This window comes from Pseudomonas sp. 5P_5.1_Bac1, from assembly GCF_025466015.1.
Classification (GTDB): domain Bacteria; phylum Pseudomonadota; class Gammaproteobacteria; order Pseudomonadales; family Pseudomonadaceae; genus Aquipseudomonas.
This window is the reverse complement of the sequence record NZ_JANLNX010000050.1, coordinates 57030-113664: the sequence shown is the minus strand read 5'-3', so window position 1 is coordinate 113664 and position 56635 is coordinate 57030. Positions and strand designations below refer to the sequence as shown.

Annotated in this window: 53 protein-coding genes (2 of these 53 only partly in view); 29 read left to right on the top strand and 24 right to left on the bottom strand. The window is 63.1% G+C overall.

From position 1 onward, the window contains the following. From NTD82_RS10260 to NTD82_RS10240, 5 genes are all read left to right on the top strand, one after another. Positions 1-1337: the 3' portion of an RNA polymerase factor sigma-54 gene (locus tag NTD82_RS10260; protein ID WP_095159608.1), read on the top strand. 157 nt of this gene lie to the left of the window's left edge; 1337 of the gene's 1494 nt are visible here — the last part of the coding sequence; its start codon lies off the left edge, out of view; it ends in the stop codon at positions 1335-1337. An 81-nt stretch (positions 1338-1418) separates the two neighbouring features. Next, positions 1419-1727, top strand: coding sequence for a ribosome hibernation-promoting factor, HPF/YfiA family (hpf, locus tag NTD82_RS10255; protein ID WP_095159607.1), 309 nt, complete (start codon positions 1419-1421; stop codon positions 1725-1727). 12 nt (positions 1728-1739) lie between these two features. Further along, positions 1740-2204, top strand: a complete 465-nt coding sequence (gene ptsN / locus NTD82_RS10250) for a PTS IIA-like nitrogen regulatory protein PtsN (protein WP_095159606.1) — start codon at positions 1740-1742, stop codon at positions 2202-2204. A gap of 2 nt (positions 2205-2206) precedes the next feature. After that, on the top strand, positions 2207-3061 hold the full coding sequence (gene rapZ, locus NTD82_RS10245) for an RNase adapter RapZ (RefSeq protein ID WP_262128676.1): 855 nt from the start codon (positions 2207-2209) through the stop codon (positions 3059-3061). 20 nt (positions 3062-3081) lie between these two features. Beyond that, on the top strand, positions 3082-3354 hold the full coding sequence (locus NTD82_RS10240) for an HPr family phosphocarrier protein (protein ID WP_095159604.1): 273 nt from the start codon (positions 3082-3084) through the stop codon (positions 3352-3354). 9 nt (positions 3355-3363) lie between these two features. Here NTD82_RS10240 and NTD82_RS10235 read toward each other — a convergent pair whose 3' ends face one another. From NTD82_RS10235 to pmbA, 6 genes are all read right to left on the bottom strand, one after another. Next, entirely contained in the window at positions 3364-4257 is an 894-nt protein-coding gene (locus NTD82_RS10235; RefSeq protein WP_095159603.1) for a ZIP family metal transporter, read from the bottom strand. 11 nt (positions 4258-4268) lie between these two features. After that, positions 4269-4880, bottom strand: a complete 612-nt coding sequence (locus tag NTD82_RS10230; protein WP_095159602.1) for a superoxide dismutase — start codon at positions 4878-4880, stop codon at positions 4269-4271. Then, complete coding sequence (locus NTD82_RS10225) at positions 4881-5342, bottom strand: tetratricopeptide repeat protein (protein ID WP_095159601.1); 462 nt, start codon at positions 5340-5342, stop codon at positions 4881-4883. It lies immediately after the preceding gene. A 27-nt stretch (positions 5343-5369) separates the two neighbouring features. After that, the gene (locus NTD82_RS10220) at positions 5370-6746 is read right to left on the bottom strand and encodes a class II fumarate hydratase (RefSeq protein ID WP_262128675.1); all 1377 of its coding nucleotides are present in this window, start codon (positions 6744-6746) and stop codon (positions 5370-5372) included. Then, on the bottom strand, positions 6739-7140 hold the full coding sequence (locus tag NTD82_RS10215; RefSeq protein WP_095159625.1) for a FagA protein: 402 nt from the start codon (positions 7138-7140) through the stop codon (positions 6739-6741). Before NTD82_RS10215 ends, NTD82_RS10220 begins: the two co-directional genes overlap by 8 nt. 132 nt (positions 7141-7272) lie before the next feature. After that, positions 7273-8619: a metalloprotease PmbA gene (gene pmbA / locus NTD82_RS10210; protein ID WP_262128674.1), complete on the bottom strand. Its 1347-nt coding sequence runs from the start codon at positions 8617-8619 to the stop codon at positions 7273-7275. Positions 8620-8728: 109 nt separating this feature from the next. Between pmbA and yjgA the strand changes: the two genes are divergently transcribed. Further along, entirely contained in the window at positions 8729-9250 is a 522-nt protein-coding gene (gene yjgA, locus NTD82_RS10205; protein WP_095159598.1) for a ribosome biogenesis factor YjgA, read from the top strand. Between the two features lie 42 nt (positions 9251-9292). On the opposite strand, the gene tldD is transcribed toward yjgA, so the two are convergent. From tldD to mreB, 8 genes are all read right to left on the bottom strand, one after another. Next, the gene (gene tldD / locus NTD82_RS10200; RefSeq protein WP_262128673.1) at positions 9293-10732 is read right to left on the bottom strand and encodes a metalloprotease TldD; all 1440 of its coding nucleotides are present in this window, start codon (positions 10730-10732) and stop codon (positions 9293-9295) included. Between the two features lie 2 nt (positions 10733-10734). Further along, complete coding sequence (locus NTD82_RS10195) at positions 10735-11586, bottom strand: carbon-nitrogen hydrolase family protein (RefSeq protein WP_262128672.1); 852 nt, start codon at positions 11584-11586, stop codon at positions 10735-10737. 9 nt (positions 11587-11595) lie between these two features. Further along, positions 11596-15408 carry a YhdP family protein gene (locus NTD82_RS10190; protein WP_262128671.1) on the bottom strand — a complete coding sequence of 1271 codons (3813 nt, stop codon included), beginning with the start codon at positions 15406-15408 and terminating at the stop codon, positions 11596-11598. 88 nt (positions 15409-15496) lie between these two features. Continuing rightward, the gene (gene rng / locus NTD82_RS10185; RefSeq protein ID WP_095159594.1) at positions 15497-16954 is read right to left on the bottom strand and encodes a ribonuclease G; all 1458 of its coding nucleotides are present in this window, start codon (positions 16952-16954) and stop codon (positions 15497-15499) included. A gap of 83 nt (positions 16955-17037) precedes the next feature. Then, entirely contained in the window at positions 17038-17646 is a 609-nt protein-coding gene (locus tag NTD82_RS10180) for a Maf family protein (protein ID WP_095159593.1), read from the bottom strand. Positions 17647-17684: 38 nt separating this feature from the next. Further along, the gene (mreD, locus tag NTD82_RS10175) at positions 17685-18173 is read right to left on the bottom strand and encodes a rod shape-determining protein MreD (protein ID WP_262128670.1); all 489 of its coding nucleotides are present in this window, start codon (positions 18171-18173) and stop codon (positions 17685-17687) included. Further along, positions 18173-19240 carry a rod shape-determining protein MreC gene (gene mreC, locus NTD82_RS10170; protein ID WP_095159591.1) on the bottom strand — a complete coding sequence of 356 codons (1068 nt, stop codon included), beginning with the start codon at positions 19238-19240 and terminating at the stop codon, positions 18173-18175. The genes mreD and mreC overlap by 1 nt, the downstream gene beginning before the upstream one ends. Positions 19241-19405: 165 nt before the next feature. Beyond that, positions 19406-20443 carry a rod shape-determining protein MreB gene (gene mreB, locus NTD82_RS10165; protein ID WP_008371426.1) on the bottom strand — a complete coding sequence of 346 codons (1038 nt, stop codon included), beginning with the start codon at positions 20441-20443 and terminating at the stop codon, positions 19406-19408. A 199-nt stretch (positions 20444-20642) separates the two neighbouring features. Here mreB and gatC point away from each other — a divergent pair, with 199 nt between their 5' ends. The 6 genes from gatC (at position 20643) to NTD82_RS10135 (ending at position 25877) form a co-directional block, all read left to right on the top strand. After that, positions 20643-20930: an Asp-tRNA(Asn)/Glu-tRNA(Gln) amidotransferase subunit GatC gene (gatC, locus tag NTD82_RS10160; protein WP_095159590.1), complete on the top strand. Its 288-nt coding sequence runs from the start codon at positions 20643-20645 to the stop codon at positions 20928-20930. Between the two features lie 16 nt (positions 20931-20946). After that, positions 20947-22398, top strand: coding sequence for an Asp-tRNA(Asn)/Glu-tRNA(Gln) amidotransferase subunit GatA (gatA, locus tag NTD82_RS10155; protein WP_262128669.1), 1452 nt, complete (start codon positions 20947-20949; stop codon positions 22396-22398). An 11-nt stretch (positions 22399-22409) separates the two neighbouring features. Continuing rightward, on the top strand, positions 22410-23855 hold the full coding sequence (gene gatB, locus NTD82_RS10150; protein WP_262128668.1) for an Asp-tRNA(Asn)/Glu-tRNA(Gln) amidotransferase subunit GatB: 1446 nt from the start codon (positions 22410-22412) through the stop codon (positions 23853-23855). A 152-nt stretch (positions 23856-24007) separates the two neighbouring features. Continuing rightward, positions 24008-24379, top strand: coding sequence for a septal ring lytic transglycosylase RlpA family protein (locus NTD82_RS10145; RefSeq protein WP_095159587.1), 372 nt, complete (start codon positions 24008-24010; stop codon positions 24377-24379). Between the two features lie 81 nt (positions 24380-24460). Further along, complete coding sequence (locus NTD82_RS10140) at positions 24461-25486, top strand: calcium/sodium antiporter (protein ID WP_410017040.1); 1026 nt, start codon at positions 24461-24463, stop codon at positions 25484-25486. A gap of 10 nt (positions 25487-25496) precedes the next feature. Then, positions 25497-25877 (top strand): carboxymuconolactone decarboxylase family protein, encoded by a 381-nt coding sequence (locus NTD82_RS10135; RefSeq protein WP_175651070.1) that lies wholly within the window; start codon positions 25497-25499, stop codon positions 25875-25877. Positions 25878-25898: 21 nt separating this feature from the next. On the opposite strand, the gene NTD82_RS10130 is transcribed toward NTD82_RS10135, so the two are convergent. The 4 genes from NTD82_RS10130 to NTD82_RS10115 all read right to left on the bottom strand — a co-directional run bounded on the left by NTD82_RS10130 (position 25899) and on the right by NTD82_RS10115 (position 30204). Further along, complete coding sequence (locus NTD82_RS10130) at positions 25899-27263, bottom strand: amino acid permease (protein WP_095159584.1); 1365 nt, start codon at positions 27261-27263, stop codon at positions 25899-25901. A 52-nt stretch (positions 27264-27315) separates the two neighbouring features. Then, the gene (locus NTD82_RS10125; protein WP_095159583.1) at positions 27316-28257 is read right to left on the bottom strand and encodes an AEC family transporter; all 942 of its coding nucleotides are present in this window, start codon (positions 28255-28257) and stop codon (positions 27316-27318) included. 130 nt (positions 28258-28387) lie between these two features. Beyond that, positions 28388-28948: a response regulator transcription factor gene (locus NTD82_RS10120; protein ID WP_095159582.1), complete on the bottom strand. Its 561-nt coding sequence runs from the start codon at positions 28946-28948 to the stop codon at positions 28388-28390. Continuing rightward, a complete protein-coding gene (locus tag NTD82_RS10115) occupies positions 28948-30204 on the bottom strand; it encodes an ATP-binding protein (protein ID WP_095159581.1) in 1257 nt (418 codons plus the stop codon). The genes NTD82_RS10120 and NTD82_RS10115 overlap by 1 nt, the downstream gene beginning before the upstream one ends. A gap of 196 nt (positions 30205-30400) precedes the next feature. On the opposite strand from NTD82_RS10115, the gene NTD82_RS10110 reads away from it, so the two are divergent. The 9 genes from NTD82_RS10110 to NTD82_RS10070 all read left to right on the top strand — a co-directional run bounded on the left by NTD82_RS10110 (position 30401) and on the right by NTD82_RS10070 (position 42215). Continuing rightward, positions 30401-31111, top strand: coding sequence for an SIMPL domain-containing protein (locus NTD82_RS10110; protein ID WP_262128667.1), 711 nt, complete (start codon positions 30401-30403; stop codon positions 31109-31111). Between the two features lie 488 nt (positions 31112-31599). Then, entirely contained in the window at positions 31600-33225 is a 1626-nt protein-coding gene (locus NTD82_RS10105; protein ID WP_262128666.1) for an ABC transporter substrate-binding protein, read from the top strand. 267 nt (positions 33226-33492) lie between these two features. Continuing rightward, entirely contained in the window at positions 33493-35097 is a 1605-nt protein-coding gene (locus NTD82_RS10100) for an ABC transporter substrate-binding protein (protein WP_262128665.1), read from the top strand. Between the two features lie 106 nt (positions 35098-35203). Continuing rightward, on the top strand, positions 35204-36583 hold the full coding sequence (locus NTD82_RS10095; RefSeq protein WP_262128664.1) for an OprD family porin: 1380 nt from the start codon (positions 35204-35206) through the stop codon (positions 36581-36583). Between the two features lie 65 nt (positions 36584-36648). Next, on the top strand, positions 36649-38244 hold the full coding sequence (locus NTD82_RS10090; protein WP_262128663.1) for an ABC transporter substrate-binding protein: 1596 nt from the start codon (positions 36649-36651) through the stop codon (positions 38242-38244). A gap of 73 nt (positions 38245-38317) precedes the next feature. Further along, the gene (locus tag NTD82_RS10085) at positions 38318-39328 is read left to right on the top strand and encodes an ABC transporter permease subunit (protein ID WP_095159575.1); all 1011 of its coding nucleotides are present in this window, start codon (positions 38318-38320) and stop codon (positions 39326-39328) included. 10 nt (positions 39329-39338) lie between these two features. After that, positions 39339-40265 (top strand): ABC transporter permease subunit, encoded by a 927-nt coding sequence (locus NTD82_RS10080; RefSeq protein WP_110968075.1) that lies wholly within the window; start codon positions 39339-39341, stop codon positions 40263-40265. Between the two features lie 10 nt (positions 40266-40275). Next, on the top strand, positions 40276-41244 hold the full coding sequence (locus NTD82_RS10075; RefSeq protein ID WP_095159573.1) for an ABC transporter ATP-binding protein: 969 nt from the start codon (positions 40276-40278) through the stop codon (positions 41242-41244). Beyond that, positions 41244-42215 (top strand): peptide ABC transporter ATP-binding protein, encoded by a 972-nt coding sequence (locus NTD82_RS10070; protein ID WP_262128662.1) that lies wholly within the window; start codon positions 41244-41246, stop codon positions 42213-42215. Before NTD82_RS10075 ends, NTD82_RS10070 begins: the two co-directional genes overlap by 1 nt. A gap of 206 nt (positions 42216-42421) precedes the next feature. Here NTD82_RS10070 and NTD82_RS10065 read toward each other — a convergent pair whose 3' ends face one another. Continuing rightward, positions 42422-43318, bottom strand: coding sequence for a hypothetical protein (locus NTD82_RS10065; RefSeq protein ID WP_095159571.1), 897 nt, complete (start codon positions 43316-43318; stop codon positions 42422-42424). A 251-nt stretch (positions 43319-43569) separates the two neighbouring features. Between NTD82_RS10065 and NTD82_RS10060 the strand changes: the two genes are divergently transcribed. The 4 genes from NTD82_RS10060 (at position 43570) to NTD82_RS10045 (ending at position 47369) form a co-directional block, all read left to right on the top strand. After that, positions 43570-44376, top strand: coding sequence for an AraC family transcriptional regulator (locus NTD82_RS10060; protein ID WP_262128661.1), 807 nt, complete (start codon positions 43570-43572; stop codon positions 44374-44376). A 63-nt stretch (positions 44377-44439) separates the two neighbouring features. Next, a complete protein-coding gene (locus tag NTD82_RS10055; protein WP_262128660.1) occupies positions 44440-45846 on the top strand; it encodes an NAD(P)/FAD-dependent oxidoreductase in 1407 nt (468 codons plus the stop codon). 26 nt (positions 45847-45872) lie between these two features. After that, positions 45873-46214 (top strand): cupin domain-containing protein, encoded by a 342-nt coding sequence (locus NTD82_RS10050; protein WP_262128659.1) that lies wholly within the window; start codon positions 45873-45875, stop codon positions 46212-46214. Positions 46215-46274: 60 nt separating this feature from the next. Further along, a complete protein-coding gene (locus NTD82_RS10045; protein WP_262128658.1) occupies positions 46275-47369 on the top strand; it encodes a polyamine ABC transporter substrate-binding protein in 1095 nt (364 codons plus the stop codon). A gap of 103 nt (positions 47370-47472) precedes the next feature. Here the strand turns inward: NTD82_RS10045 and NTD82_RS10040 are convergent, their stop codons facing one another. The 3 genes from NTD82_RS10040 to NTD82_RS10030 form a co-directional block, all read right to left on the bottom strand. Further along, the gene (locus NTD82_RS10040; RefSeq protein ID WP_095159566.1) at positions 47473-49056 is read right to left on the bottom strand and encodes a peptide chain release factor 3; all 1584 of its coding nucleotides are present in this window, start codon (positions 49054-49056) and stop codon (positions 47473-47475) included. 94 nt (positions 49057-49150) lie between these two features. Further along, positions 49151-49480 (bottom strand): helix-turn-helix domain-containing protein, encoded by a 330-nt coding sequence (locus tag NTD82_RS10035; protein WP_262128657.1) that lies wholly within the window; start codon positions 49478-49480, stop codon positions 49151-49153. Then, positions 49477-49788, bottom strand: coding sequence for a type II toxin-antitoxin system RelE/ParE family toxin (locus tag NTD82_RS10030; protein WP_262128656.1), 312 nt, complete (start codon positions 49786-49788; stop codon positions 49477-49479). Before NTD82_RS10030 ends, NTD82_RS10035 begins: the two co-directional genes overlap by 4 nt. 431 nt (positions 49789-50219) lie before the next feature. Here NTD82_RS10030 and NTD82_RS10025 point away from each other — a divergent pair, with 431 nt between their 5' ends. The 4 genes from NTD82_RS10025 to NTD82_RS10010 are packed head-to-tail and all read left to right on the top strand — an operon-like array spanning position 50220 to position 53656. Beyond that, positions 50220-50933 carry an ABC transporter permease gene (locus NTD82_RS10025; RefSeq protein WP_262128655.1) on the top strand — a complete coding sequence of 238 codons (714 nt, stop codon included), beginning with the start codon at positions 50220-50222 and terminating at the stop codon, positions 50931-50933. A gap of 13 nt (positions 50934-50946) precedes the next feature. Further along, on the top strand, positions 50947-51855 hold the full coding sequence (locus tag NTD82_RS10020) for a glycine betaine ABC transporter substrate-binding protein (RefSeq protein WP_262128654.1): 909 nt from the start codon (positions 50947-50949) through the stop codon (positions 51853-51855). After that, a complete protein-coding gene (locus NTD82_RS10015) occupies positions 51852-52505 on the top strand; it encodes an ABC transporter permease (protein ID WP_262128653.1) in 654 nt (217 codons plus the stop codon). Before NTD82_RS10020 ends, NTD82_RS10015 begins: the two co-directional genes overlap by 4 nt. Continuing rightward, on the top strand, positions 52502-53656 hold the full coding sequence (locus NTD82_RS10010; RefSeq protein WP_095159561.1) for a betaine/proline/choline family ABC transporter ATP-binding protein: 1155 nt from the start codon (positions 52502-52504) through the stop codon (positions 53654-53656). Before NTD82_RS10015 ends, NTD82_RS10010 begins: the two co-directional genes overlap by 4 nt. Positions 53657-53744: 88 nt before the next feature. On the opposite strand, the gene NTD82_RS10005 is transcribed toward NTD82_RS10010, so the two are convergent. Together NTD82_RS10005 and NTD82_RS10000 are read right to left on the bottom strand one after the other, a co-directional pair. Further along, positions 53745-56192: a TonB-dependent siderophore receptor gene (locus NTD82_RS10005; protein WP_262128652.1), complete on the bottom strand. Its 2448-nt coding sequence runs from the start codon at positions 56190-56192 to the stop codon at positions 53745-53747. Positions 56193-56301: 109 nt separating this feature from the next. Beyond that, on the bottom strand, positions 56302-56635 hold the 3' end of the coding sequence (locus NTD82_RS10000) for a FecR family protein (RefSeq protein WP_410017039.1). Its footprint extends 653 nt past the window's final position; only the last 334 of its 987 coding nucleotides appear in the window; its start codon lies off the right edge, out of view; its stop codon occupies positions 56302-56304.

Sequence of the window (56635 nt, the reverse complement as noted above, 5' to 3'; positions counted from 1 at the left end):
GCGAAGACTTCGACAACAGCGACCCGATGGCCGACAACGCCGAGTCCAAGCCTGTTGCCGAGTCCCAGGAGAGCAGCTTCGAGCAATCCGCGCCGACTGTGGAAAACCTCGAAGAAGGCGAATGGAACGAGCGCATCCCCAACGAACTTCCGGTCGATACCGCCTGGGAAGACATCTACCAGACCAGCGCCAGCAGCCTGCCCAGCAACGACGATGACGAGTGGGACTTCACCACCCGCACATCGGCCGGCGAGAGCCTGCAAAGCCACCTGCTCTGGCAGTTGAACCTGGCACCGATGTCGGACACCGACCGACTGATCGCTGTAACCCTGATCGACTGCATCAACAACCAGGGCTACCTCGACGAGACGCTGGAAGAAGTCTGCGAATCCTTCGACCCTGAACTGGATATCGAACTGGACGAGATCGAAGCCGTCCTGCACCGCATCCAGCAGTTCGAACCCGCCGGTATCGGCGCACGCAACCTGGGCGAATGCCTGTTGCTGCAATTGCGCCAACTGCCCGCCAACACACCGTGGATGGCCGAGGCCAAGCGGCTGGTCAGCGATTACATCGACCTGCTCGGCAGCCGCGACTACAGCCAGTTGATGCGCCGCATGAAGCTCAAGGAAGACGAGCTGCGCCAGGTGATCGAACTGGTCCAGAGCCTGAATCCACGCCCTGGCTCGCAGATCGAGTCGAGCGAACCCGAATACGTGGTTCCCGACGTGATCGTGCGCAAGGACAGCGATCGCTGGCTGGTGGAGCTGAACCAGGAAGCGGTACCGCGCCTGAGGGTCAACCCGCAATATGCCGGCTTCGTACGCCGCGCCGACACCAGCGCCGACAACACCTTCATGCGCAACCAGCTGCAAGAAGCCCGCTGGTTCATCAAAAGCCTGCAAAGCCGCAACGAGACGCTGATGAAGGTGGCGACCCAGATCGTCGAACACCAGCGCGGCTTCCTCGACCATGGCGACGAGGCGATGAAACCGCTGGTACTGCACGACATCGCTGAAGCAGTGGGCATGCACGAATCGACGATTTCCCGGGTCACCACGCAGAAATACATGCACACGCCCCGCGGAATCTATGAGCTGAAGTACTTTTTCTCCAGCCACGTCAGCACCTCCGAAGGCGGTGAATGCTCGTCCACAGCGATCCGCGCAATCATCAAAAAACTGGTTGCCGCGGAAAATCAGAAAAAGCCATTGAGTGACAGCAAGATCGCTGGTTTACTGGAGGCACAAGGCATCCAGGTAGCACGTCGCACCGTCGCCAAGTACCGCGAATCCCTCGGCATCGCACCGTCGAGTGAGCGCAAGCGATTGATGTGACCTTCCCTGAGGTGTGCCATCGCAATTCAGTGGCAGGCGCAACACCTGCCTCTTTATGCACGGCAACAAAGGAGAAGCAGTATGCAAGTCAACATCAGTGGACATCATGTAGAAGTCACTCCGCCGCTGCGCGACTATGTCGAGCAGAAGCTCAAGCGTGTAGCAAGTCATTTCGACAAGATCACCAATGTGCAGGTGATCATGAAGGTCGAGAAACTCCAGCAGAAAGTGGAGGCCACCCTGCAGATTCCCGGTGGTGAAGTGGTAGCAAACGCCGAAGATGCAGACATGTATGCCGCGATCGACTCCTTGGCCGACAAGCTCGACCGTCAACTGAAAAAACACAAGGAAAAACAGCAAAGCCTGCTGCAAGGTACGGCTGCACGCTGATCCCCCTCATCCATGATCCGACTTGAATCCATCCTGACCCCCGGCCGTTCCCTCGTGAACGTGCCGGGTGGCAGTAAAAAGCGCGCACTTGAACAGATCGGCAACCTGATCGGGAAAGAAGTTCCTGATCTGGACGGCCAGACCGTTTATGAAGCCCTGATTGCCCGAGAAAAACTCGGGTCGACAGGATTTGGCAATGGCATCGCCATTCCCCATTGCCGCCTCAAGGGCTGTGCAAGCCCTGTCAGCGCATTGCTTCACCTGGATGCCCCCATAGATTTCGACGCCATCGATGGCGCCCCGGTAGACCTGCTGTTCGTTCTGCTGGTGCCCGAGGCTGCCACCGACGCCCACCTTGAACTGTTGCGCCAGATTGCCAGCATGCTCGATCGCAAGGATGTCCGCGACCGGCTTCGTGCGGCCAACAGCAGTACCGCCCTGTACCAGGTCGTCCTGGACGTGCAGAACGAGCCCTGAGCATGCGCCTCGTCATCGTCAGCGGCCGATCCGGCTCGGGCAAGAGCACCGCCCTCGACGTTCTTGAGGACAACGGCTTCTACTGCATCGACAACCTCCCCGCCGGCCTGCTTCCGCAGTTGGCGGAAAGCGCCCTGATCAATACCGAATTGCTGCAGCCGCGAGTCGCGGTGTCCATCGACGCGCGCAACCTGCCGAGCCACCTGACACGCTTTCCGGAACTGCTGGACGACGCGCGTGCGCGCCATATCCAGTGCGATGTGCTGTATCTCGACGCCGATGAAGAAACCCTGCTCAAGCGTTTTTCGGAGACCCGTCGACGCCACCCGCTGACCAACCAGGACCGCTCGCTGGCCGAGGCAATCCGGGTCGAAAGCGAGTTGCTGAGCCCGATTGCCGATCTCGCCGACCTGAAGATCGACACCACCAGCCTCAACCTCTATCAACTGCGTGACTCGATCAAGCTTCGCCTGCTCAACCAACCTGAGCCGGGCACCGCGTTCCTGGTCGAGTCCTTTGGCTTCAAGCGCGGCATGCCGGTCGATGCCGACGTGGTGTTCGACGTTCGCTGCCTGCCGAACCCTTATTGGAAACCCGAACTGCGCGAGCACTCCGGGCAGGATCAGCCAGTCATCGACTATCTGGCTGCGCAGCCGGATGTGGAGGAAATGTTTCAGGACATCTCCTCCTACCTGCTCAAATGGCTGCCCCGCTTCGCCGCCAGCAATCGCGCCTATGTCACCATTGCCATTGGCTGCACTGGCGGCCACCATCGCTCGGTCTACCTGACCGAACGACTGGGGCAGTTGCTGCAACCCATATTGAAGAACGTTCAGGTCCGCCACCGCGACCTCTAGTCCACAGGATCCCTCCCGCGATGCCCGCAACCGAAATCGAGATCATCAACAAGCTGGGGCTGCATGCCCGTGCAGCAGCCAAGTTCGTTGGCGTGGCGGGCAAGTATTCCTCAACCGTGAAGATTGGGCGCGCCCCCGACAAGCTGGTCGATGGCAAGAGCATCATGGCGGTCATGATGCTGGCGGCGGGCAAAGGCACCAAGGTGCATTTGCTCACCGAAGGGGAAGATGGCGAAACGGCGCTGGGCGCGCTGATCGAGTTGATCAACAACCGGTTCGACGAAGGCGAGTAAACCGCGCTGTCAGGACAGCGCGGTATCCATCACCATCATCAGGCAGAAGCCGATACACAGCCCCAGACTGGCCAGGCGATGATGCCCGTTGGCCCGTGACTCGGGAATGATCTCCTGGGTCACTACCAACAACATGGCCCCGGCCGCAAAGGCCAGGCCCAGCGGTAGCAGCAGTTCAGCCACTTTCACCAGCCAGGCGCACAACAGTGCCGCCGCCGGCTCCACCAGCCCGGATGCCGCACCGATCAGGAACGCCTTGAATCGCGCCATCCCGGCTCCCGCCAGCACCAACGCAATCACCAGGCCTTCCGGCACGTCCTGCAGGGCAATGCCCATCGCCAGGCTGTCCGCATCCGGCATGCCGCCGCCAGCAGAAACGCCGATGGCCATGCCTTCCGGAATGTTGTGGGCAATGATCGCGATCACGAACACCCAGATCCGCGCAGGCACCACCGGCTGAGTACTCGACGCAACCAGCGCATCAGGCGAGACCCCGGAAACCTTGAGATCAACGAGGTACAGGCACAACGCGCCGAACAGCAGCCCGAAACTGATCAGACCACCCGCGCCCCACTTGCCGAAGCCTACCGCCTGAGCAGCGTCGAGCCCCGGAATGATCAGCGAGAACGCTGTGGCAGCCAGCATGACGCCAGCACCGAACCCCAGAAGGGTATCGGCCAGCGCCACGGGCATATTGCGAATCACCAGCACCGGTACCGCGCCAAGCGCCGTGCCCAATGCACACAGCGCTCCGCCTTCCAGCGCCCGCAACATGCGCGGCTCCAGATCGAGCCAGGCAATGCCTTTGACGACCAGCAACGCCGTGCCGACCAACAGCAGCAAGGTACCCAGTGCCAGACGGAACAAGCGCACACTGCCTATGGACAAGACATCCGAACGCATCCGTCTGTCACTCACGCCAGGGCAGCAACGTAACGCCGTTCAACTTCGGCCCAGTCGACCACGTTGTAAAAGGCGTTGATGTATTCCGGACGACGGTTCTGGTACAGCAGGTAGTAGGCGTGCTCCCAGACGTCCAGGCCGAGGATCGGCGTATTGCCGTTCATCAGCGGGCTGTCCTGGTTGCCGCTGCTTTCCACGACCAGTTTCTTCTCGGGGGTCACGCTCAACCACGCCCAGCCGCTGCCGAAGCGGGTCAGCGCCGCCTTGGTGAACGCATCCTTGAAGGCATCAAAACCACCTAGCTGCTCATCGATGGCCTTGGCCACGCTGTCTTGTGGCACGCCGCCACCGGTCGGCGACATCACCGTCCAGAACAGCGAATGGTTGGCATGCCCGCCACCCTGGTTGATGACCGCCGCCTGCAGGTTTTGCGGCAGTTGCTTGACCGCAGCCACCAGTTTTTCCACCGGCCACTCAGCCCACTCCGTGCCATCAACCGCGGCGTTGAGGTTGTTGATGTAGGTCTGATGGTGCTTGGTGTGGTGGATCTGCATGGTCTGGGTGTCGATGTGCGGTTCCAGCGCATCGTAGGCGTAAGGCAATGCAGGCAAGGTGTAAGGCATTTAGTGAATTCCTTGTTGGAAGGCTCGTGGGGTCACGGGGTCCTGACCAGCCAGCACGCCGGGCTGCGGTTCCTGCCGATAAAGCAGGCGCTCGGTGCGCGGATACTGGCCGTATTCGCTGATGAAACTCAGCAGTTCGGTGTAGGTCTTTCCGCTCTGGCGCAGGGCAGCTTCGCGCAGGCTCTGCGACAGGCGCATGTCCTGGCTGGCGCCCAGCAGCCGCTGATGGATCGCACAGAGATACTCGGCGCTTTCCTGCGGCTGCTTCAGACGCAGATGAAGGTCTGCCAGGTTGTGATGCGAGATCACACAGGCGGCCACTGCTTCGTCGGCGTCATGCCAGCGTTCGAAGAGCACCTGGGCCAGGGCCAGGGCCTGCAAGTACAGCTCGCGGGCATCGACCAGATCGCCCTGATTGAACAGGCGGTTGGCGATTTCCGTGGTGCGTTTCCAATGCTGCATGGCAAACCTCCAAAGCAGTGAACGGCGTCAGATGCCGCCGGCGGTGAGCTTTTCCGGATCCAGCAGGACTTCCAACTGGGTACGCGACAGCTCGGTATGTTCCAGCGCGACGTCAATGACCGGACGCCCTTGTTTGTAAGCGGTCTTGGCGATTTCAGCGGCCTTCTGGTAACCGATGATCGGGTTCAGCGCGGTGACCAGGATCGGGTTGCGCGACAGCGCTTCCTTGAGCTTGGGCTCGTTGACCTTGAAGGTGGCGATCGCCTTGTCAGCCAGCAGGCGGCTGGCATTGGCCATCAGCTCGATGCTGCTGAGCAGGTTCAGGGCAATGACCGGCAGCATCACGTTCAGCTCGAAGTTGCCGGACTGACCGGCAACAGCGATGGTGGCGTCGTTGCCGATGACCTGGGCGGCGACCATCGCCGTGGCTTCCGGAATCACCGGATTGACCTTGCCCGGCATGATCGAAGAGCCCGGCTGCAGACCTTCCAGCTCGATCTCGCCGAGGCCGGCCAGCGGACCGGAGTTCATCCAGCGCAGGTCGTTGGCGATCTTCATCAGCGCCACCGCAGTGACCTTGAGCTGACCGGACGCCGCCACCGCGGTGTCCTGGGAGCCGATCAGGGCGAACAGGTTTTCACCTGACACGAACTCGACCTGGGTCAAGCCGCTCAGTTGCTTGGCGAACAGGCCGGAGAACTCGGGGTGCGCGTTGATCCCGGTGCCGACAGCCGTACCGCCTTGCGCCAGGGCCTGCAGGCTCGGCAAAACATCCTGCAGATGGCCGATGCTGGCCTTGATCTGCTGCGCCCAGCCGCCGAGCACCTGGCTCATGCGCACCGGCATGGCGTCCATCAGGTGAGTACGGCCGGTCTTGACGAACGGATGAACCTGCTCGGCCTTGGCCTCGATTACCTTGACCAGATGGTTCAGCGCCGGCAGCAGTTGCTCGTGCAACGCCAGCGCGGCACTGACGTGGATGGTGGTCGGGATGATGTCGTTGCTGCTCTGGCCGCAGTTGACGTGATCGTTCGGGTTGACCGTGTCGCCCAGCACGCGGCTGGCGATGGTCGCGATCACTTCGTTGGCGTTCATGTTGGAGCTGGTGCCGGAACCGGTCTGGAACACATCCACCGGGAAGTGCTGCATGAAGTCGTCGGCGAGCAATTGCTCGACCGCCGCGACGATCGCCTCGCCCTGCTCCCGGCTCACTTGCTCGAGCTGGATGTTGGCCTTGGCTGCCGCGGCCTTGGCCAGCAGTAGTGCGCGAATGAACTGCGCCGGCATGCGTTGCTGGCTGATCGGGAAGTTGTTGACCGCGCGCTGGGTCTGGGCGCCGTACAGGGCCTCGGCCGGCACCTGCAGTTCACCCATGCTGTCACGCTCGATACGGGTATTACTCATCATCAAGTCCTTGCATCAGTTCAGCGGAAGAAATCGAAGGCAACAGCGTGCAATTCGCCAGTTGCAGGGCCAGCGGCTGCCAACGCTGGCCGTGCTCGCCGCCATCGAGCTTGCGCAGTTGCAGCAGCGGTCGCCACGCCTGGTCGAGACACAGGCAGCGCCAATGCCACGGCAACATGCGGTCGCAGGCGGTATCGAGCAGAAGACGGAAAGAAGTGAGGGCCACGGTCCAAGCCGAGGTATCGGTACAACAGACCAGATAGCGACCTTCAGCCAGATAGTGTTCGATCACGCGCGGCTCGTCGGGCTCGAGCGCACAGCGGATACGCCGGCTCAGCCAGCGCCAGTTTTCGAGGTAGGGCAATTCGTGGAGGACGGATTTCATGAATATCATCACCATCGTAATGATATTCATTATTAATTGATAAATAGAATCAGTTCAAGCGCGTTTCTGCAGAAACAAAAAACCCGGCGCAGAGGCCGGGCTTTCAGAATCACCGTTGGTGAACAGACCGTGTGAGTAAAATCAGCTTCCCGCGACAGTCATGCGCTCGATCAGAATCGAGCCGGTGTGGATGTTGCTACGGGTTTCAAGATCATTGCCGATGGCGACAATCTGCTGGAACATGTCTTTCATATTGCCGGCGATCGTCACCTCTTGAACGGCGAACTGAATCTCGCCGTTTTCCACCCAGTAACCCGCTGCACCACGGGAATAATCACCGGTCACCATGTTCAGGCCATGCCCCATCAACTCGGTTACCAGCAACCCGCGACCCATGCGGCGGATCAGGGCGGCCTGGTCCTCGACGCCGTGGGTGACGAACAGGTTGTGCACGCCGCCCGCGTTGGCGGTGCTGGGCAGGCCCAGTTTGCGACCTGAATAGGTGCCGAGCACGTAGGAAACCAACTGGCCATTTTCGACGAACGGTTTGGCGTAGGTCGCCAGGCCGTCACCGTCGAACGCGGCGCTGCCCAGTGCGCGAGGCAGGTGCGGACGCTCGTCGAGGGTCAACCAGCTCGGGAACAACTGCTGGCCGAGGGTACCTTCGAGGAACGACGACTTGCGGTAAAGGTTGCCGCCAGAAATCGCCGAGAGGAAGCTGCCGAACAGACCACCGGCCAGTTCTGCGGAGAACAGCACCGGCACTTCGCAAGTCGGTACCGGTCGCGCACCCAGGCGGCTGGCCGCGCGCTGGGCCGCACGCTGACCGATGCTGCGTGGATCGGCGAGCAATTCGCCCTGGCGATTGACGTCGTACCAGTAGTCACGCTGCATCTGCCCGTCGCCTTCGGCGATCATCACGCAACTCAGGCTGTGGCGGGTCGAGGCGTAACCGCCGATGAAACCGTGGCTGTTGCCGTAGACCCGGCAACCCTGATGGGTATTGAGGGTGGTGCCATCAGCGTTCTTGATTCGCGCATCGGCGTCGAAGGCGGCGGCCTCGCAGGCCAGCGCCTTTTCGATGGCCTGCTCGGGGGTGATATCCCAGGCGTGATAGAGGTCGAAGTCCTGGAGATCGCGGGCCATCAGCGCCGGATCGGCCAGCCCCGAGCAATCATCTTCAGAAGTGTGTTTGGCGATGGCCAAGGCTGCGGCGACCGTCTCGCGAATCGCCTCGCTGCCGCTGGCCGAGGTGCTGGCCGAGCCTTTGCGCTGGCCGACGTAGAGGGTGATGCCGAAACCCTGGTCACGGTTGAATTCCACCGTTTCCACTTCACGCTGACGTACCGAGGTCGATAGCCCCTGCTCCAGCGATACCGCCACTTCACAGGCACTGGCGCCCTGGCGCTTCGCTTCGGCGATGATCTGCTCGACCTGCTCCTGCAAGGCCGGCAGGGCTTGCGGACCTACGCTCTGGACTGCACTCATGGTTTTCTCCACTCAAATACGGCGTTCGGCGAGGGTCATCGAGCGACCGGGCCGGACAAGCGGCCCCCGACTGGTTATCATGGCGGCGTTTCTCAGCGGACTGCCCCCCATGGTTGATTCTTACGATGCCTTCGACGAAGGCGAAAAAAGCAAAACCCAGATCAAGCGCGAGATGCAGGCGCTGGTCGATATGGGCGAGCGCCTCACCACGCTCAAGCCCGACACCCTGGCCAAACTGCCTTTGACCGATGAATTGCGCAGGGCTCTCGAAGAGCACAAGAAGCACACGGCAAACGAGGCCAAGAGGCGCCACCGGTCGTTCATCGGCAAGCTGATGCGTGACCAGGACATCGATGCCATCAACGCACTGCTTGAGCAGCTCGACGCCTCCACCCGCCAGTACAACGAGCGCTTCCACAACCTCGAGCGCTGGCGTGACCGGCTGATCGAGGGCACCGACGAGGTCCTGGAAAAATTCGTCCAGGAGTTCCCGGAAGCCGATCGCCAGCAACTGCGTTCGTTCATCCGCCAGGCCCAGCACGAGCAGAAGACGAACAAGGCGCCATCCGCCTCGCGCAAGATCTTCAAGTACATTCGCGAACTCGACGAAGTTCAGCGCGGCCTGCGCTGAGTTCCGCCACCGGGCAGGCGCCCTGCCCGCCCGGTTTCATCTTTATGCCCCCGTGCCACCCACGGTGATCGCATCGATCTTCAGGGTCGGCTGGCCCACGCCAACCGGCACCGACTGACCATCTTTCCCACACGTTCCTACGCCACTGTCCAACGACAGGTCGGTGCCGACCATCGACACCCGGCTCATCGCTTCCGGCCCGTTGCCGATCAGCGTCGCCCCCTTGACCGGCGTGGTGATCTTGCCGTCTTCGATCAGGTAGGCCTCGCTGGTGGAGAACACGAACTTGCCACTGGTGATATCCACCTGGCCACCGCCGAGGTTGGCGCAGTACAGGCCGCGCTTGACCGAAGCGATGATCTCCGCCGGGTCACTCTCGCCGGCGCGCATGTAGGTGTTGGTCATGCGCGGCATCGGCAGATGGGCGTAGGATTCGCGCCGGCCGTTGCCGGTCACTGCCATGCCCATCAGACGGGCGTTGAGCTTGTCCTGCATGTAGCCGACCAGCTTGCCGTTCTCGATCAGCGTGGTGCATTCGGTCGGGACGCCTTCGTCATCGACGCTCAGCGAACCGCGGCGCCCTTCCAGGGTGCCGTCGTCAACGATGGTGCAGAGGCTCGACGCGACCATCTCGCCCAGCCGGCCGCTGTAGGCCGAGCTGCCCTTGCGGTTGAAGTCGCCTTCCAGGCCATGGCCGACCGCTTCGTGCAGCAGCACGCCGGACCAGCCCGAGCCCAGCACCACAGGCAAGGTGCCTGCTGGCGCCGGGACGGCTTCCAGATTGACCAGCGCCTGGCGCAGCGCTTCGCGGGCGAAGCCCATGACCCGATCGTCGGTGAAATAGCGGTAATCGGTGCGACCGCCACCACCGTGGCCACCGCGCTCGCGACGACCATTCTGTTCGACGATGACGCTGACGTTGAAACGCACCAACGGGCGAATGTCCGCAGCGAGGCTGCCGTCAGCGGCGGCGATCAGGATGCGCTCCCAGACCCCGGCCATACTCACGCTGACCTGTTGAATACGCGGGTCCAGCGCACGCGTGGCGGCGTCGACGCGCTTGAGCAGCTCGACTTTCTCTGCCCGGCTCATTACTTCGAGCGGATTGTCCGGCGCGTAGAGCGCGGTGACGTCTTGGCTCTTGAAGGCCTGGACCGTGCCATTCTGCCCGGCCCGGGAAATCGAGCGAGCGGCGCGGGCGGCGGAGGTCAGGGCTTCAAGATTGATTGCGTTGCTGTAGGCAAAACCGGTTTTCTCCCCGGACTGAGCACGTACGCCCACACCCTGGTCGAGGTTGAAGCTGCCTTCCTTGACGATGCCGTCTTCCAGCGCCCAGGACTCCGAAATCTGGCCCTGGAAGTACAGGTCGGCGGCGTCGATACCTGGCCCGGCCAACTCGCCCAGCACCGATTGCAGGCTGTCGAGGGTCAGGTCGCCGGGGGCCAGCAGTTGCTCGCTGACGCGTGTTAACAACTCGCTCATAGTCACTCCGAGAGGTACGCGGGCCGCACTGCGTCCCGCGAGAAAAAGCGCCGGTGCGAGGCCACCGGCATCCGCGCCCTGATGGACGCTTGTTCAATACTGTCGCGTGTCGCCAGCAGCACCGCTTCACCGCGGGCCTGTTCGGCGAGGATTCGCCCCCAAGGATCGACGATCGCCGCCTGTCCGTGGGTTTCACGCGGGCCTGGATGGACGCCTCCCTGGGCGGCGGCCAGCACATAACACTGGGTTTCGATCGCTCGCGCCCGGATCAGCACTTCCCAGTGCGCCGCGCCGGTAACCGCGGTGAACGCCGCCGGCGCAGTAATCAGTTCCGCACCCGCCTCGCGCAGCGCGCTGTAAAGCTCGGGAAAACGCAGGTCGTAACAAACGCTCAGGCCCACTTTGCCGACCGGCGTATCTGTCACCACCACGTGCGCGCCATGGGCGTAGTCGTCCGACTCACGATAGCGGCCACGGTTGTCGGCCACATCCACATCGAACAGATGAAGCTTGTCGTAGCGGGCAACCAGCTCGCCGTGCTCGTCCACCAGCAGGGAGCAGGCATGGGCTTTGGCCTCGGGCTGGTCGACGGGCGGCAGCGGCAAGGTGCCCGCCACAACCCATAACCTGAGGTCGCGGGCGGTCTGTTTCAACCACGGCAGGATCGGTCCTTCGCCCCGCGCTTCGGCCCGGCCGATCGCCGCGCTGTCGCGGCGGCCCATGGCGGCGAAGTTTTCCGGCAGCACCGCGAGCCGCGCACCACCGGCAGCGGCCTGTTCCAACAGAGCGCGAGCGCGGGCCAAGTTGGCGGCGATATCGTCCTGACTGATCATCTGAATGACGGCGAAGGTCATGTCCGGGCCTTAATTGGATTTTTCAAAGGGTTTGACGAAGGTCATTTTAGGCTCTTTCACCGGACCTTCGACCCGATAGTGGACGCTGGCATAACGCGCGACCCGGTCACCCAGCAACCGATCCACCAGAAACAGCGCGCCACCAATGGCCGGCGCCCCGACGATCAACGCGGCCAGCGGCAGATTGTTGGTCACCGGCAGGGTCACCATGAGGTTGGCATCAATGCGGTCGCGAACCATATCCAGCGTGCCCTCCAGCTCGAAGTTGCTGGACGGGCCGGTCATGGCAATGGGGCTGCGGGTGACGTACACGCCTTCGCTGGCCACCAGCACACCCTTGACCCGGTCATAGCTCAGCCCCTTGCCGAGCAGGTCGGAGAAGTCCAGGCGCAAACGCCGGCCGATCGAGTTGAAGTTGAGCAAACCAAACACCCGCAGCGCCTGGGCACTGGCATCGACTTCGACGAACTGGCCGTTACGCAGGCTCGCATCCATGCTGCCGGAGAACCGCTTGAGGCTGACCCAGGCCGGCGAACCTTGCCAGCGCCCGTCGACATCCATATGGAAGTCGCGGCTGGTGACCGTTGGGGCAAAGTCCCAGGCCTTGAGCACATCGCCCAGGTCGGCACCTTCCAGGCGGCCTTTGTACCAACTGCTGCTGGCGCCCGGGACGCCTTCCCAGCCCGCAGAACCATCGACCATCAGGCCCTTGAGGTTCAGATCGAGATCGTTGATTGCCACGCCTTTGCTGGTGGGGCGCAGCTTGAGCGACCAACTGCCCAGCAGATCGTCACCCCGGAACAGCTTGGCGATGCTCAGATCCAGGGCCGGGATCTTGCGCGGGTCCACTGTTGCCAGCGGGTCCGGGGCATCCGGCGCGGTCTCTTCGGCCGGGTCGGCGGCAGGCAAGTGCAGGGTTTGCAGGTTGACGGCGATCGGCGCGGCCTTGGCATCGGGAACCCGCGCATTGCCGATGACTTCCTTGCTGTCCAGGCGCAGCGCCCAGTTGTCGCTGTTGCGGTCCAGGCGCACCACGGCCTGGTTGAGATCGAAGCTATAGACCTTGAGCTTGCCGATGCTCAGGTCCACACCCCGCAGAAACTGCCGCGCACTGGTGCCCGGATCATCGCCGGCCAGGCTGGCCAGTTGCTTTTGCCAGGCCTCGACATCCACTTCACTGACCGTGCCTTTGATCCGCAGTCCCTGAGCAGTCGGCAACTGGCTGTTACCGGCCCCCAGCGCCAACTCGCCGCGCCCCTGGTCCAGTTTCCCGGCAGGCGCCGCGTAGACCATGTTGGCCAGATCGGTGTAGGTCGCATCAAAGCGCTGCTCCGGGCCTTGCAGGGTCATGCGGAACTGGCTGTCACGGGTGTCGTTGGCGGCCTTGCCGAACGGCGCTGGCAGGTCGATGGTCAGGCCCTTGAGGTTCGAATCGACGCTCAACAGGTTATCGCGACTGCCCAGCGACACCTGCAACTGATAGGGCAACTCACCGGAAAGCGGCAGAGGCTGGCTGAACTTCAGCCAGTCGGTCAGCGACTTCAGGGCAATCTGCCCCTTGGCGGTGATACGGGTCTGCAGTTGCCCGGGCTTGCCCTCGGCGAAAATCTGCGCGGTGATCGGCTTGTCGAACGCCTTGGCGGTGATGTTCTTGCCGCTCAAGCCGGCGTCCAGGTCGAAGCGGAAATCACCCTTGAGCTGGGTCAGTTCAAGGGCTGGCTCGGCAAGTTTCAGGCGGGCTTTATCGGTGCGGAAGTCCACGACCACCTTCGGCGCCACATCGTGGGTCAGCGGAATGTCGAGTTTGACGGAGCCTTTCAGGTCACCCTCGCCTTCCCAGCCGGCGAACGTCGCGCCGGTGCCGATAGGCGCCTCCTGGAGAATCTTCACGCCATCGCCCAGGCCGCCGTCGAAATCGCCATCCAGGTACAGGTGGCTGTGTTCACCCTCCGCCACATGGGGGATGTCGACCACGACATTGCTCACCCGGGTGTCGAGCAGTTGTCCGGCGCTGGCCTTGATCCGCACACCGTGGTCATCGATGAACACATCACCGTCCACCTTGCTGACCTGCGGCCAGCCGGGCTGGAAGTCCAGGGTGGCGTCGCGCACCTTGAAGAACAGGCTGATATTGCGCGAATGGTCAGGCGCACCGTGGCTCAACGAGCCTTGGTACTGGAAATAGCCTTCGTCCACGGCGCCCTTGAGGATCGCCGTGCGCAGCCAGTGGTCCACCGACGGGCTGAGGACTTCCGGCAGGTATTTGGGCGTGTAGCGACCGTCGCCATCGACCAGACCGACCCGCAAGTCCATGTAGTCTTCACTGGCTTCTTCGAAAAACAGCCGAATCAGGAAATCGCCAGCAATCTTGCCTTCTTCGCCGAGCACCTTGAGATAGGGCGCGATCAGGGTGAAGCTTTCCTTGTCGAGCTTCCAGGTCAGCAGGGCATTGGCTTTGAGGTAGTGCCAGGGGTCGGCGAAGATCGGCACCAGATGCAGCATGAATTTATCGGTATCCAGGCGCAGTTCGCCGTGGCCGAGGTCACCACTGATGCTGCCGCTGACATTCCCCGCCGCCGGCGCGCCGTGGTAGGCGTCGAAGCCGACGCGGTCGAGGTTTGCGGCGAAGCTGAAGCGGCGATCGCCCTCGGCTTCAGGGCGGACTTCCAGGCGAACATTGCGCAGGCCACCCGTCACTTTCAGCCCGTCGACCACCGCCATGCCGGCGGCCGGCAACGGGCCGAGGGCCTGAATCACTGGCGTGAGTGGAGTGAGGTCAAGACGGTCGGCCTGGATTTCCCACAACTCACCGTCCGCACCCGCGGCGGTCTGGTTGATTTGCAGATGGGATTCCCAACGCGTCTTGCCGAGGTTCATGGCCAGGGAATCGACGGTCACCTTCACGCCTTGTTCGCTGCGGCGCAGCCAGGCATTGAGTGCCAGGTTTTCCACGGTGACCGGCTTGCGTTCTGCGTAAGCCGCGCGCACTTGAGGGGCGTTCAGGCGCAGCGTTGCGCTCTGCAACTGCCCTTTGCCCCAGCCGATCCACAGCTCACCACCGGCACGCACTTCGGGCGCCTGCCACTGGCCGAGCAGGCGGGCCGGCAACCACTTGGCCCAGTCGCTCTGCGGCAGGCTCAGGTAGGCATCGACTTCACCTTCGCGCCATTTCGCCGGACGGACGCGGCTATCCAGACGCAGCGCCATCGGCTGACCATCCGGCAAGGTCATGCGGGCATCAAGACGTTGGCGCACACTGCCGGTCTGCAGGCTGAGGCCGACATAGGTCAGGGTCATGGGGTCGTGATCGATGGGTTCCAGCGTTACCTGGCTGTCGAGCACCGAGATTTTCGAGACCATCTGCATGCGCTGCAGCAGTTGCTCGACGTCGAGCGGCGCGTCGTCCTGGACCGGCAGGCCCTTGAGCGACCAGCGACCGTCTTCGTTTTCATGCAGGTTCAGTTGCAGGCCGCCGAGTTCGACACGGGCAAGGCGCAACTCACGCCGGGTCAGGCTGGACCACAGGTCGGGCACCACCTTCACTGCATCCAGACGCAGGGCCGAGTTGCCCTCACCCACTTGGACGTCATGCACCACCAGAATCGGCGCCAGACCACTCCAGCGCCCTTCCAGCGCGCCAATGTGCACGGGCATGCCGAGGGCGGCCTCGGCCTTGCCCTCGGCTTCACTGCGGTATTCGGCAACCAGCGGAATCAGCTCGCGGCCGAGGCTGACATAGAGTGCAACCAGCACCGCCAGCAACGCACAGGCACCCAGGCCCCAGCGGGTCAGTGCAGCAAGAACGCGGATCAGACGCTCCATGCCAGTGGCCCCCCGAGTCGTCCCATAACTATGGCCCGACGTACCGGGTTTGCCAGCACAAAAGAAACCAGCGTGAAATCAGAGCGAGTCAGAGCAGCACCACATCGTATTGTTCCTGGGAATACATGGACTCCACCTGGAAACGAATGGTTCGCCCGATAAAGGCTTCGAGTTCGGCGACATTCCCCGATTCTTCGTCCAGCAGGCGGTCCACCACCTTTTGGTTGGCGAGCACTCTATAGCCTTCGGCCTGGTAGGCCCGCGCCTCGCGAAGAATTTCCCGGAAAATCTCGTAACAGATAGTCTCCGGCGTCTTGAGCTTGCCGCGGCCCTGGCAACTGCTGCACGGCTCGCACAGCACCTGTTCGAGACTTTCACGGGTGCGTTTGCGGGTCATCTGCACCAGGCCCAGCTCGGTGAGGCCGATGATGTTGGTTTTCGCATGGTCGCGTTCGAGCTGCTTTTCCAGGGTGCGTAGCACCTGGCGCTGATGCTCTTCGTCTTCCATGTCGATGAAGTCGATGATGATGATCCCGCCTATATTGCGCAGGCGCAGTTGCCGAGCGATTGCGGTGGCAGCTTCGAGGTTGGTCTTGAAGATGGTTTCTTCGAGATTGCGATGGCCGACGAAGGCGCCGGTGTTCACATCGATGGTGGTCATGGCCTCGGCCGGGTCGATCACCAGATAGCCGCCGGACTTGAGCGGCACCTTGCGCTCAAGGGCGCGCTGGATTTCATCTTCGACGCCGTACAGGTCGAAAATCGGCCGCTCCCCAGGGTAATGCTCCAGACGATCAGCGATTTCCGGCATCAATTCGCCGACGAACTGCGTGGTTTTCTGGAAGGTTTCCCGGGAATCGATGCGGATCTTCTCGATCTTCGGATTCACCAGGTCGCGCAGGGTGCGCAGCGCCAGCCCCAGGTCTTCGTAGATTTCGGTAGGCGCGCCCACGGTCTTGATCTGCGCGCCAATCTGATCCCACAGGCGCCGCAGGTAGCGGATGTCCATGAGAATCTCGTCTGCCCCGGCGCCTTCCGCCGCAGTGCGCAGGATGAAGCCGCCGGAGTCCTGGATGTTTTCCTGGGCGACACAGTCGCTGACCACCTTCTTCAGGCGGTCGCGCTCAGCTTCGTCTTCGATCTTCAGGGAAATGCCGACGTGCTTGGTGCGCGGCATGTAGACCAGATAGCGGGAAGGAATCGACAACTGGGTAGTCAGGCGGGCGCCCTTTGACCCGATGGGGTCCTTGGTCACCTGCACCACCAGGCTTTGCCCCTCATGCACCAGGGCGCTGATGCTTTCGACTGTGGTGCCTTCGCGCAGGGAGATTTCCGAGGCATGGATAAAGGCCGCGCGGTCCAGACCGATATCGACGAAGGCCGCCTGCATGCCCGGCAGCACCCGTACCACCTTGCCCTTGTAGATATTGCCAACGATGCCGCGGCGCTGGGTGCGCTCGACATGCACCTCTTGGAGAACGCCGTTTTCCACCACCGCCACGCGTGATTCCATCGGTGTGATGTTGATCAGAATCTCTTCACTCATGGCAGGCTCTCGTCAAAGTTCTTTGAGGTAATGATGGATTGCCCGACGGAGACTGGCGAGCAATAAACGGTCTCAGTGCTTCCTCATTCTGCTGTCGGCAAGCCCTGCCAGCAGGGAATGCCGAAACGGGCGAGCAATTCGGCGGTTTCGGCGACTGGAAGCCCGACCACACCCGAGTAGCTGCCCTGAAGGTTCTGCACGAATACCGCGCCGAGGCCCTGGATCGCGTAGGCGCCGGCCTTGTCCCGCGGCTCGCCGCTGCTCCAGTAGGCATGCGCCTGCTCTGCGCTGATCGGCCCGAAGGTAACGCGACTGGTGACGCACAGGCTCTCGCTGCGCTGACCATCGCTCACCGCGACGGCAGTCAGCACCTGATGCTCACGTCCGGAAAGCGAGGCCAGGATGGCCAGGGCATCTTCGCGGTCGACGGGCTTGCCAAGAATCCTGCCGTCGAGAACCACGGCGGTATCGGCACCGAGTACGGCCAGAGGCTCGCGGGTGCCGCTGGCGGTCAGCAGGGCCAGGCCGGCAGCCGCCTTGCCGAGGGCCAGGCGCTCGACATAAGCGCTTGCCGACTCATCGGGCAGCGGGGTTTCGTCAATCGAGGCACTGACGACGGTGAAGGGAATGCCGATCTGAGTCAGCAGCTCACGGCGGCGCGGCGAACCGGAGGCCAGGTACAGCGGGGTCATCGTGACGTCTCCCTGTCAGCGTCGAAAAGCAGGATGCTTCAGTAGATACTCAATCGGCTGCGCAGACCGCGCAGACCGAAGCTGATCCATGGCCAGAGCAAGGCACTGGTCACTGCCGGCCAGACCAGCGCCAGCGTGGGCTGACGATTGCCGGTCAGGGCGCTGAGCCACAATTGCACTAGCTGGGCGACGCCGAAGATCACCAGGATGGTCAGGCTCTGCTGCCACATGGGGAACATGCGCAAGCGCTGTTGCAGGCTGAGTACCAGGAAGGTGATGAGGGTCAGGACCAGGGCGTTCTGCCCCAGCAACGTGCCGTACAGCACGTCCTCCGCCAGACCGAGCAAAAACGCGGTGGTCATGCCGACCTTGGTGGGCATGTTCAACGTCCAGAAGGCCAGCAGCAGGGCCAGCCACAGCGGACGGAAGATATCCATGAACGGCGGCATCGGCCACACGCTGAGCAGCAGGCCAACCAGGAAGGTCAACCAGACCACCCAGCCATTCTTGCTGTGTGTACTGACCATCAATGTCTCTCCCGGGAGGGGGTCGTTGGCGTGCCATGGCTTGCGGGCGCAGCAGCGGCAGCCGGCGTTGGCGCGGCCGCAGGTGTGGCCGCCGGGGCATGGGGCGCAGCCGGGGTCGTGGTGGCGGGTGCGGCAGGTGTTGCAGGCGTGGTGGCCGGCGCAGCATGTGCCGCGTCAGTCGCTGTGTGACCGGCGGCGTCCTGGGCCTGCGCCTGGGCTGCGTCGTTGGCTCGCTCTTCGGGGGTACGGCTGTCGCTGAACACCAGCAGCAGGTAACGGCTGCGGTTCAGGGCAGCGGTCGGCACCGCGCGAACAATGGCGAAGGGTTGCCCAGAGTCGTGGATCACTTCCTTCACCGTCGCCACCGGATAACCGGCCGGGAACCGCTGACCCAGGCCGGAACTCACCAGCAGGTCACCTTCCTTGATGTCGGCGGTATCGGCGACATGACGCAGTTCAAGGCGTTCCGGGTTGCCGGTGCCGCTGGCAATCGCGCGCAGGCCGTTGCGGTTGACCTGCACCGGGATGCTGTGGGTGGTGTCGGTCAGCAGCAGCACCCGCGAGGTGTACGGCATCAACTCGACCACCTGGCCCATGAGGCCGCGGGCGTCGAGCACCGGCTGGCCGAGCACGACACCGTCGCGCTCGCCTTTGTTGATCAGAATTCGATGGGTGAACGGGTTCGGGTCCATACCGATCAGTTCGGCGACCTCGACCTTTTCATTGAAGAGCGCCGAGGAGTTGAGCAACTCGCGCAGACGCACGTTCTGCTCGGTCAGGGCAGCCAGCTTTTGCAGGCGACCTTGTAGGAGCAGGGCTTCGGTCTTGAGTTTTTCGTTCTCGGCGATCAGCTCGGTGCGGCTGCCAAACTGGCTGGCCACGCCTTGCCACAGACGCTGCGGCAGATCGGTGATGGTGTAGGACTGCATCAGCACCAGCGACATTTGACTGCGCACGGGCTTGAGCACGGGGAAGCGGGCATCGACCACCATCAAGGCGATCGACAGCACGACCAGCACGAGCAGGCGTACGCCCAGCGACGGGCCTTTGGCGAAAAGCGGTTTAATAAGCCGCTCCTCGTTGACGACGGTTCAGGAGGTCATTCATACGGCAACGCACCGGCCTGGATTGCGGATGGATGGAAGCGACGTCCAGACGGACGCCAGCCGGCAATACAGGTAGCACTGCAAGCGCTACCTGTAAACCGGTCGACAGGGTTGCAATCCGGCGAATCACTCGCTGGAGAGCAGGTCCATGGTGTGTTTGTCCATCATTTCCAGGGCGCGACCGCCGCCACGGGCGACACAGGTCAGCGGGTCCTCGGCAACGATCACCGGCAGGCCGGTTTCCTGGGCCAGCAGCTTGTCCAGGTCGCGAAGCAGAGCGCCACCACCGGTCAGCACCAGGCCACGCTCGGCGATGTCGGACGCCAGTTCCGGAGGCGATTGCTCCAGGGCGCTCTTCACGGCCTGAACGATAGTCGCCAGGGATTCCTGCAGCGCTTCGAGCACTTCGTTGGAATTCAGGGTGAAGGCACGTGGTACGCCTTCGGCCAGGTTACGGCCGCGGACGTCGACTTCGCGCACTTCGCCGCCCGGATAGGCGGTACCGATTTCCTGCTTGATACGCTCGGCGGTGGATTCGCCGATCAGGCTGCCGTAGTTGCGGCGCACGTAAGTCACGATGGCTTCGTCGAAGCGGTCGCCGCCAACGCGAACGGACTCGGCGTAAACCACACCGTTCAGGGAGATCAGTGCGATTTCAGTGGTACCACCACCGATATCGACGACCATCGAGCCACGGGCTTCTTCGACCGGCAGGCCGGCACCGATGGCAGCGGCCATTGGCTCTTCGATCAGGAATACTTCACGGGCACCGGCACCGAGGGCCGATTCACGGATGGCGCGACGCTCGACCTGGGTCGATTTGCACGGAACGCAGATCAACACGCGAGGGCTGGGTTGCAGGAAGCTGTTTTCGTGAACCTTGTTGATGAAGTACTGCAGCATCTTTTCGCAGACGCTGAAGTCGGCGATGACGCCGTCCTTCATCGGACGAATGGCAGCAATGTTGCCGGGAGTACGACCCAGCATGCGCTTTGCTTCGGTGCCGACAGCGACGACACTTTTCTGGTTGCCGTGGGTACGAATGGCCACAACCGAGGGCTCATTCAGGACGATACCGCGCTCACGCACGTAAATAAGGGTGTTGGCAGTGCCCAGGTCGATGGAAAGATCGCTGGAAAACATGCCACGCAGTTTCTTGAACATGGGAAAGGGACCCTGGCAACGCGTGGGTAAAAAAGTGCGGCAAACTCTAACAACGGCGGGGATTTTGGGCAAGGCGCCAATATGTTAAATTGGCAGTTTTTCCGAGCAAGCCAGCACACGATCGGGCCTTATGACCACGTGTGCCCCTACATGTTCCTCATTGCGGACCCATTCCGTTTTCTTTCCCCAGGAGATCCCCATGGCGCTTGAACGCTGCGACGTGGAAAAGATCGCTCACCTGGCCCGACTGGGCCTGAACGAAGCCGATCTGCCACGCACTACCGATGCCCTGAACAGTATTCTGGGACTGGTCGACCAGATGCAGGCCGTCGACACCACCGGTATCGAGCCTCTGGCTCACCCTCTTGAAGCCAGCCAGCGCCTTCGCGCCGACGTTGTAACAGAAAGCAACCAGCGAGACAGCTACCAGGCCATCGCCCCAGCGACGGACAGCGGCCTGTACCTGGTTCCGAAAGTCATCGAGTAAGGGAATAGAGCCTGCCATGCACCAACTCACCCTGGCCGAGATCGCTCGCGGACTCGCCGACAAAGCCTTTTCCTCCGAAGAGCTGACCCGCGCGCTGCTGGCCCGCATCCATCAGCTCGACCCACAGATCAACAGCTTCATCAGTGTCACCGACGACCTGGCCATCAGCCAGGCCCGTGCCGCCGACGCCCGCCGCGCCGCCGGCGAGAACGGGGCGCTGCTGGGCGCACCGATCGCCCATAAAGACCTGTTCTGCACCCAGGGCATCCGCACCAGTTGCGGCTCGAAGATGCTCGACTCGTTCAAGGCCCCCTACGACGCCACCGTGGTCAGCAAGCTGGCCGAGGCCGGTACCGTGACCCTGGGCAAGACCAACATGGACGAATTCGCCATGGGTTCGGCCAACGAATCCAGCCACTACGGCGCGGTGAAGAACCCGTGGAGCTTGGAACACGTGCCTGGCGGTTCCTCCGGTGGTTCGGCTGCGGCCGTGGCTGCCCGCCTGCTGCCGGCCGCCACCGCCACCGACACCGGCGGTTCGATCCGTCAGCCCGCGGCCCTGACCAGCCTGACCGGCCTCAAGCCGACCTACGGCCGCGTCTCGCGTTGGGGCATGATCGCCTACGCGTCGAGCCTCGACCAAGGCGGCCCGCTGGCCCGCACCGCCGAAGACTGCGCCCTGCTGCTGCAAGGCATGGCCGGTTTCGATCCGAAAGACTCCACCAGCATCGATGAGCCGGTCCCGGACTACAGCGCCGGCCTGAACGCCTCGCTGCAGGGCCTGCGCATCGGCCTGCCGAAGGAATACTTCGGCGCCGGCCTCGACCCACGCATCGCCGAACTGGTCCAGGCCAGCGTCAAGGAACTGGAGAAGCTCGGCGCGGTGGTCAAGGAAATCAGCCTGCCGAACATGCAGCACGCCATCCCGGCGTACTACGTGATCGCCCCGGCCGAGGCGTCCTCGAACCTGTCGCGTTTCGACGGCGTGCGCTTCGGCTACCGCTGCGAGAACCCGAAAGACCTCACCGACCTGTACAAGCGTTCCCGCGGCGAAGGCTTCGGCAGCGAAGTGCAGCGCCGGATCATGGTCGGCACCTACGCCCTGTCGGCCGGCTACTACGACGCCTACTACCTGAAGGCCCAGAAGATCCGTCGCCTGATCAAGAACGACTTCATGGCCGCCTTCGAAGGCGTCGACGTGATCCTCGGCCCGACCACGCCGAACCTGGCCTGGAAGATCGGCGCCAAGAACGCCGATCCGGTCGCCGCGTACCTGGAAGACGTCTACACCATCACCGCCAACCTGGCCGGTCTGCCGGGCCTCTCGATGCCGGCCGGTTTCGTCGACGGTCTGCCGGTGGGCGTGCAACTCCTGGCGCCGTACTTCCAGGAAGGCCGCCTGCTCAACGTCGCGCACCGCTATCAGCAAGTGACTGACTGGCACACTCGCGCACCTAACGGCTTCTGAGGGACAGACACATGCAATGGGAAGTTGTTATCGGGCTGGAGATTCACACCCAGCTCGCCACCCAGTCGAAGATTTTCTCCGGCAGCGCCACCACGTTCGGTTCCGAGCCGAACACCCAGGCCAGCCTGATCGACCTGGGCATGCCCGGCGTACTGCCGGTGCTGAACCAGGAAGCGGTGCGCATGGCCTGCATGTTCGGCCTCGCCATCGACGCCGAGATTGGCCAGCACAACGTGTTCGCGCGCAAGAACTACTTCTACCCTGACCTGCCCAAGGGCTACCAGATCAGCCAGATGGAGTTGCCGATCGTCGGCAAGGGCCACCTGGACATCGCTCTGGAAGACGGCACCGTCAAGCGCATCGGCATCACCCGCGCGCACCTGGAAGAAGACGCCGGCAAAAGCTTGCACGAAGACTTCGCCGGCTCCACCGGCATCGACCTGAACCGTGCCGGCACCCCGCTGCTGGAAATCGTTTCCGAGCCGGAAATGCGCAGCGCCAAGGAAGCCGTGGCCTACGTCAAGGCGATCCACGCGCTGGTGCGCTACCTGGGCATCTGCGACGGCAACATGGCCGAAGGCTCGCTGCGTTGTGACTGCAACGTCTCGATCCGTCCGAAAGGCCAGGTCGAGTTCGGCACCCGCTGCGAGATCAAGAACGTCAACTCGTTCCGCTTCATCGAGCGCGCGATCAACAGCGAAATCCAGCGCCAGATCGACCTGATCGAAGACGGCGGCAAGGTCACCCAGGAAACCCGCCTGTACGACCCGAACAAGGACGAAACCCGCTCCATGCGCAGCAAGGAGGAAGCCAACGACTACCGTTACTTCCCCGATCCGGACCTGCTGCCGGTGGTGATCGAGTCGGCCTTCCTCGAAGGCATTCGCGCCACCCTGCCGGAGCTGCCGCCGCAGAAAGTCGAGCGCTTCCAGAGCCAGTACGGCCTGTCGGCTTACGACGCCAACGTGCTGGCTTCCAGCCGTGAGCAAGCGGACTACTTCGAGAAGGTTGCGGCCATTGGTGGCGACGCCAAGCTGGCGGCCAACTGGGTCATGGTGGAGCTGGGCAGCCTGCTGAACAAGCTGGGTGTCGAGATCGACCAGGCGCCGGTCAGCGCCGAGCAACTGGGTGGCATGCTGCAGCGCATTCGCGACAACACCATCAGCGGCAAGATTGCCAAGACCGTGTTCGAAGCGATGGCCAACGGCGAAGGCGATGCCGACCAGATCATCGAAGCGCGCGGTCTGAAGCAAGTGACGGACAGCGGTGCGATCGAGAAGGTACTGGACGAAGTGCTGGCGGCCAACGCCGAGCAGGTCGAGCAGTACCGAGCGGCGGATGAAGCCAAGCGCGGCAAGATGTTCGGCTTCTTTGTCGGTCAGGCCATGAAGGCCTCGAAAGGCAAGGCAAACCCGCAACAGGTGAACGAATTGCTCAAGAGCAAGCTCGAAGGGTAATCGTCACCGAGCCTTGGTCTCGATATGGCTCGCTCCTCTGGACTCACAATGTCCTGCAGGAGCGAGCTTGCCTGGTCAGGGCCATTTAGGGGACCGCTGCGTCCTTCGCGAGCAAGCTCGCTCCTACAGAGAACCACGGAGCACCGTAATACATGTGGCGTCTGCTGAGCGCCTTGGCGCTGTTCACCTTGCTCGCCGGCTGTGCCAGCCACGACATCGACCCGCGCGGCTACGATGAAACCGGCACCGCCTCCTATTATGGTTCTCGCCATCACGGCAAACGCACTGCCAGTGGTGAGCCCTTCGACCAGCACGGCCTGACCGCCGCGCACCGCAGCCTGCCCTTCGGCACCCGGGTGCGGGTCACCAACCTGAAAAACGAACGCTCTGTCGTGGTCCGCATCAATGACCGCGGCCCGCATACCCGTGGCCGACTGATCGATCTGTCCAAGGCCGCCGCACAGAAGCTGGACATGCTCCGTAGCGGAACGGCGCGCGTCCGGGTACAAAGCCTCAGCGACTGATCCTGTTTTCGGAGCCCGACCATTTTCAACCTGGCCGCTTTACCCACCTTCAGCCTGCTGCAACTGTGCAGCGGCCTTATCCTGCTGGTGCTTGGCGCCGAGCTGCTGGTGCGCGGCGCCCTGCGCCTGGCCGCCAGCCTGCAAGTCCGCCCGCTGATCATCGGCCTGAGCCTGGTGGCGTTCGGCAGCAGCGCGCCGCAACTGACCGTCAGCCTGCAAGCCGCCTACACCGGCGCCCCCGATGTGGCGGTGGGCAGCGTGATCGGCAGCAACATCTTCAACATTCTCGTCACCCTCGGCCTAGCCGCGCTGATCATTCCGCTGCGCGTGTCGCGGCAACTGGTGCGCCTGGATATCCCGCTGATGATCGGCGCCAGCCTGCTGGTGTACCTGCTGGCGCTGAACGAAGCGCTCGATCACTGGGAAGGCGCACTGCTGTTGCTCGGGCTTGTGGCGTACCTGGCGATCCTGTGGCGCCAGTCACGCCACCACACCCGCATCCACCACGCGCCGGGGCATCAGCCGCAACGGGGCGCGGGCTTCTGGGCCGGCACCCTGTTGCTGATGGCTATCGGCCTTGGCCTGCTCAGCCTGGCCGGGCACTTGCTGTTGGAGGCGGCAGTGGAAGTCGCCACGGACCTTGGCTTGTCGGAACGCATCATCGGTCTGACCGTGGTTGCCGTGTGCACCTCGCTGCCGGAACTGGCGACTTCGTTGATCGCGGCCATCCGCGGTGAACGGGAAATCGCCGTGGGCAACGTGATCGGCAGCAACCTGTTCAACCTGCTGGGCGTGCTCGGCCTGACCGCCGTGCTGACCCCGGAACCGCTGTCGATCTCGCCCAATGCCCTGGCCTTCGACCTGCCCGTGATGCTCGGCGTCGCCGCCTTGAGCCTGCCGGTGTTCTATTCCGGGTACCGGGTCACGCGCGCCGAAGGTCTGGTGTTTCTCTGCCTGTATCTGGCCTATGGTCTGCACGTGGTGGCCTTCACCACCGGCATGCCGCTGGCCAACCGCCTGGAGCAACTGATGTTGTTCTATGTCCTGCCAGCGCTGGGGGCCGTGTTGTTCTACACCACCCTGCGCGCCTGGCGCCGCCAACACTAAGGAAAACAAGATGGGCGATACGAAGAAAACCGGCGAACAGGTTCGCCGCCAGGTAATGGGCGACGTCTTCGTTGACCGCGCACTGGGCAACGCCACCGAGTTCACCGCGCCGCTGCAGGAATTCGTCAACGAACACGCCTGGGGTAGCGTCTGGAGCCGCGAAGGCCTGCCGCTGAAAACCCGCAGCCTGATCACCCTGGCCGCCCTCACTGCGCTCAAGTGCCCGCAGGAACTCAAGGGCCACGTGCGTGGTGCCCTGAACAATGGCTGTACGGTGGAAGAGATTCGCGAAGCATTGCTGCATTGCGCAGTCTATGCGGGTGTGCCGGCGGCGATCGACGCGTTCCGCGCGGCGCAGGAAGTGATCGACACCTGGCAACAGCCAGGCTGATCGATCACTTCCCGAAGACCGTCAGGCCTTGGCGGTCTTGCGGCCGCGGGTCAGCTTGTAAGCACCCCACAGCACCAGCAGCCAGACCGGGATCAACTCGACAGAGATGCGGATCCCTTCGGTCATCCACATCACCACCAGAATGAACGCCAGGAAGGCCAGGCACAGGTAGTTGGTCAGTGGATAGCCGAGGCTCTTGTAGAAGGTTTCCTGACCCTGAGCCGCCTTGGCCTGGCGGAATTTCAGGTGGGTGATGCTGATGATCCCCCAGTTGATCACCAGCGACGACACCACCAGCGACATCAGCAGGCCGAAGGCCTCACGCGGGATGTAGTAGTTGATGAGCACACACAGGCCTGTAGCCAGCGCGGAAATGCCCAGCGCCGCCAGCGGAACACCCTTGGCATTGACCTTGAGCAGTTTCTTCGGCGCATCGCCCTGGGTCGCCAGACCGAACAGCATGCGGCTGTTGCAGTACACGCAACTGTTGTAGACCGACAGCGCGGCGGTCAGCACCACCAGGTTGAGCACGGTCGCCACCAGGTTGCTGTCCAGGTCGTGGAAGATCATCACGAACGGGCTGCCGCCACTGACCACTTTCTGCCACGGGTACAGCGCCAGCAGCACGGCCAGGGCGCCGATATAGAACAGCAGGATGCGGTAGATCACCTGATTGGTGGCACGCGGAATGCTGTGGCGCGGGTTATCGGCCTCGGCAGCGGTGATGCCCACCAGTTCCAGACCGCCGAACGAGAACATGATCACGGCCATGGCCATCATCAGACCAGTCGCGCCGTTGGGGAAGAAGCCGCCGTGCTGCCAGAGGTTGGCGACGCTGGCATCCGGGCCGCCGGTGCCGCTGAACAGCATGTAGCCGCCAAAACCGATCATGCCGAGGATGGCCACGACCTTGATCAGGGCGAACCAGAACTCCATTTCACCGTAGACCTTCACCTGACTCACGTTCATCAGGTTGATGACGACGAAGAAGATCGCCGCCGTGGCCCAGGTCGGGAAGTCCGGCCACCAGTACTGGACATAGATGCCCACCGCCGTCAGTTCGGCCATGCCGACCAGTACATAGAGCACCCAGTAGTTCCAGCCCGACATGAAGCCGGCGAGCGGGCTCCAGTATTTGTGGGCGAAGTGGCTGAACGTGCCGGACACCGGCTCTTCCACGACCATTTCGCCAAGCTGGCGCATGATGAAGAAGGCGATGATGCCGGCGATCGCGTAACCCAGCAGCACCGACGGGCCGGCCATCTGGATGGTCTGGGCGATGCCGAGGAACAGGCCCGTACCGATCGCCCCGCCCAGGGCGATCAGTTGGATATGACGGTTTTTCAGCCCGCGGTGTAAACGCTCGGGCGTGATCTGGTCTTGCATGAAGTGTCCTCAGACGTAAGAGGCTGTGTTGGAATTGTTGTACCCGGAGAATCTAGATCCATCCTCCCCACTGCAAGAGGAAGATTCCGATATTGGTTGTAAGGGCAGCCGCCAGCGTGGTGATCACAATGATCGACGCCGCCAGCTCATGGTTGCCATTGGCCGCCCTGGCCATCACATAACTGGCCGCCGCCGTGGGGCTGCCAATATAGAGGAACAGGATGCCCAGTTCCGCCCCGCGAAAGCCGCATAGCCAGCCGCCAAAGGTGAATATCAGCGGCAGCCAGACCATTTTCACCAGGCTGGAACTGACCGCCATCCGGCCACTGGCCCGCAACGAGGCCAGCGACAGCGTCCCGCCGATGCAGATCAACGCCAGCGGCAAGGTCATCTGAGCCAGGTAATCCGCCGAGGTCAGCAGCCAGTTGGGCAACGGCACCTTGGCATAGGCCATCGGCGTCGCCGCCAGCACACTGATGATCAGCGGGTTGCGCAGGATGCTCTTGAGGATGCTCCACGGGTCGGACTTGACCGTCGGGCTGTACACCGCCAGCACCACCGACGACAGCGAGTTGTAGAGCAGGATCACCAGCCCGGCGAGGATCGCGCCGAGCGAGATACCGTAATCGCCGTACATGCTGGCCGCCAGCGCCAACCCGACCACACCGTTGTTGCCGCGAAACGCACCCTGCGTATAGATGCCGCGATCTTCCCGGGGACAGCGCCAGATGGCAATCAGCCAGGCCAAGGCGAAACTGCCTAAGGTGGCGGCGATGAAGTACAGCAGCAGGCCGGGTTTGACCGCGGCCTCGAGGTCGGCGTGGTAAATGCCGAGAAACAGCAGCGCCGGCATGCAGACGTTGAACACCAGGGCCGACGAGGTCTGGATGAAGCCGTCGTTGATCGCATTGATGCGGCGCAACAGCACGCCCATGAACAGCATCGCGAACACCGGGGCGGTGATGTTCAGCGTCTGGATGAAAAGGGCGAGCATGCGGGGGAGTTCCGTGGCCTGTCGTTAGGTGGCTAATAATACGCCAGCACAGGCGTCAGGGACGGGGGTTTCCGGATGAATTGCAGGAAACAGGCAGATTTTTGGGGCCGCAGAGCAGCCCCAAAAAGGATCAGCGCCGAACTGGCCGCTTCTGCAGCTTGCGCTGCAAGGTGCGCCGATGCATGCCCAGGGCGCGGGCGGTGGCGGAGATATTGCCTTCGTGCTCGGCCAGCACGCGCTGGATGTGCTCCCACTGCAGGCGGTCCACCGACATCGGGTTTTCCGGCACCAGGCTGTCCAGATCAGCGTGCTCGGACAGCAGCGCTGCCAGCACGTCATCGGCATCCGCCGGCTTGCACAGGTAATTGCAGGCGCCGCGCTTGATGGCCTCCACCGCAGTGGCGATGCTCGAATAACCGGTGAGGATCACCACGCGCATTTCCGGATCAAGCTCCAGCAGCTTGGGCAGCAGCACCAGGCCGGAGTCGCCTTCCATCTTGAGGTCCAGCGTGGCGTAGTCCGGTATGTCCTGCTGGGCCAGCACCAGTCCTTCCTCCGCAGAGCTGGCGGTGCTGACGCGGAAACCGCGGCGGCTCATGGCACGGGCCATCACCCGGGTAAAGGTCGCGTCGTCGTCGACCAGCAGCAGGTGCGGCAGTTCTTCACCTTCAACCTGGATTTCATCACTCATCACACATCTCCTCGCGCGTCACGCGGCAAGCGTAGCTCAGTGAGCGTACCGCCTTCTTCGTGACTATAGAGTTTTACCGAGCCGCCAGCACGGGTCACGCTGGCCTTGCTCAAGAACAGGCCCAGGCCAAAGCCCTTGCCCTTGGTGGTAAAGAAGGGTTTGCCGATCTGTTCGGCGATGGCCACCGGGACACCGGGGCCATGGTCGCGGATGCTGATGACGATGTCGGAAGCGTCCCAATCCAGGTGCACTTCCAGCCCATCGGGACAAGCATCGGCGGCGTTGTTCAGCAAATTCAGCAGGGCCTGGGTCAGGTCCGGTGGCGGCGCCAGGCGCGGCACCTCGCCCTGGCCGAGGCGCTGGAAGCGGTAACTGGCTTCGGGGCGCATCAGGTGCCAGCGGTTGAGCGATTCATCGAGCCAGAAGGTCACCGGCTGGTCTTCCACCACCATGCGCCGGTTGGCTTCGGCGGCGCGCACCAGTTGCTGCAAGGTGTACTTGCACTGCTTGACCTGTTCCTGGAGCACACCGAGGTCTTCCTGCAACAGCGGGTCGGTATGGTCCTGGCGCATCTCGCTGATCAGCACGCTCATGGTCGCCAGCGGCGTGCCCAGTTCGTGGGCGGCGCCCGCAGCCTGGGTGGCCACGGCCAGTAGCTGCTGGTCGCGCAGCCCTTCCTCGCGGCGTTGGGCCTGGAACTGCTGCTGACGGCGCAGTTCCTCGGCCATCTTCGCCGCGAAGAAGGTGATCACCGCTGCGGCCAGGGCGAAACTCAGCCACATGCCGTAGATCTGCATCTTCTCCCGCGCCATGGGGAAGGTTTCCAGCGGATAGAACTGCATCAGCAGCAGGGTGTAGGCCACCAGCGCGATGCCCGAGAGGATCAACGAATAGACCCACGGCAACGTCACCGCGGCAATCGCCAATGGCACCAGGTAATAGGAAACGAAGGGGTTGGTCGATCCGCCGGAGAAATACAGCAAGGCGCTGTGGATCAGCAGGTCGCAGGCCAGTTGCACCGCGTATTCCAGCTCGGTAACCGGCAGCGAGGCGCGCAGGCGCAGGGCGGTGACCAGGCACAGCACCATGGAAAACCCGAGGGTGACACTCAGGGCCAGCCAGGGCAGCGGAAGGAGTTCAGTCCAGTAGGCGACCCCGACCGAACCGGCCTGCGCGGCCAGTACCAGGGTGCGGACAAGCGTCAGACGCCAGAGATTCTGGCGGGTGGCGGACAGCATTTTTTCGGGGGCGAGCATGAGCTCTCCTGATGAGTGCTCCAGGTAAACCGCCGCGAGTATACCCAAGCGACGCCCTGGTCTGCAGCAATGCGGCAACTCGCCACACCGGGGATAAATGATGGCCTTCTGGAACCTTGCTGCTATTTTCAAGGTCAGACAGGGTCTGCGTGGCACAGGATCGTATCGGCCACGCCCATTTTTCAAGGAGTTATCCATGCATACCCCTAGCCGTAGCGCCAAGGTCCTGCTGGCCGCCAGCCTCCTGGCCAGCCTTCCCGTTCTGGCGGACGAGCCGCGTTACAACCAGGTATCGCTGCGTGCCGAAGCCAGCAAGGAAGTGACCCGCGACCTGATGGTCGTGACCCTGTACAGCGAAGCACAGAACACTGATCCGGCGAAACTCGCCGCCGAGATCACCACCACGCTGAACAAGGCGCTGGAAAAGGCCCGTCAGGCCAAGGACGTGAAGATCAGCCAGGGCAGCCGCAACGCCTACCCGATCTACGACGACAAAGGCCAGAAGATCACCGGCTGGCGTGAGCGCGCCGAACTGCGCCTGGAAAGCAGCAACTTCCCGGCCCTCTCCGGCCTGACCGGCGAGCTGCTGCAAACCCTGAAAATGGGCGGCATGGACTTCGCCGTTGCGCCCGCAACACGCAAGACCAGCGAAGACGAACTGCTCAAGGACGCGGTCGACGCCTTCAAGGCCCGCGCGCAGATCGCCACCGAGGCGTTGGGCGGCAAGGGCTACAAAGTGGTCAGCCTGAACCTCAACAGCAGCGGCTACCCACAGCCGTACATGCGTGCGCCGATGATGATGAAGGCCAGCATGGATGCCGAAGCCGCGCCGTCGCCGCAGGTCGAAGCCGGCACTGCGCAGGTGAGCATCAGCGCGGATGGCACTATTGAAGTGCAGATGCCTTAAACGGGGTTTCTGCGGCCACTGGGCGCATGTCGGGAGTTTTCCAGCGCCCTTGAGATCGAGCGCCGCCCGCGCGGCGCATCGCGACGGTTCGGCGCCCCGACAAGCTCGCTCCTACATTGGTTGCAACGTGCCTATGCCTGTCAGGCCATAGTTGAGCGCCTTGTTTGTACAACGCGCTATCGAGTTGACTTCAACAGCCTCCCCACGATTCATCGCCGAGTGCCAAAGGCGGGCAACACCTCTCCGTCAGGCCATGGCACGTTGCAACCGATGTAGGAGCGAGCTTGCTCGCGATGCGCCGCGCGGGCGGCGCTCGATCTCAAGAGCGCTAAAAACTGTCGGCTAGCGCCTAGCCGCCACGACCCGGTCTCCTGCCTGCACCCCCGCTTCACTTTCCCACCAAACAGCTATCCTCAATCGTTGGCATAAATATCCGTAGGTCGGCTCACGAGGCCGCCCTCTCAAAAAATGACAACAATGAGGCCACCATGCTGAAAACCGCAGTCATTCCGTTCCTGGTCGGCGCAGGTCTGCTCGCCGTCACGCCCGCTGCGCAAGCCGCCAGCAATCTTGTCTACTGCTCCGAAGGCAGCCCCGCCGGCTTCGACCCCGCGCAGTACACCACCGGCACCGACTTCGACGCCTCCTCCGAAACCATGTTCAACCGCCTCGCCCAGTTCGAGCGCGGCGGCACCCAGGTCATTCCCGGCCTGGCAACCCGCTGGGACGTCGCCGATGACGGCCTGAGCTACACCTTCCACCTGCGCGAAGGGGTCAAGTTCCACACCACCGACTACTTCAAGCCGACCCGCGCATTCAACGCCGACGACGTGCTGTTCACCTTCAACCGCATGCTCGACAAGGACATGCCGTTCCGCAAGGCGTACCCCACCGAGTTCCCGTACTTCACCGACATGGGCATGGACGCGAACATCAAGCAGGTGGAGAAGGTCGACGAGCACACCGTGAAGTTCACCCTCGCCGCCGTCGACGCCGCGTTCATCCAGAACATCGCCATGAGCTTCGCCTCGATCCAGTCCGCCGAATACGCCGAGCAGTTGCTCAAGCAGGGCAAGGCCGCGGACATCAACCAGAAGCCCATCGGCACCGGCCCGTTCGTGTTCAGCAAGTACCAGAAAGACGCGCAGATCCGTTTCAAGGGCAACAAGGACTACTGGAGCCCAGACGAGGTGAAGATCGACAACCTGATCTTCGCCATCACCACCGACGCCTCGGTGCGCATGCAGAAGCTGAAGAAAAACGAGTGCCAGGTCACCCTGTTCCCGCGCCCCGCCGACCTCGAGGCCCTGAAGGCCGATCCGAACCTGCAGATGCCGTCCCAGGCCGGCTTCAACCTCGGCTACATCGCCTACAACGTGATGGACAAGATCAAGGGCAGCAACGAGCCCAACCCGATGGCCCAGCTCAAGGTGCGCCAGGCGCTGGACATGGCGGTGAACAAGCAGCAGATCATCGATTCGGTTTACCAGGGCGCGGGGCAATTGGCGGTCAACGCCATGCCGCCGACCCAGTGGTCTTACGACGACACCATCAAGGGCACCGAATACAACCCCGAAAAGGCCCGGCAACTGCTCAAGGAAGCCGGCGTCAAGGAAGGCACCGAAATCACCCTGTGGGCCATGCCGGTGCAGCGCCCTTATAACCCCAACGCCAAGCTGATGGCCGAGATGCTCCAGTCCGACTGGGCGAAGATCGGCATCAAGGCGCGCATCGTCAGCTACGAATGGGGCGAGTACATCAAACGCTCCAAGGATGGCGAGAACGGCGCCATGCTGATCGGCTGGAGCGGCGACAACGGCGACCCGGACAACTGGCTCGGCACCCTGTACGGCTGCGACGCGGTCAACGGCAACAACTTCTCCCACTGGTGCGACACCGGCTACGACAAGCTGGTCAAGGAAGCCAAGACCACCACTGACCAGAACAAGCGCATCGCGCTGTACAAACAGGCCCAGCACATCCTCAAGGACCAGGTGCCGATCACCCCGATCGCCCACTCCACGGTCTACCAACCGATGCGCAAGTCGGTGGAGGATTTCAAGATCAGTCCGTTTGCACTGAATGACTTCTACGGCGTCAGCGTGAAGCCATAAACGCGTTCCAAGGGCCGCCCTGCGGCCCATCGCGACTGTTCAGATGGATAGCCGCCGCGAAACCCACACTCGCCGTGGATAACTCGCCACCACCCCGCTGAAATTTCGTCAAACCACTCAGAAACGTCTCACCTCAATTTGCCCCTTGTGTAACTCGTCGTCGCCCTCCCCCGCCCTTACCGTGGGACTGGCGCCGCAGCACGTGCGCGAAAGCTCGCCCTGTGCCGCGGAAAACTCCAACGACAACGACAAGACAAGGGGATACCCATGCGTATGACTTCCCTCTTCGCCGCCCTTCTCGGGGCCGGCGTGCTGGCTCATTCGCCCTTCGGAATGGCCGACGACAAGAAGGGCAATCTGGTGTTCTGTTCCGAAGGCAGCCCGTCCGGGTTCGACTCCGCGCAATACCAGAGCGGCACCGACAATGACGTCGCCGAACCGCTGTACAACCGCCTCGTGGAGTTCCAGCGCGGCGCCACCGGCGTGCTGCCCGCGCTCGCGACCGACTGGAGCATCTCTGACGACGGCCTGATCTACACCTTCAACCTGCGCCCCGGGGTGAAATTCCACAGCAACGCCGCCTTCAAACCGAGCCGTGACTTCAACGCCGACGATGTGCTGTTCACCTTCAACCGCATGCTCAACACGACCCACCCGTTCCGCATGGCCTACGGCACCGAGTTCCCCTACTTCAGCGCCATGGGCCTGGACAAGACCATCGCCAAGGTGGAAAAGACCGGGCCGATGACCGTGGTCTTCACGCTTAACTACGTCGATGCGTCGCTGATCCAGAACCTGGCGATGAGCTTCGCGTCGATCCTCTCGGCCGAGTACGCCGAACAGCTACTCAGCCGCGGCACGCCGGCGGACATCAGCCACAAACCGATCGGCACCGGGCCTTTCGTGTTCACCCGTTACCAGAAGGACGCGCAGATCCGCTACCGCGGCAACTCGGACTACTGGGCACCGGAGCAGGTGAGGCTCGACAACCTGATTTTCTCCATCAACACCGACCCGTCGGTGCGCGTCCAGAAGCTGCGCAAGGGCGAATGCCAGGTGACCATCCATCCCCGTCCCGCCGACCTCGAGGCACTGCGCCGCGACGAGACCATCAACCTGATCGAGAAGCCCGCCTACAACCTCGGCTACATCGCCTACAACACCCAGAAAAAACCGTTCGACCAGCTCGAAGTGCGCCAGGCCCTGGACATGGCCGTGGACAAGGAAGCGATCATCAAAACCGTGTTCCAGGGCGCCGGCCAGGTCGCGGTGAACAGCATGCCGCCCACGCAGTGGTCCTATGACGAGAGCATTACCGACCCGCCCCAAGACATCGAAAAAGCGCGCCAGATGCTGCGCGACGCCGGGGTCGAGGAAGGCACCGAAATCACCCTCTGGGCCATGCCGGTTCAGCGCCCCTACAACCCCAACGCCAAGCTGATGGCGCAGATGCTCCAGGACGACTGGGGCAAGCTCGGGCTCAAGGTGAATATCGTCAGCTACGAATGGGGCGAATACCTCAAGCGCGCCAAGGACGGCGAGCACGACACCATCCTGATCGGCTGGACTGGCGACAACGGCGACCCGGACAACTGGCTCGGCACCCTCTATAGCTGCGACGCCATCGGCAGCCACAACCACTCCATGTGGTGCGACCCGCAATACGACGCCCTGGTGAAACAGGCCAAGTCGGTCACCGACCGCGAGCAGCGCTCCGAGCTGTACCGCCAGGCCCAGCACTACATCAAGCAGCAAGTGCCCATCACCCCCGTCGCCCACTCCACGGTCAGCCAGCCGGTAAGCACGAAGGTGAAGGATTACCTGGTGAGCCCGTTCGGTCGCACCTCCTTCCTGGATGTTGGCATCGAGTGATGTCGGTCCTCGCCGGATCAAGGCTTACCCGCCCCGATCCCGTGCAATGACCTGTGGGTTCACAAGACCCGCCGGTGCTCTTACAAGAACAAAAGGAAGCATCGCCTTGAAAGCACTCTCTATATCCATCGCCGCACTGACCCTCTGCGGCCTGGCCAATCAGGCCCGGGCCGAATCCCTCAGCCACGATTACCTGCCAATCAGCCTCAAGGAGAACAACGCCCAGGCCGAAGCCGGCGGATTCTTCGAAGGGCAGAGCCTGTCCGGCTCGACCCGCAACTGGTATTCACACGAACGCGCCACCAAGGGCCCGCAGTTCCGCTACTACAAGAGCGACGGCACCCGCCACAACAGCCACAGCCGCAATAACTGGGTGCAGGGCACCATCCTCGATTACACCTCGGGCTTCAGCCAGGGCCCCGTGGGCTTCGGCGTCCAGGTTGCGGGCTACAACGCCATTGCCCTGGAACGAAGCCGCGCCGCGGTGGCCGGACCCAACAACCGCACCCTCACCCACAGTGACGGCGATGTCATCGGCCAGTGGAGCAAGATCGGCCTGGCCAACCTGAAGGCACGCGTCTCCCACACCACCCTGACGGCGGGCCGCCATACGGTGAACACGCCGGTGATCGCCGCCATCGGCAACCGCGCCTTGCCGTCGAGCTTCGATGGCGTCAGCCTGCACAGCGCGGAATTCCACACCCTGTCGTTCGACCTCGGCAGCTTCGAGCGCGTGTCGAGCCGTACCGAACAGGGCAAGAGCAAATTCACCACGGAATACTCGGCCATCGGTGCCCAGGCCGACCGGGTCAGCATGGCCGGCCTCACCTACCAACCGATGAGAAGCCTGACCACCAGCCTGTACTTCGCCAATGTCGAAGACATCTGGAACCAGTACTACCTCGCGGCGTCCCACGACCTGGGCGACACCGCCATGCTCGGCCTGACCACCGGTTTCAACTACTACGGCACCCGCGACCACGGCCGCGCCAAGCAGGGGCCGATCGACAACGACACGTTCAGCCTGTCCTTCGCCCTGACGCACAAGGCTCATACCCTCGGCCTGTCGTGGCAGCAAGTGAACGGCAACGAGTACTTCGACTACCTGCACGACACCAACGGCATCTTCCTGGCCAACTCGCTGTACTCCGACTTCAACGGCCCCAACGAGAAATCCGTGCAGCTCAGCTATATGCTCAACCTGACCCCCTACGGCGTGCCGGGGGTACGCCTGAACCTCTACAACGCCCGCGGCTGGGGCATCGACGGGACTCACTACCGCGGCAGCGGCTACGATGTACAAAAGCTCGATGGCGAGCACCACAAAGAATGGGGCATTGGCGTGAGCTATGCGGTGCAGGACGGCGCACTCAAGGACACCAGCATCCGTGCCACCTACAGCACGCACCGGGCGAGCCGGGCGCAGATTGATGGCAATGTGGACGAAATGCGCGTCGTGACCACCATCCCCTTCGACATTCTCTGAGCACTCCCGCGCCCCGGCCACGACGTTGGCCGGGGCGCAGACGGGAACCGAGAAAAGGAGCCTGCATGAATCCCTCTCCCCTTCAGGCCGCACTGGCGGCCCTGTTGCTGAGCACCTCGGCAAGCCTCTGCGCCAAGCCGCTGGTGGTCTGCACCGAGGCCAGCCCGGAAGGTTTCGACATGGCCCAGTACACCACCGCAGTCACCGGTGACGCCGTCGCCGAAACCCTGTTCAACCGCCTGGTGGATTTCACGCCCGGCACCACCGATATCCAGCCGGCCCTGGCCGAACGCTGGGACATCAGCGACGACGGCCTGACCTACACCTTCCACCTGCGCCAGGGCGTGAAATTCCACCACACCGACTGGTTCACCCCGACCCGCGCGATGAACGCCGACGACGTGCTCTGGAGCTTCCAGCGCCAGCTCGACCCGAACCACCCGTGGCACGACAAAACCAGCATCGGCTTCCCCTATTTCGAAAGCATGGGTTTTCGCGACCTGCTGAAACGCGTGGAAAAGACCGACGAACACACCGTGGTCTTCACCCTGACCCGCCCGGAAGCGCCGTTTCTTCGCGACCTCGCCATGGCCTTCACCTCCATCTATTCCGCCGAATACGCCGACCAGTTGCTCAAGACCGGCAAGACCGGCGACCTCAACAGCAAGCCGATCGGCACCGGCCCCTTCGTCTTCCAGCGTTACAACAAGGACGCGCAGATCCGCTACAAGGCCCACCCGGACTACTTCCGTGGCGCGCCGCCGAGCGAGACGCTGGTGTTCGCCATCGCCAGTGACAACAACGTGCGCGTGCAGAAACTGCGCGCCAACGAATGCCAGGTCGCGCTCTATCCGAAGCCCGACGACGTGCCCGCGCTCAAGGCCGACCCGATGCTCAAGGTCGCCGAGCTGGAGGCGCTGGTCACCGGCTATATCGCCCTCAACACCGAGCACCGCTACCTGAGCGATGTGCGGGTACGCAACGCGATCAATATCGCCTTCGACCGCCAGACCCACGTCGATCAACTGTTCGGCAAAGGCAACGCGCTGCTGGCGGTCAATCCCTATCCGCCGACGCTGATGGGCTACAACCACGACAACCGCAACCCGCCCCGCGACCTCGACAAAGCCCGGGCCCTGCTCAAGGAAGCCGGGGTTCCGCAAGGCACGGCGCTGACCCTGTTCACCCGCAACGGCGGTGGACCGACCAATCCCAATCCGCGACTGAGCGCGGAAATGCTCCAGGACGACCTGGCAAAGATCGGCCTGAAGGTCGATATCCGGGTCATGGAATGGGCGGAAATGCTGCGCCGGGCAAAGAACGGCGAGCACGACATGGTGTCCACCGGTTGGGCCGGCGACAACGGCGATCCGGACAACTTCCTGACCCCGCTGCTCAGTTGCGAGGCAGCCAGAAATGGCGAGAACTATGCTCGGTGGTGCAACGAGAAATTTCAGGCGCTGATCACCCAGGCCCGCCAGGTGACCGATCCGCGACAGCGCGAGGCGCTCTATAAGCAGGCGCTGGCCGTGTACGATGAGGACCGGCCGTGGATAACCATGGCCCATCCGAAGATGTTCACGGCCATGCGCCGGAACGTCGAGGGCTACATCATCAGCCCCCTGACTAATAACAACTTCGCCACCACCTTGGTGAAGTAGAAAAATAATGCTGCCCACAGCCCCACCACGGCAAAGGCAGCCCGCCTGACCGGCTGACGAGGAACACCAGAAGATGTTTAGTTTCATTGCCCGGCGTCTGGGACTGCTGATCCCGACATTTTTCGGCATCACGCTACTGACTTTCGCGCTCATACGACTCATCCCGGGTGACCCGGTGGAAGTGATGATGGGCGAGCGCCGGGTCGACCCGCAAATGCACGCCCAGGCCATGGAGCGGCTGGGCCTGAACAAGCCGTTGCCGGAGCAATACCTGGATTACGTCGGCAAGCTGGCCCAGGGCGATCTGGGCGAATCGCTGCGCACCCGCGAGAGCGTCTGGCACGAGTTTCTCGCCCTGTTCCCCGCCACCCTCGAACTGGCCCTGGCCGCGTTGCTGTTCGCCGGCACCCTCGGCGTACTGGCCGGTGTCATCGCCGCGCTCAAGCGGGGTTCGATCTTCGACCACGGAGTGATGGGGCTATCGCTCACTGGTTATTCGATGCCGATCTTCTGGTGGGGCCTGATCCTCATCATGTTCTTCTCGGTCAACCTCGGCTGGACGCCGGTGTCCGGGCGCATCGACCTGCTTTACGACATCGAACCGAAGACCGGCTTCATGCTGATCGACACCCTGCTCAGCGAGGAAGAAGGCGCATTCAAGGACGCCCTGATGCACCTGATCCTGCCGGCCATCGTGCTGGGCACCATCCCGCTGGCGGTGATCGCGCGGATGACCCGCTCCTCGATGCTCGAAGTGCTGCGCGAAGACTACATTCGCACCGCCCGGGCCAAGGGCCTGTCGCCGGCGCGGGTGGTGTTCGTCCACGGCCTGCGCAACGCGCTGATCCCGGTGCTGACGGTGTTCGGCCTGCAGGTCGGCACGCTGCTGGCCGGCGCGGTCCTTACCGAAACCATCTTTTCCTGGCCGGGCATCGGCAAATGGCTGATCGAAGCCATCGGCGCCCGCGACTACCCCGTGGTGCAGAACGGCATCCTGTTGATCGCCTGCCTGGTCATCCTGGTCAACTTCGTCGTCGACATCCTCTACGGCCTGGTCAATCCACGCATCCGTCACCAGCGCTGAGGCCCTCATCATGAATACTCCCGCGCCAACCCCCGTCAACGCCTCCAGCCCCATCGACCAGAGCCTGCTCTATCCGTCGCCGTACAAAGAGTTCTGGCACGCCTTCTCGCGCAACAAGGGCGCAGTGGCCGGCCTGCTGTTCATGTGCCTGATCGTCTTCTGTGCGTTGTTCGCGCCCTGGGTCGCGCCGCACAACCCCAGCGAGCAGTACCGCGAATTCCTGCTGACCCCGCCGGTGTGGCTCGAAGGCGGCAACTGGCAGTTCATCCTCGGCACCGACGAACTCGGCCGCGACCTGCTGTCGCGACTGATCCAGGGCTCGCGGCTGTCGCTGCTGATCGGCCTGTCGTCGGTGGTCATTTCGTTGATCCCGGGGATCATCCTCGGCCTGCTCGCGGGCTTCTTTCCAAAGGCCCTCGGCGCCTCGATCATGCGCCTGATGGACGTGATGCTGGCCCTGCCGTCACTGCTGCTGGCGGTGGCGATCGTCGCCATCCTCGGCCCTGGCCTGGTCAACACGGTGATCGCCATCGCCATCGTCTCGCTGCCGTCCTATGTGCGCCTGACCCGCGCCGCGGTGATGGGCGAACTGAACCGCGACTACGTCACCGCCGCGCGCCTGGCCGGCGCCAGCCTGCCACGCCTGATGTTCATCACCGTGCTGCCCAACTGCATGGCGCCGCTGATCGTGCAGGCCACCCTGAGTTTTTCCTCGGCGATCCTCGATGCCGCCGCCCTCGGTTTCCTCGGCCTCGGCGTGCAACCCCCGACCCCCGAGTGGGGCACGATGCTGGCCTCGGCCCGCGACTACATCGAACGCGCCTGGTGGGTGGTGAGCCTGCCGGGACTGACCATTTTGCTCAGCGTGCTGGCAATCAACCTGATGGGCGACGGACTGCGCGATGCGCTGGACCCGAAACTCAAGAATGCCGCCTGAGGAGAAGCCCATGTCACTTCTGCAAATCCGCAATCTCAACGTGCGCTTCGGTGACGCCGGCGCCGTGCCGGTGGTCGACGGCCTTGACCTGAGCGTGGCCAAGGGCGAAGTCCTGGCCATCGTCGGCGAGTCCGGCTCGGGCAAGTCGGTGACCATGATGGCGCTGATGGGCCTGATCGACGCCCCCGGGCGGATCAGCGCCGACGCCCTCACCTTCGACGGCCACGACATGCTCAAGATCAATGGCCGGCAACGGCGCAAGGTGGTGGGCAAGGACATGGCGATGGTCTTCCAGGACCCGATGACCGCCCTCAACCCCAGCTACACCGTGGGTTTCCAGATCGAGGAAGTGCTGCGCCAGCACCTCGGCCTGCGCGGCAAGGCGGCGCGCCAGCGGGCGCTGGAGTTGCTGAAGAAAGTCGAGATCCCGGCCCCGGAAAGCCGTCTCGATGCTTATCCGCACCAACTCTCCGGCGGCATGAGCCAACGGGTGGCGATCGCCATGGCGATTGCCGGCGAACCCAAGCTGCTGATCGCCGACGAACCCACCACCGCCCTCGACGTGACCATCCAGGCGCAGATCATGGAACTGCTGCTGAACCTGCAGAAAGAGCAGGACATGGCGCTGATCCTGATCACCCACGACCTCGCCGTCGTCGCCGAAACCGCCCGCCGGGTCTGCGTGATGTACGCCGGGCAAGCGGTGGAAATCGGCCAGGTGCCGGAGCTGTTCGAAGTGCCCGCCCACCCTTACAGCGAAGCACTGCTCAAGGCGATTCCCGAACACAGCCTCGGCGCCGAGCGCCTGGCCACCCTGCCCGGCATCGTCCCCGGCCGGTATGACCGGCCCAGTGGTTGCCTGCTGTCGCCGCGCTGTCCGTATGTGCGCGACAACTGCCGCCAGCAACGCCCCGACCTCGATCCCCAGGCCCACAGCCTGGCCCGCTGCTTCTACCCACTGAACCAGGAGGTAGCGTGATGAGCGAAGTCGTCCTCACCGCCCGTGACCTCACCCGTCACTACGAAGTCTCGCGCGGCCTGTTCAAGGGCTACGCCACGGTCCGTGCGCTGAATGGCGTGTCGTTCGAACTGGAAGCCGGCAAGACCCTGGCCGTGGTCGGCGAGTCCGGCTGCGGCAAATCCACCCTGGCCCGCGCCCTGACGCTGATCGAAGAGCCGTCTTCCGGCTCGCTGAAGATCGCCGGCCAGGAAGTCACCGGCGCCGGCAAGCGCGAGCGCAAGCAGTTGCGGCGCGACGTGCAGATGGTGTTCCAGAGCCCCTATGCCTCGCTCAACCCGCGGCAGAAAATCGGCGACCAATTGGCCGAGCCGCTATTGATCAACACCACGCTGTCGCGCACCGAACGGCGCGAGAAAGTGCAGGCGATGATGCAGCAGGTGGGCCTGCGCCCCGAGCATTACCAGCGTTACCCGCACATGTTCTCCGGCGGCCAGCGCCAGCGCATCGCCTTGGCGCGGGCGATGATGTTGCAACCGAAAGTGCTGGTGGCGGACGAACCGACCTCGGCGCTGGACGTATCGATCCAGGCCCAGGTGCTGAACCTGTTCATGGACCTGCAAAAGGAATTCAACACCGCCTACGTGTTCATCTCGCACAACCTCGCGGTGGTGCGGCACGTGGCCGATCAGGTGCTGGTGATGTACCTCGGCCGGCCGGCGGAAATGGGACCGAAGGCGGATATCTACGAGAAGCCGCTGCATCCCTATACCCAGGCCTTGTTGTCGGCGACGCCGACGATTCATCCGGACCCGTTGAAGCCGAAGATCAAGATTGCCGGTGAGTTGCCCAACCCGCTGAATCCGCCGGATGGCTGTGCGTTCCATAAGCGTTGCCCGTATGCCACCGAGCGATGTGGGCGGGAAGTGCCGGCGTTCCGTCAGGTGGGGACGCGGCAGGTGGCGTGTCATTACGCGGAGCAGTTTCTTTAAAGCCCAATCGCGAGCAAGCTCGCTCCTACAGGATTCGTTCGGCGTCATCCTGACGCTAAACCTACCTGTAGGAGCGAGCTTGCTCGCGAAGCACTCTCAAATAATCAGTGCATGAACAGCGCAATCAGAATGATCACCGGAATCGGCACACCCAACATCCACAGCAGTAATGAACGCATGATTGTTCTCCTTCTAGTTCATTTCAATTAACGAATCGGGGCAGCAGGGTTGTGCGCTACATGCCGATCGGCATAGCCCACGGTGTCACTTTCGAGCCAGCGCGCCTGATCACGCTGACGACCGCCGAACAGTGCCGCGAAGCTGGCGAAGAACGCGCCACACAGCAGGGCAACAAAGGTCCACAGCGCCGTCCATGCAGCCACCTTGGCCGCAGTGTCAGCCGCCTGCTTGGCCTCGACTTTCGCCTGTTGCACCTGACCGACCACCTGGTCCACCCGTGCCTCGGCTTCCGCCTGGGTCAGGCGAGTGCGTTGCGCCACCAGTTGTGCCAGGTAGGCATGGTCTTCCGGCGCCAGGGCGCGGTCTTGGGTCACGGTGCGGGCCAGAATGCGCGCAGCCACGCCATTGGCGGCATCGTCACTCACCGGTGCCGGGCCTTCGCCACGGAACAGGCTGTCAACGAAGTAGCCCATCGACGCATCGCTGTTGGCTGCCGCGACGGCACCCGCCTGAACACCGGCACCGGCCATGCTGCCGACCGTGCCGACGACCAGCACGGCCGCTACCAGCGTGGCGACTGCCCACGACAGGAAGCCATGCGCGGTGTCGCGGAAGTACACCTCATCGCCATGCAGGTTGGCCCATTTCACCCGCAGCCGACCGGCGAGGTAGCCACCCAGGCCGGACGCGAGGATCTGGGTCAACAGCAACCAGATGATGGTCGAAATCCCCAGCGCCTTGGCACTGGCCCCTTCGCTGGCCCAGGGCGAGGTCGCGGCGAAGCCGAGCCCGGCGCCCAAGACCACCAGAATCAGTGACAAGGCCGCCGCCGCCGCAGCGCCAGCGAATATGGCCGCCCAGGACACACCCGAGCGATTCGGGCCTGCATCGAGCGTGGGTGAGTAATCGTTAGTCGTGATCATGTGCGCCTCTCCGGTGAGCGAAATGTCCCTACGCTCAACAACGGTGCACCCGGCATGCCAAATGTTTCAAATGATGAACCCCAATGAATCCGGGGGTTTGCCGGCAGGTGGGCGTCTTAGGACCGTGCAAAATGCCGGATTGGCGAAGCGGTGGTGGGTTTTATGCAAGATGTTTCCGTTTCACCGCCACGGATCGACCATGAGTCCCCGGGACTTGCACAACACTCAGCCCCCTCGGCACTATTTCCGCCATGACCCAGACCCTCCCCGACGGCCCCGCCCAAACCCCGCTCACCGCCGACACCGTGCTGCGCTATCACCTGTGCTGGAAGCACCGTGACCTGGACGGGGTAATGGCGCTGTACCACCCGGACGTCGAGTACCACGACTTCTTCCAGAACCGCGTGCTCGGCTACCGTGAGCTGCGCGACTACGTGCGCGCCTGCCTGCCCCATGAGGCCGGCGAAGACATCGTTCACAGCGATCGCATCCGCGTCGATGGCTGCACCGCCTTCATCCAGTACCAGGTGACGGTGCAGGGCGGCGAGGGCCTGGTCGCGTTCCAGTCCAGCGAAGCCATCACCGTCAGGGACGGGCTGATCTGGCGGGTCAACGAGTACGCCACCCTGGTGCGCCGGGACGCCACACGCGCCAGCCGCGCCGGCCCGCGCCCCGCCACCAGTCGCCTGGGCCTGTCGCCACGGCAGTTGAGCACCATGGCCCAGGACCTCGAACACTACTTCCAGCGCCAGCGCCCCTATCTCGATCCTGAACTGGACCTGCAACGCGTCGCCAAAGAGAGCGGCTACAGCCGCAACCAGATTTCCTACCTGCTCAACCAGGTCCTCGGCCAGAGCTTCTACCGCTACGTCAACCAGGCCCGCCTGCACCATCTGCTGGCCGGCCTGGGCGAAGCCAGCGCCAGCGCGCCCGTCGACGAACTGGCTTTCGATGCCGGCTTCAATTCGCTGTCGGCGTTTTACAAGTGCTTTCGCGAGCACACCGGGCTGTCGCCCAAGGCCTATGTGAAGCAGATTTCCCTGCGTGCACGCACGTAAGACAGCACGTCCCGCCCGCCACTAGGATCGGCCCCACACCCTGATGATGTGGAGCGGAACCCGATGCAACCCTGGCGCACGATCAGCCTCTGGATGGACCAGCTCGAAGAGCCGCTCTGCGCGCGCCCGGCCCTGCGCCAGGACCTCGACCTCGACGTCTGCATCATCGGCGCTGGCTACACCGGCCTGTGGACCGCCTACTACCTCAAGCAGCAAGCCCCGCACCTGAACATCGCCATCATCGAAGCCAATATCGCCGGCTTCGGCGCCTCCGGGCGCAACGGTGGCTGGCTGATGGGCAACCTGCTCGGCGAAGATCGCCTGCTCGCCACCCTCTCGCCGCAACAACGGCGCGACAGCATCGACCTGCTCCACGGCATCCCCGATGAAGTGCACAGCGTGTTGCAGCGCGAAGCCATCGATTGCGACTACCGCAAAGGCGGCGTCCTCTACTGCGCCGCCCGCTACCCGGAACAGGAACGCAGCCTGCGGGCCTGGCTCGACGACCTGTACCGCCAGGGCATGCGCGAAGACGACTACCGCTGGCTGCGCCCCGAAGAACTGGAAGGGCAACTGCGGGTCAGCAACGCCTACGGCGCGATCTTCAGCCCGCACACCGCCACCATTCAGCCGGCGAAACTCGTTCGCGGCCTGGCCCGCGCCGTCGAAAACCTCGGCGTGACGATCTACGAAAACACCCCGGCCATCGACTGGAACCCCGGCCAGGTACGCACGCCACTGGCGTCGATCCGCTGCCAGTGGGCGGTGCCGGCGGTGGAAGGCTACGCGGCCAGCCTGCCGCCGCTGGGCAAGCATCAACTGCCAGTGCAAAGCCTGCTGGTGGCGACCGAGCCGCTGCCCGAATCCGCCTGGGAACAGATCGGCCTTGCCCAAGGCCAGGCGTTCAGCGAAAGCAGCCGCCAGGTCACCTACGGCCAGCGCACCCGCGATGACCGCCTGGTGTTCGGCGCCCGCGGCGGCTACCGCTTCGGCGGTCGCCTGCGTGAAGACTTCAGCCTGACCCACAACGAAATCGAACTGCGCCGCTACTTGTTCGGCGAGCTGTTCCCGCACCTGAAGAACACGCGCATCACCCATTCCTGGGGCGGCAACCTGGGCATGGCGCGGCGCTTCCGCCCGCACATGCTCTGCGACCGCCAGCGCGGCATCGCCCTGGCCGGCGGCTACGGCGGCGAAGGGGTGGGCGCCACCAACCTCGGTGGGCGCACCCTCGCCGCGCTGATCCTCGACCAGCACAACGCACTCACCGCGCAGCCGTGGGTCCACGACAACCGTCCGCTGTCGAGCCTCGCCAGTTGGCCGCCGGAACCCTGCCGCTGGCTGGGCTACAACGCGATCATCCAGAGTTTCGTGTTCGAGGACCGCACCCTCGCCAGCCCCGCCAGCCCGCCCTGGCGCCGGCGCCTGGCCGGTGGTCTGGCCGATCTCATGCAAGGCTTCATGCACTGACTTTTCACCACAGAGGTTCACCGGTCATGAGCATCACCCAGTTCAAACACACCGAGACTGTCCCGCTGGACAGTTCCAACCCGGTCGCCGTGCCCCTCGGCGAGCCCGTCGCGGTGACCTCGGTCACCTGCGTCGAACGCAGCGACGGCGTCGAAACCGGCATCTGGGAATGCACGCCGGGGCGCTGGCGGCGGCAGATCGTGCAACAGGAGTTCTGCCACTTCGTCAAAGGCCGCTGCACCTTCACCCCCGACGGTGGCGAGCCGCTGTCCATAGAAGCCGGAGACGCACTGATGCTACCGGCCAACAGCACCGGCATCTGGGATATCCAGGAGACCGTGCGCAAAACCTACGTACTGATTTTTTGATCTTTTGATCCGCTGATCGCCTGCCTTCGATAACAACAGACAACGCAAGGTAACCCGGACATGCGCACCCTTCTTCTCGCACCTCTTCTTCTCGCACCCCTGATGCTGACCGCCGGCGTGGCCAACGCCGCCGACTCGGTGAAGATCTACAACTGGTCCAGCTACATCGCGCCCGACACGTTGAAGAACTTCCAGCAGGCCAGCGGCATCGTGCCCACCTACGACGTCTTCGACAGCAACGAAACCCTCGACGGCAAACTGATGACCGGCAACTCCGGTTACGACGTGGTCTTCCCGTCCAACCACTTCATGGCCCGGCAGATCCAGGGCAAGGCCCTGAAGAAACTGGACAAGAGCCAGTTGCCCAACTGGCAGAACCTCAACCCAGTGCTGATGAAGGCGCTGGAGGTGAACGACCCCGGCAACCAGTACGGCTTCCCTTACCTCTGGGGCAGCACCGGCATCGGCTACAACATCGACAAGGTCAAGGCGGTGCTCGGCGACAACGCGCCGGTGGATTCCTGGGACCTGATCTTCAAGCCCGAGTACATCAGCAAGCTGAAAAGCTGCGGCGTCGCGGTGCTGGATAACGGCCCCGAACTGCTGCCGATCGCCCTGCACTACCTCGGCCTGCCGCACCACAGCCAGGACCCGGCGGACTACGAGAAAGCCAAGGCGTTGCTGATGAAGGTGCGGCCGTACATCAGCTACTTCCACTCATCGAAGTACACCGGCGACCTGGCCAATGGCGACGTGTGCGTAGTGGTGGGCTTCTCCGGCGACGTCCTGCAAGCGAAGAACCGTGCGCTGGAAGCGAAGAATGGCGTGAAGGTGGGTTACTCGATTCCGAAGGAAGGGGCGCCGATGTGGTTCGACATGGTTGCCATGCCGGCGGACGCGCCTGACGAAAAAGCCGGTTACGCCTACATGAACTACCTGCTGCAGCCGGACGTGATGGCCAACATCAGCAACTTCGTGCAGTACGCCAACGGCAACCTCAAGGCGGACGGATTGGTAGACCCGCAGCTCAAGGCCAACAACATGATTTATCCGAGCGAAGACATGATGGGCAAGCTGTATGCCCTGGAGGCGATGCCGGCGAAGATCGACCGGATCAGGACGCGGATCTGGACTGGCATAAAGGCAGGTAACTGACCTTCGGCCAGGTGCAAGCTACAAGCTGCAAGCCTCAAGAAAAAGCGGGCCAGTGCATGGACCGCTTCTTCTTGTAGCTTGCAGCTTCAAGCTTGCCGCTGCATCAATGGTGCTCGCGGGTCGCGCGGAATTTCACGTCCGGCCAGCGCTCTTCCATCAGCGCCAGGTTGACCCGGGTCGGCGCCAGGTAGGTCAGGTGACCGCCGCCGTCCACCGCCAGGTTTTCCACGGCCTTGACCTTGAATTCTTCGAGCTTCTTCTTGTCATCGCAGGCGATCCAGCGAGCCGACCAGACGGTGATCGGCTCGTAAGCGCATTCGACCTTGTATTCCTCTTTCAGGCGGCTGGCGACCACATCGAACTGCAGCACACCCACGGCGCCGAGGATGATGTCGTTGCTGCGCTCCGGGAAGAACACCTGGGTCGCGCCCTCTTCGGCCAACTGTTGCAGGCCCTGACGCAGTTGCTTGGATTTCAGCGGGTCCTTCAAGCGCACGCGGCGGAACAGTTCCGGGGCGAAGTGCGGGATACCGGTGAAGCCCAGGCTCTCGCCTTCGGTGAAGGTGTCGCCGATCTGGATGGTGCCGTGGTTGTGCAAACCGATGATGTCGCCCGCGAAGGCTTCTTCCAGTTGCTCACGCTCGGAGGAGAAGAAGGTCAGCGCATCGCCGATGCGCACGTCCTTGCCGGTGCGCACGTGGCGCATCTTCATGCCCTTCTCGTACTTGCCCGAGCAGATACGCATGAAGGCGATACGGTCGCGGTGTTTCGGGTCCATGTTCGCCTGGATCTTGAACACGAAACCGGAGAACTTCTCTTCCACCGGCTCCACGGTGCGTTCGTGGGCAACCCGGGCCAGCGGGCGCGGCGCCCAGTCGACGACGGCGTCGAGCACGTGGTCGACACCGAAGTTGCCCAGCGCGGTACCGAAGAACACCGGGGTCAGTTGGCCGTTGATGAACTCGTCCTGGTTGAACTCGTGGCAGGCGCCCTGCACCAGTTCCAGTTGCTCGATGAAGCGATCGTACTCGTCGCCCAGGTGTGCGCGTGCTTCGTCGGAATCGAGCTTCTCGATGATCTTCACCTCGGTACGCTCGTGGCCGTGGCCCGGGGTGTAAACGATGATGTAGTCATCGGCGAGGTGATAGACGCCTTTGAAATCCTTGTAGCAACCGATCGGCCAGGTGATCGGCGCGGCCTTGATCTTCAGGACCGCCTCGATCTCGTCGAGCAGCTCGATCGGGTCGCGGATATCGCGGTCGAGTTTGTTGATGAAGCTGACGATCGGCGTATCGCGCAGGCGGCAGACATCCATCAGGGCGATGGTCCGCGGCTCGACGCCTTTACCGCCGTCGAGCACCATCAGCGCCGAATCCACGGCGGTCAGGGTGCGGTAGGTATCTTCCGAGAAGTCTTCGTGGCCCGGGGTGTCGAGCAGGTTGATCATGTGCTCGCGATAGGGGAACTGCATCACCGACGTGGTGATGGAGATACCACGCTGCTTCTCCATTTCCATCCAGTCGGAAGTGGCATGGCGGTCGGACTTGCGCGACTTCACCGTACCGGCGACGGCGATCGCCTTGCCCATCAGCAGGAGCTTCTCGGTGATGGTGGTCTTACCGGCGTCGGGGTGGGAAATGATTGCGAAAGTGCGGCGCTTCGCGACTTCGGCGGCCTGGTTGGTCATGGGAAATCGCCTGACTGGGGATTGAAAAAAGGGGCGGTATCATACCTGAAGTCGGGCGGGGACCAAAATCTGGTCCCCTGATAGAGTGCAGCGTCTATTCGGCGTTCGGCGGGCTATCACTGAAACCCTGCAGTTTTACCGGGCCACGGCCGGGCATGCAGGCAACCAGCTCCAGCGTTCCTCCCAATGCCTCGACATAACCGCGCAAGGTCGAAATCAGCATGTCACTGCGTTTCTCAACCTTGGACACATTGGCCTGTCCCATCGCCATTCGCTCGGCAAGGCTTTCCTGCGTCACTTCCAACTGTCGGCGCAACGCCTGCAGGGTCAGCTCTTCGCGGACCAGTTCACGGGTTTTTTCCTCCACCCAGGCCCTGCGCTCAGGAGAAAAACTGTCCATCAAATCATCGAGCGTCATTGTCATTTCCCGGCACCTCCTGCCAGATACCTGTCGAATCGCTCATCCGCGCAAGCGATCAAGCGCTTATAAAACCGTTGCTGATCGACACCCGCCTTGTCTCCGGCGATCAAAACTACCGCGCAGCGAGAGGGATCAAATGCAAACACCACGCGCCAAACGCATCCGTTGGCAGAAAACCTCAGCTCTTTCAGGTTCTGATGGCGAGAACCTTTCAAGGTGTCCACCCTGGGACGGCCCAACAAGGGGCCAATCTCTCTCAGCAGTCCCAAATGCAGCGCTAACTGCTCTTTGAATAGCTGATCGAACTGCATGACCTCCCCAGCGAACTCCGAACAGAAATTGATCGACCACGGCATAAAATACCTTCAACGGAATATTCCCTCAAGCGACTATTCGCAAGAAGTACGAAGGTAATGCTGCCTCTCGCGACTAACGGCCCAACAGCAGGTAATTCAACGCCTCAACGCCTGAATCACGCTGCTTTCTCGTGCGAAATTTCGCACACCTCAGGGATCAACACTGGCCAAATGCCGCCTCAGATGGGAACCTTTAAAGCAATGGAGGCGTCCATTCCCCTGCAATGACCGTTGGTCGGGGTGGGTTTCACCGGCAACACAAGCCTGACGGGGCTTCGCTCATGGCGCGCATTTTTGCCCGCCGCTTTTCGCGCACAGACTGCCCGTCGCCTGGAATGGCGACATACGACGGCGTCTGCGCGCCGACTATAAAAAGGAGTCCGCCTATGGCTGTACGCTATGGCAAGGGGCTGATGGGATGGGCCGCCGCGCTCGTCATCCTGGCCCTGCTGATCCACTGGATCGGCATCGATACGATCGCGCACTACCGCGCCGATCTCTGGTTCTACCTGCAGGCGCACCTGATGCTGGTGTTGCTGTCGATGGTGGCGGCGCTGGCCGTGGGTATCCCCGCCGGCATTGCGCTGAGTCGACCACACCGGGTCGACCGCGCCGAACGCTTCATGCAGATCTTCAACATTGGCAACACCGTTCCGCCCCTCGCCGTTCTCGCCATTGCCCTGAGTATCCTCGGCATCGGCGCCGGCCCCGCGATCTTCGCGCTGTTTCTCGCCTCGTTGCTGCCCATCGTGCGCAACACCTACGAAGGCCTGAAAAACGTTCCCGCCTCGCTCAAGGAAGCCGCCACCGGCATCGGCATGACCCCGCGTCAGTCGCTGTGGAAGGTCGAGCTGCCGAATGCCGTGCCGATCATCATCGGCGGTGTGCGGGTGGCCCTGGCGATCAACGTCGGCACCGCACCGCTGTCGTTCCTGATCGGCGCCAACAGCCTGGGCAGCCTGATCTTCCCCGGCATCGCCCTGAACAATCAGCCGCAATTGCTACTCGGCGCGGCCTGTACCGCGGCCCTGGCATTGCTGCTCGACGCGCTGGTCAGCCAGTGCAGCCGCCGCTGGCTGGAACGCGGCCTGACTCACTGACCGAGGGACCCCGATGAAAAGAATCGCCTTGCTGCTGGGCGCGGTCCTGCTGTTCGCAGGATTTGCCCAGGCCGCCGAAAAACCCCTGATCCGCATCGGCGCGCGGGTCTTCACCGAGCAGACCGTGCTCGCCGAACTCACCGCCCGCTACCTGCGCCAGCACGGTTTCGACGTGCGCATCACCGGCGGGCTGGGCAGCAACCTGGCGCGCAGCGCCCAGGAAAGCGGCCAACTGGACATGGTCTGGGAATACACCGGCGTGTCGCTGGTGTCCTACAACCACATCGACGAGCGCATGCCGAACGCCGAAGCCACCTACGCCCGGGTCAAGGAGCTGGACGCGAAGAAGGGCCTGGTCTGGCTCGCGCCGTCACGCTTCAGCAACACCTACGCCCTGGCCCTGCCGCGCAACATTACCGAGCAGTACCCGCAGGTGAACAGCATCAGCCAGTTGAACCAGGTGCTGCGCGATGAGCCGAAGCAGACCCACGTGCTGGCGCTCGACACCGAGTTCGCCAACCGTCCCGACGGCCTCACCGGCCTGACCGAAACCTACGACCTGCAATTCACCCGCAAGGACATCCGCCAGATGGATGCCGGCCTGGTCTACACCGCGCTGCGCAATGGCCAGGTGTTCACTGGCCTGGTCTACACCACCGACGGTCGCCTGAGCGCCTTTGACCTCAAGCTGCTGGAAGACGACCGCCACTACTTCCCCGACTACACCGCCGCGCCCGTGGTGCGCAAAGAACTGCTCGACGCCCACCCGCAACTGGCCGAGCTGCTCAAGCCGCTAGCGGAACAACTGGACGACGAGACCATGCGCCAGCTCAACGCCAAGGTCGATGTCGAGCACCAGAGCCCGGGCAAGGTCGCTGACGAGTTCCTCAGCCAGCATCCACTGCAAGGAGGTGCGCAATGAGCCTGCTGGATACCTTCACCCACCTGGACTGGGCGCAAGTGCTGCAACTGACCGGCCAGCACATCACCCTCGTCGGCATCGCCGTCACCCTGGCGATTGTCGTCGGCGTGCCGCTGGGCATTCTGATGACCCGCTTCCCGAGCCTCGCCGGCCCGCTGCAAGCCAGCGCCACGGTGCTGCTGACCGTGCCGTCGATCGCCCTGTTCGGCCTGCTGCTGCCGTTCTACTCCAAGTTCGGCCAGGGCCTTGGCCCGCTGCCGGCGATCACCGCGGTGTTCCTTTATTCACTGCTGCCGATCATGCGCAACACCTACCTGGCCCTGACCAGCGTCGAGCCGGGCATCCGTGAAGCCGCCCGCGGCATCGGCATGACCTTCGGCCAGCGCCTGCGCATGGTCGAACTGCCGATCGCGGTGCCGGTAATCCTCGCCGGCGTGCGTACCGCCGTGGTGATGAACATCGGCGTCATGACCATCGCCGCGACCATCGGCGCAGGTGGCCTTGGCGTACTTATCCTGACCTCCATCAGCCGCAGCGACATGTCGATGCTGCTGGTCGGCGCCGTGCTGGTGAGCCTCCTGGCCATCGCCGCCGACCTGCTGCTGCAAGCCCTGCAACGCTCGCTGACTCCAGAAGGACTGCTCAAATGATCGAACTCCAGAACCTCTCGAAAACCTTCCAAAGCAACGGCAAGGAGGTCAAGGCGGTCGACTCGGTCAGCCTGACCGTCAACGAAGGCGAGATCTGCGTCTTCCTCGGCCCGTCCGGTTGCGGCAAGAGCACCACGCTGAAAATGATCAACCGCCTGATCGAGCCCACCTCGGGCAAGGTGCTGATCAACGGCGAAGACACCACCGGCCTCGACGAAGTGACCCTGCGCCGGCGCATCGGCTACGTGATCCAGCAGATCGGCCTGTTCCCCAACATGACCATCGAGGAAAACATCACCGTGGTGCCGCGCCTGCTCGGCTGGGACAAGCAGAAATGCCACGACCGCGCCCGCGAACTGATGAGCATGATCCGCCTGGAGCCCAAGCAGTATTTGCAGCGCTACCCGCGCGAGCTGTCCGGCGGCCAGCAACAGCGCATCGGCGTGATCCGCGCGCTGGCGGCCGAGGCGCCGCTGCTGCTGATGGACGAGCCGTTCGGCGCGGTCGACCCGATCAACCGCGAGATGATCCAGAACGAATTCTTCGAGATGCAGCGGGCGCTGAACAAGACCGTGATCATGGTCAGCCACGACATCGACGAAGCGATCAAGCTGGGCGACAAGATCGCGATCTTCCGCGCCGGCAAGCTGGTGCAACTGGACCACCCGGACACCCTGCTGGCGCACCCGGCGGACGAGTTCGTCAGCAACTTCGTCGGCCAGGACAGCACCCTCAAGCGCCTGCTGCTGGTGCGCGCCGAAGACGCGGCGGACAACGCACCGTCGGCCAGCCCGGAGATGGTGGTCGCCGATGCGCTGGAACTGATGGATGAGCATGACCGCAAATATGTAGTGGTCACCGACCAGGAAAACCGTGCGCTGGGTTATGTGCGCCGGCGTGACCTGCATCGCCAGCAGGGCACCTGCGCCGACTTCCTGCGCCCGTTCAACGCCACGGCGGCGCATGACGAGCATTTGCGCATCCTGTTGTCGCGGATGTACGAGTTCAACCGGGCATGGCTGCCGGTGCTGGATGCCGATCAGGTGTTTTTGGGGGAAGTGACCCAGGAATCGATTGCGGCGTACCTGAGTTCGGGGCGGTCGCGGGGTGGCAAGACCAGCATTGTGTCGCCGGCTGAAGCGGCGGTTTAACGCTTGAGCGCCTCATCGCTGGCAAGCCCACCGCTACTGTGTGGGAGTTGGCTCGCCAGCGATGAGGCCCTCTAGGACAACCGAAAAATCAGAACCCTACACTGGCCTGCACATAGAACGTGCGCGGCTCACCCAGGTAGATGCCCGAGTTGTTGTCGCTGGACCGGGTGTAGTACTGCTTGTCGAAGATGTTTTTCACCCCCGCCCCCAGTTTCAGGTTCGACAGTTCCTTGCCGAAGTCATACCCACCTCGCGCGCTCCAGGTCACATAACCCGGAATGTTGCCGTACTGGCCATCCGCGCTCGGCTCGGTGATGTAGTTGCCGTTGAAGCTGCCGTCGGCGTTCATCCCGGTGCCCGGTGCGCGCTGTTTCGATTGGGCGAAGGCGTCCAGGTTCCAGGTCCAGCGGTCCACCTGGTAACGAAGCCCGGCATTGACCACCTGACGCGAGTAGAACGGCAGGTCACGGCCCTTGAAGCCGGGAATCTCGCCTTCATAAGTGGCGCGGGTGTAGGTAAACCCGGCATTGGCGCTCAGGCCATCCAGGCGTGGATCGAGCCCCGACAGATCGTAGTGCATCGACGCCTCGATCCCCTGGTGCTTGGTGGCGCCGAGGTTGGTCCAACCGATGTCGTTGCTGATGTATTGCAGCTCGTCGTCGAAATCGATGTAGAACGCCGTCAGTTCGCCGCCCCAGTTGCCATTGTCATAACGGGTGCCGATCTCGTAGGTCTTGGCCTTTTCCGCTTCCAGGCCGTTGGCGGTCTGGTCGCCGTTACCGCCCTGGCCGAGCTGGAAGTACTGCAGGCTGCCGAACGAGGTTTCGTAGTTGGCGAACAGCTTCCAGGCATCGGACAGGTGATACATCACGCTCAGCGCCGGCAACGGTTCGTTGCTGGTCACGCTGCGGCTCTTGGCCTGCACCGGCACGCCGTTGGTGCCGCGCACGGCGCGGTCGTTCCAGTCGGTATTGATGTGCTCGAAGCGCACGCCGGGAGTGATGGTCCAGTTGCCGATATCGATCTTGTCATCGATGTAGTAAGCGCTGGCCTCGGTGCCGCCGGTGCGGTCCTGGAACACGTGGCCGTCGGATGTCGGCGTCACGGTCGGGACGTTGTTGATCAGCGCCAGGCGGCTGGACTGCTCGTGCATCGCTTCCTTCAGGTAGCGATAACCGACGCTGACTTCCTGGGTGGCCGGGCCGCTGAAGAAGATCCGCGAAACCCGTGGCTCGACCGCGAAGGTGCGGTAGCTGCGCGGGTAGGAACTGAGGGTTTTCTGGTCGCGGGCGGCGATGGTGCTGCCGCGGAAGCTGTCGGTGTAGTAGGTCAGCACTTCGAACTGGGTGACGTCGTCGATCTGCCGCAGGTACTTGAGCGAGACGTCTTTGCGCCGGCCGCTGAAGTTGTCGTAGTCGCGGTCGGACTGGTACGGGTCGGCGTCGAACTGGGCCTGGGTCAGGCCACCGGGCATGTCGGCCTTGCCGTCGTAGTAGTGGAAATTCAGCGACAGTTCGTCCTGATCGGTCAGGGCCCAGTGGGTCTTGAGCAGCACGTCGTCGATATCGTTGGCGTTGTTGCTGCTGCGGTAGCCATTGCCGTTGACCCCGGAATACAGCAGCGCCGCGCCCAGGCCGTTGTCGGCGGTGCCGCCGATGAACGCCGACTCGATGTGCTTCCAGCCGCCATGGCGGGAGGTTTCCAGGGTGGTGCCGATTTCGCCGGTGGCCTTCTCGGGAATGGCGCGGGTCACGAAGTTGATCACCCCGCCGACGTTCTGCGGCCCGTAGCGCACGGAACCGGCGCCGCGCACCACGTCGATGCTGTCGAGGTTGCCGGAGGAAATCGGCGCCATCGACAGTTGCGGTTGGCCATAGGGCGCGAACGCCGCCGGAATGCCGTCGATCAGCACCGTGGAGCGTGGCGACAGGCGCGAGGTCAGGCCACGCACGCCGACGTTGAGCGACAGGTCGCTGCCGCCGGTGCCGTTGGAGTCCTGCACTTGTACGCCGGGGATGCCCTTGAGCACGTCACGCACGTTCATCGCGCCCTGCTCGACCATCGCTTCGCGGCGAACCACGGTGCGCGCGCCGGGGTGGTTCTGCACCACGCTTTCCTGCGCATCGCCGAGCCAGTCGCCGACCATGGTGATGTCGGTGGGCGCCAGTTCCAGCTTACCGTTGGCGGCCTGGCTGTCGCCCTGTGCCGGATGCAGCACCACGGTGCCCTGGGAAATCTCGTAGGTCAGCCCGCTGCCCTGCAACAAGGCTTGCAACGCCTGCTCCGGCGACAGGTTGCCGGACACCGCCGGCGCCTGCTTGCCAGCGACCAGCGCGGGGCTGAAGAACAACTGCAGCGACGTCTGCTGGCCCAACTGGTTCAGCGCCGTGGCCAGCGACTGCGCCTGGATCTGAATGCTGGTAGGGGCCGAGTCGGCGTAGCTGTTGCCGATGCCGGCACTGACCGCCAACGCCAGGGCCAGAGGCAACCAGCGCGAACGGCTGGCGGAGCGCGGAGAAAGCTTGTGGTTGTTCACGTCTTCGAGAAGTCCTGAGGGAGGATCGGGATCGACCGCCGTTGCGAATGGAAATGCTTGGCAGTTACAAGTCGGGCAGGAAGACGAACAACTCGGAAAATACCTGAATCTATTTTGAAATTATTTCGTGGGAGCCATCGGCATGGGCCACCACGGTGACCGGCAGGATGCTCGGCAAGGCCCGTAGCAGAGCATCGGTGTCGTCAATTCGGAAGGTGCTGCTCAGGCGCAGGGCGGCAACTTTCGGTGCCACTTTCAGGGGCTGCTCGCGATAGCGCGAGACTTCTTCGGCCACCTGCGCCAGCGACGCATCGGTGAACACCAGCTTGCCGGACCGCCAGGCAGTGAGCGCCGCGGCATCCACCTTATAAGGCGCGGCCACCGCGCCGGCGGCATCGATATGCGCGCCGAGCCCGGCGCTGAGCAGCGCCTTCGACTCGCCC

Bases quoted from the DNA above. Each gene is read 5' to 3' on its own strand.
- NTD82_RS10235 (WP_095159603.1), bottom strand. From the start codon at position 4,257: ATGCGTTCGGATGTCTTGTCCATAGGCAGTGTGCGCTTGTTCCGTCTG.
- NTD82_RS10145 (WP_095159587.1), top strand. From the start codon at position 24,008: ATGTGGCGTCTGCTGAGCGCCTTGGCGCTGTTCACCTTGCTCGCCGGC.
- NTD82_RS10030 (WP_262128656.1), bottom strand. From the start codon at position 49,788: ATGCAGTTCGATCAGCTATTCAAAGAGCAGTTAGCGCTGCATTTGGGA.
- NTD82_RS10195 (WP_262128672.1), bottom strand. From the start codon at position 11,586: ATGACCTTCGCCGTCATTCAGATGATCAGTCAGGACGATATCGCCGCC.
- NTD82_RS10220 (WP_262128675.1), bottom strand. From the start codon at position 6,746: ATGAGTAATACCCGTATCGAGCGTGACAGCATGGGTGAACTGCAGGTG.
- NTD82_RS10025 (WP_262128655.1), top strand. From the start codon at position 50,220: ATGGCTGTACGCTATGGCAAGGGGCTGATGGGATGGGCCGCCGCGCTC.
- NTD82_RS10010 (WP_095159561.1), top strand. From the start codon at position 52,502: ATGATCGAACTCCAGAACCTCTCGAAAACCTTCCAAAGCAACGGCAAG.
- NTD82_RS10190 (WP_262128671.1), bottom strand. From the start codon at position 15,408: ATGGAGCGTCTGATCCGCGTTCTTGCTGCACTGACCCGCTGGGGCCTG.
- NTD82_RS10070 (WP_262128662.1), top strand. From the start codon at position 41,244: ATGAGCGAAGTCGTCCTCACCGCCCGTGACCTCACCCGTCACTACGAA.
- NTD82_RS10240 (WP_095159604.1), top strand. From the start codon at position 3,082: ATGCCCGCAACCGAAATCGAGATCATCAACAAGCTGGGGCTGCATGCC.
- NTD82_RS10115 (WP_095159581.1), bottom strand. From the start codon at position 30,204: ATGCTCGCCCCCGAAAAAATGCTGTCCGCCACCCGCCAGAATCTCTGG.
- NTD82_RS10230 (WP_095159602.1), bottom strand. From the start codon at position 4,880: ATGCCTTACACCTTGCCTGCATTGCCTTACGCCTACGATGCGCTGGAA.
- NTD82_RS10065 (WP_095159571.1), bottom strand. From the start codon at position 43,318: ATGATCACGACTAACGATTACTCACCCACGCTCGATGCAGGCCCGAAT.
- NTD82_RS10090 (WP_262128663.1), top strand. From the start codon at position 36,649: ATGAATCCCTCTCCCCTTCAGGCCGCACTGGCGGCCCTGTTGCTGAGC.
- NTD82_RS10105 (WP_262128666.1), top strand. From the start codon at position 31,600: ATGCTGAAAACCGCAGTCATTCCGTTCCTGGTCGGCGCAGGTCTGCTC.
- pmbA (WP_262128674.1), bottom strand. From the start codon at position 8,619: ATGAGTGCAGTCCAGAGCGTAGGTCCGCAAGCCCTGCCGGCCTTGCAG.
- NTD82_RS10110 (WP_262128667.1), top strand. From the start codon at position 30,401: ATGCATACCCCTAGCCGTAGCGCCAAGGTCCTGCTGGCCGCCAGCCTC.
- yjgA (WP_095159598.1), top strand. From the start codon at position 8,729: ATGGTTGATTCTTACGATGCCTTCGACGAAGGCGAAAAAAGCAAAACC.
- NTD82_RS10020 (WP_262128654.1), top strand. From the start codon at position 50,947: ATGAAAAGAATCGCCTTGCTGCTGGGCGCGGTCCTGCTGTTCGCAGGA.
- tldD (WP_262128673.1), bottom strand. From the start codon at position 10,732: ATGAGCGAGTTGTTAACACGCGTCAGCGAGCAACTGCTGGCCCCCGGC.
- NTD82_RS10075 (WP_095159573.1), top strand. From the start codon at position 40,276: ATGTCACTTCTGCAAATCCGCAATCTCAACGTGCGCTTCGGTGACGCC.
- NTD82_RS10080 (WP_110968075.1), top strand. From the start codon at position 39,339: ATGAATACTCCCGCGCCAACCCCCGTCAACGCCTCCAGCCCCATCGAC.
- NTD82_RS10130 (WP_095159584.1), bottom strand. From the start codon at position 27,263: ATGCAAGACCAGATCACGCCCGAGCGTTTACACCGCGGGCTGAAAAAC.
- NTD82_RS10035 (WP_262128657.1), bottom strand. From the start codon at position 49,480: ATGACAATGACGCTCGATGATTTGATGGACAGTTTTTCTCCTGAGCGC.
- ptsN (WP_095159606.1), top strand. From the start codon at position 1,740: ATGATCCGACTTGAATCCATCCTGACCCCCGGCCGTTCCCTCGTGAAC.
- NTD82_RS10040 (WP_095159566.1), bottom strand. From the start codon at position 49,056: ATGACCAACCAGGCCGCCGAAGTCGCGAAGCGCCGCACTTTCGCAATC.
- NTD82_RS10180 (WP_095159593.1), bottom strand. From the start codon at position 17,646: ATGACCCCGCTGTACCTGGCCTCCGGTTCGCCGCGCCGCCGTGAGCTG.
- NTD82_RS10015 (WP_262128653.1), top strand. From the start codon at position 51,852: ATGAGCCTGCTGGATACCTTCACCCACCTGGACTGGGCGCAAGTGCTG.
- NTD82_RS10100 (WP_262128665.1), top strand. From the start codon at position 33,493: ATGCGTATGACTTCCCTCTTCGCCGCCCTTCTCGGGGCCGGCGTGCTG.
- NTD82_RS10125 (WP_095159583.1), bottom strand. From the start codon at position 28,257: ATGCTCGCCCTTTTCATCCAGACGCTGAACATCACCGCCCCGGTGTTC.
- rapZ (WP_262128676.1), top strand. From the start codon at position 2,207: ATGCGCCTCGTCATCGTCAGCGGCCGATCCGGCTCGGGCAAGAGCACC.
- gatB (WP_262128668.1), top strand. From the start codon at position 22,410: ATGCAATGGGAAGTTGTTATCGGGCTGGAGATTCACACCCAGCTCGCC.
- NTD82_RS10120 (WP_095159582.1), bottom strand. From the start codon at position 28,948: ATGAGTGATGAAATCCAGGTTGAAGGTGAAGAACTGCCGCACCTGCTG.
- NTD82_RS10050 (WP_262128659.1), top strand. From the start codon at position 45,873: ATGAGCATCACCCAGTTCAAACACACCGAGACTGTCCCGCTGGACAGT.
- rng (WP_095159594.1), bottom strand. From the start codon at position 16,954: ATGAGTGAAGAGATTCTGATCAACATCACACCGATGGAATCACGCGTG.
- gatA (WP_262128669.1), top strand. From the start codon at position 20,947: ATGCACCAACTCACCCTGGCCGAGATCGCTCGCGGACTCGCCGACAAA.
- NTD82_RS10055 (WP_262128660.1), top strand. From the start codon at position 44,440: ATGCAACCCTGGCGCACGATCAGCCTCTGGATGGACCAGCTCGAAGAG.
- NTD82_RS10060 (WP_262128661.1), top strand. From the start codon at position 43,570: ATGACCCAGACCCTCCCCGACGGCCCCGCCCAAACCCCGCTCACCGCC.
- mreD (WP_262128670.1), bottom strand. From the start codon at position 18,173: ATGGTCAGTACACACAGCAAGAATGGCTGGGTGGTCTGGTTGACCTTC.
- NTD82_RS10135 (WP_175651070.1), top strand. From the start codon at position 25,497: ATGGGCGATACGAAGAAAACCGGCGAACAGGTTCGCCGCCAGGTAATG.
- NTD82_RS10085 (WP_095159575.1), top strand. From the start codon at position 38,318: ATGTTTAGTTTCATTGCCCGGCGTCTGGGACTGCTGATCCCGACATTT.
- NTD82_RS10045 (WP_262128658.1), top strand. From the start codon at position 46,275: ATGCGCACCCTTCTTCTCGCACCTCTTCTTCTCGCACCCCTGATGCTG.
- NTD82_RS10225 (WP_095159601.1), bottom strand. From the start codon at position 5,342: ATGCAGCATTGGAAACGCACCACGGAAATCGCCAACCGCCTGTTCAAT.
- hpf (WP_095159607.1), top strand. From the start codon at position 1,419: ATGCAAGTCAACATCAGTGGACATCATGTAGAAGTCACTCCGCCGCTG.
- NTD82_RS10215 (WP_095159625.1), bottom strand. From the start codon at position 7,140: ATGATATTCATGAAATCCGTCCTCCACGAATTGCCCTACCTCGAAAAC.
- gatC (WP_095159590.1), top strand. From the start codon at position 20,643: ATGGCGCTTGAACGCTGCGACGTGGAAAAGATCGCTCACCTGGCCCGA.
- mreB (WP_008371426.1), bottom strand. From the start codon at position 20,443: ATGTTCAAGAAACTGCGTGGCATGTTTTCCAGCGATCTTTCCATCGAC.